Source organism: Pseudomonas gorinensis (assembly GCF_042015035.1).
Classification (GTDB): Bacteria; Pseudomonadota; Gammaproteobacteria; order Pseudomonadales; family Pseudomonadaceae; genus Aquipseudomonas; species Aquipseudomonas gorinensis.
In genome coordinates, this window is sequence record NZ_CP167125.1 from 1,432,852 (window position 1) to 1,490,522 (window position 57,671).

Annotated in this window: 49 protein-coding genes and 1 other RNA gene (2 of these 50 only partly in view); 24 read left to right on the forward strand and 26 right to left on the reverse strand. The window is 61.9% G+C overall.

What is annotated here, in order from left to right:
* The 18 genes from rsmI to lpxC all read left to right on the forward strand — a co-directional run.
* Window positions 1-538, forward strand: the 3' portion of a protein-coding gene (rsmI, locus tag AB7933_RS06500) for a 16S rRNA (cytidine(1402)-2'-O)-methyltransferase (protein WP_024073512.1). Its footprint begins 368 nt before the window's first position; only the last 538 of its 906 coding nucleotides appear in the window; its start codon lies off the left edge, out of view; it ends in the stop codon at window positions 536-538.
* 96 nt (window positions 539-634) lie between these two features.
* Window positions 635-988, forward strand: an RNA gene (gene rnpB / locus AB7933_RS06505) — RNase P RNA component class A.
* A 354-nt stretch (window positions 989-1,342) separates the two neighbouring features.
* Entirely contained in the window at window positions 1,343-1,798 is a 456-nt protein-coding gene (gene mraZ, locus AB7933_RS06510) for a division/cell wall cluster transcriptional repressor MraZ (protein ID WP_003171868.1), read from the forward strand.
* Window positions 1,795-2,742, forward strand: a complete 948-nt coding sequence (gene rsmH, locus AB7933_RS06515; RefSeq protein WP_010213048.1) for a 16S rRNA (cytosine(1402)-N(4))-methyltransferase RsmH — start codon at window positions 1,795-1,797, stop codon at window positions 2,740-2,742. Before mraZ ends, rsmH begins: the two co-directional genes overlap by 4 nt.
* Window positions 2,739-3,032: a cell division protein FtsL gene (ftsL, locus tag AB7933_RS06520; protein WP_003171871.1), complete on the forward strand. Its 294-nt coding sequence runs from the start codon at window positions 2,739-2,741 to the stop codon at window positions 3,030-3,032. Before rsmH ends, ftsL begins: the two co-directional genes overlap by 4 nt.
* Complete coding sequence (locus AB7933_RS06525) at window positions 3,032-4,774, forward strand: peptidoglycan D,D-transpeptidase FtsI family protein (RefSeq protein WP_168232483.1); 1,743 nt, start codon at window positions 3,032-3,034, stop codon at window positions 4,772-4,774. The genes ftsL and AB7933_RS06525 overlap by 1 nt, the downstream gene beginning before the upstream one ends.
* A complete protein-coding gene (locus tag AB7933_RS06530; protein ID WP_024073514.1) occupies window positions 4,774-6,237 on the forward strand; it encodes a UDP-N-acetylmuramoyl-L-alanyl-D-glutamate--2,6-diaminopimelate ligase in 1,464 nt (487 codons plus the stop codon). The genes AB7933_RS06525 and AB7933_RS06530 overlap by 1 nt, the downstream gene beginning before the upstream one ends.
* Complete coding sequence (locus AB7933_RS06535; RefSeq protein ID WP_024073515.1) at window positions 6,230-7,600, forward strand: UDP-N-acetylmuramoyl-tripeptide--D-alanyl-D-alanine ligase; 1,371 nt, start codon at window positions 6,230-6,232, stop codon at window positions 7,598-7,600. The genes AB7933_RS06530 and AB7933_RS06535 overlap by 8 nt, the downstream gene beginning before the upstream one ends.
* Window positions 7,600-8,682 carry a phospho-N-acetylmuramoyl-pentapeptide-transferase gene (gene mraY / locus AB7933_RS06540; protein ID WP_003171875.1) on the forward strand — a complete coding sequence of 361 codons (1,083 nt, stop codon included), beginning with the start codon at window positions 7,600-7,602 and terminating at the stop codon, window positions 8,680-8,682. The genes AB7933_RS06535 and mraY overlap by 1 nt, the downstream gene beginning before the upstream one ends.
* Window positions 8,683-8,688: 6 nt before the next feature.
* On the forward strand, window positions 8,689-10,035 hold the full coding sequence (gene murD, locus AB7933_RS06545) for a UDP-N-acetylmuramoyl-L-alanine--D-glutamate ligase (RefSeq protein WP_024073516.1): 1,347 nt from the start codon (window positions 8,689-8,691) through the stop codon (window positions 10,033-10,035).
* A complete protein-coding gene (gene ftsW / locus AB7933_RS06550) occupies window positions 10,032-11,255 on the forward strand; it encodes a putative lipid II flippase FtsW (protein WP_375156317.1) in 1,224 nt (407 codons plus the stop codon). The genes murD and ftsW overlap by 4 nt, the downstream gene beginning before the upstream one ends.
* On the forward strand, window positions 11,245-12,315 hold the full coding sequence (gene murG, locus AB7933_RS06555) for an undecaprenyldiphospho-muramoylpentapeptide beta-N-acetylglucosaminyltransferase (protein ID WP_024073518.1): 1,071 nt from the start codon (window positions 11,245-11,247) through the stop codon (window positions 12,313-12,315). Before ftsW ends, murG begins: the two co-directional genes overlap by 11 nt.
* Entirely contained in the window at window positions 12,308-13,753 is a 1,446-nt protein-coding gene (gene murC / locus AB7933_RS06560; protein ID WP_024073519.1) for a UDP-N-acetylmuramate--L-alanine ligase, read from the forward strand. The genes murG and murC overlap by 8 nt, the downstream gene beginning before the upstream one ends.
* Window positions 13,750-14,706 (forward strand): D-alanine--D-alanine ligase, encoded by a 957-nt coding sequence (locus tag AB7933_RS06565; RefSeq protein WP_024073520.1) that lies wholly within the window; start codon window positions 13,750-13,752, stop codon window positions 14,704-14,706. The genes murC and AB7933_RS06565 overlap by 4 nt, the downstream gene beginning before the upstream one ends.
* 3 nt (window positions 14,707-14,709) lie before the next feature.
* Window positions 14,710-15,576 (forward strand): cell division protein FtsQ/DivIB, encoded by an 867-nt coding sequence (locus AB7933_RS06570; protein ID WP_024073521.1) that lies wholly within the window; start codon window positions 14,710-14,712, stop codon window positions 15,574-15,576.
* Window positions 15,577-15,591: 15 nt separating this feature from the next.
* On the forward strand, window positions 15,592-16,854 hold the full coding sequence (gene ftsA, locus AB7933_RS06575) for a cell division protein FtsA (RefSeq protein ID WP_024073522.1): 1,263 nt from the start codon (window positions 15,592-15,594) through the stop codon (window positions 16,852-16,854).
* A gap of 75 nt (window positions 16,855-16,929) precedes the next feature.
* Window positions 16,930-18,126 carry a cell division protein FtsZ gene (ftsZ, locus tag AB7933_RS06580; RefSeq protein WP_024073523.1) on the forward strand — a complete coding sequence of 399 codons (1,197 nt, stop codon included), beginning with the start codon at window positions 16,930-16,932 and terminating at the stop codon, window positions 18,124-18,126.
* Between the two features lie 112 nt (window positions 18,127-18,238).
* Complete coding sequence (gene lpxC, locus AB7933_RS06585; protein WP_003171886.1) at window positions 18,239-19,150, forward strand: UDP-3-O-acyl-N-acetylglucosamine deacetylase; 912 nt, start codon at window positions 18,239-18,241, stop codon at window positions 19,148-19,150.
* A 183-nt stretch (window positions 19,151-19,333) separates the two neighbouring features.
* On the opposite strand, the gene AB7933_RS06590 is transcribed toward lpxC, so the two are convergent.
* The 6 genes from AB7933_RS06590 to AB7933_RS06615 form a co-directional block, all read right to left on the reverse strand.
* Entirely contained in the window at window positions 19,334-20,824 is a 1,491-nt protein-coding gene (locus AB7933_RS06590; protein ID WP_024073524.1) for a GGDEF domain-containing protein, read from the reverse strand.
* An 85-nt stretch (window positions 20,825-20,909) separates the two neighbouring features.
* Window positions 20,910-22,232 (reverse strand): OprD family porin, encoded by a 1,323-nt coding sequence (locus AB7933_RS06595; RefSeq protein WP_024073525.1) that lies wholly within the window; start codon window positions 22,230-22,232, stop codon window positions 20,910-20,912.
* A gap of 585 nt (window positions 22,233-22,817) precedes the next feature.
* Window positions 22,818-24,182, reverse strand: a complete 1,365-nt coding sequence (locus AB7933_RS06600; protein ID WP_024073526.1) for a heavy metal sensor histidine kinase — start codon at window positions 24,180-24,182, stop codon at window positions 22,818-22,820.
* Window positions 24,172-24,849, reverse strand: a complete 678-nt coding sequence (locus AB7933_RS06605; protein ID WP_024073527.1) for a heavy metal response regulator transcription factor — start codon at window positions 24,847-24,849, stop codon at window positions 24,172-24,174. Before AB7933_RS06605 ends, AB7933_RS06600 begins: the two co-directional genes overlap by 11 nt.
* A 31-nt stretch (window positions 24,850-24,880) precedes the next feature.
* Window positions 24,881-27,976, reverse strand: a complete 3,096-nt coding sequence (locus tag AB7933_RS06610; RefSeq protein WP_024073528.1) for a multidrug efflux RND transporter permease subunit — start codon at window positions 27,974-27,976, stop codon at window positions 24,881-24,883.
* Window positions 27,973-29,139, reverse strand: coding sequence for an efflux RND transporter periplasmic adaptor subunit (locus AB7933_RS06615; RefSeq protein ID WP_041160846.1), 1,167 nt, complete (start codon window positions 29,137-29,139; stop codon window positions 27,973-27,975). The genes AB7933_RS06610 and AB7933_RS06615 overlap by 4 nt, the downstream gene beginning before the upstream one ends.
* Window positions 29,140-29,353: 214 nt before the next feature.
* Here AB7933_RS06615 and AB7933_RS06620 point away from each other — a divergent pair, with 214 nt between their 5' ends.
* Entirely contained in the window at window positions 29,354-29,587 is a 234-nt protein-coding gene (locus AB7933_RS06620) for a hypothetical protein (protein WP_024073530.1), read from the forward strand.
* A gap of 177 nt (window positions 29,588-29,764) precedes the next feature.
* Window positions 29,765-30,550 (forward strand): transporter substrate-binding domain-containing protein, encoded by a 786-nt coding sequence (locus tag AB7933_RS06625; RefSeq protein ID WP_219730539.1) that lies wholly within the window; start codon window positions 29,765-29,767, stop codon window positions 30,548-30,550.
* A 65-nt stretch (window positions 30,551-30,615) separates the two neighbouring features.
* On the opposite strand, the gene AB7933_RS06630 is transcribed toward AB7933_RS06625, so the two are convergent.
* From AB7933_RS06630 to AB7933_RS06650, 5 genes are all read right to left on the reverse strand, one after another.
* Window positions 30,616-31,359, reverse strand: coding sequence for a YkgJ family cysteine cluster protein (locus AB7933_RS06630; protein ID WP_024073532.1), 744 nt, complete (start codon window positions 31,357-31,359; stop codon window positions 30,616-30,618).
* A gap of 108 nt (window positions 31,360-31,467) precedes the next feature.
* Window positions 31,468-31,950 (reverse strand): GNAT family N-acetyltransferase, encoded by a 483-nt coding sequence (locus AB7933_RS06635; RefSeq protein ID WP_024073533.1) that lies wholly within the window; start codon window positions 31,948-31,950, stop codon window positions 31,468-31,470.
* 3 nt (window positions 31,951-31,953) lie between these two features.
* Window positions 31,954-32,856 carry a chemotaxis protein CheV gene (locus AB7933_RS06640; RefSeq protein WP_024073534.1) on the reverse strand — a complete coding sequence of 301 codons (903 nt, stop codon included), beginning with the start codon at window positions 32,854-32,856 and terminating at the stop codon, window positions 31,954-31,956.
* A gap of 298 nt (window positions 32,857-33,154) precedes the next feature.
* The gene (locus tag AB7933_RS06645) at window positions 33,155-34,129 is read right to left on the reverse strand and encodes a 2-hydroxyacid dehydrogenase (protein WP_024073535.1); all 975 of its coding nucleotides are present in this window, start codon (window positions 34,127-34,129) and stop codon (window positions 33,155-33,157) included.
* A gap of 371 nt (window positions 34,130-34,500) precedes the next feature.
* A complete protein-coding gene (locus AB7933_RS06650; protein ID WP_024073536.1) occupies window positions 34,501-35,469 on the reverse strand; it encodes a LysR family transcriptional regulator in 969 nt (322 codons plus the stop codon).
* Window positions 35,470-35,652: 183 nt separating this feature from the next.
* Between AB7933_RS06650 and AB7933_RS06655 the strand changes: the two genes are divergently transcribed.
* From AB7933_RS06655 to AB7933_RS06670, 4 genes are read left to right on the forward strand one after another with little or no spacing between them, the layout of a single operon-like run.
* Complete coding sequence (locus AB7933_RS06655; protein ID WP_024073537.1) at window positions 35,653-37,188, forward strand: efflux transporter outer membrane subunit; 1,536 nt, start codon at window positions 35,653-35,655, stop codon at window positions 37,186-37,188.
* 10 nt (window positions 37,189-37,198) lie between these two features.
* Complete coding sequence (locus tag AB7933_RS06660) at window positions 37,199-39,376, forward strand: FUSC family protein (RefSeq protein ID WP_024073538.1); 2,178 nt, start codon at window positions 37,199-37,201, stop codon at window positions 39,374-39,376.
* The gene (locus AB7933_RS06665; RefSeq protein WP_010565658.1) at window positions 39,366-39,566 is read left to right on the forward strand and encodes a DUF1656 domain-containing protein; all 201 of its coding nucleotides are present in this window, start codon (window positions 39,366-39,368) and stop codon (window positions 39,564-39,566) included. Before AB7933_RS06660 ends, AB7933_RS06665 begins: the two co-directional genes overlap by 11 nt.
* A 10-nt stretch (window positions 39,567-39,576) precedes the next feature.
* The gene (locus AB7933_RS06670; protein WP_024073539.1) at window positions 39,577-40,437 is read left to right on the forward strand and encodes an HlyD family secretion protein; all 861 of its coding nucleotides are present in this window, start codon (window positions 39,577-39,579) and stop codon (window positions 40,435-40,437) included.
* 34 nt (window positions 40,438-40,471) lie between these two features.
* On the opposite strand, the gene AB7933_RS06675 is transcribed toward AB7933_RS06670, so the two are convergent.
* From AB7933_RS06675 to AB7933_RS06745, 15 genes are all read right to left on the reverse strand, one after another.
* The gene (locus AB7933_RS06675; RefSeq protein WP_024073540.1) at window positions 40,472-41,374 is read right to left on the reverse strand and encodes an HlyD family secretion protein; all 903 of its coding nucleotides are present in this window, start codon (window positions 41,372-41,374) and stop codon (window positions 40,472-40,474) included.
* On the reverse strand, window positions 41,371-42,123 hold the full coding sequence (locus AB7933_RS06680) for an ABC transporter ATP-binding protein (protein ID WP_024073541.1): 753 nt from the start codon (window positions 42,121-42,123) through the stop codon (window positions 41,371-41,373). Before AB7933_RS06680 ends, AB7933_RS06675 begins: the two co-directional genes overlap by 4 nt.
* A gap of 7 nt (window positions 42,124-42,130) precedes the next feature.
* Entirely contained in the window at window positions 42,131-43,261 is a 1,131-nt protein-coding gene (locus AB7933_RS06685) for an ABC transporter permease (protein ID WP_024073542.1), read from the reverse strand.
* Entirely contained in the window at window positions 43,261-44,607 is a 1,347-nt protein-coding gene (locus AB7933_RS06690) for an efflux transporter outer membrane subunit (protein WP_236646001.1), read from the reverse strand. Before AB7933_RS06690 ends, AB7933_RS06685 begins: the two co-directional genes overlap by 1 nt.
* 308 nt (window positions 44,608-44,915) lie before the next feature.
* Window positions 44,916-45,317, reverse strand: coding sequence for a hypothetical protein (locus AB7933_RS06695; protein ID WP_024073544.1), 402 nt, complete (start codon window positions 45,315-45,317; stop codon window positions 44,916-44,918).
* Window positions 45,318-46,130 (reverse strand): SDR family oxidoreductase, encoded by an 813-nt coding sequence (locus tag AB7933_RS06700; RefSeq protein WP_024073545.1) that lies wholly within the window; start codon window positions 46,128-46,130, stop codon window positions 45,318-45,320. It lies immediately after the preceding gene.
* Between the two features lie 14 nt (window positions 46,131-46,144).
* On the reverse strand, window positions 46,145-46,609 hold the full coding sequence (locus tag AB7933_RS06705; RefSeq protein WP_024073546.1) for a hypothetical protein: 465 nt from the start codon (window positions 46,607-46,609) through the stop codon (window positions 46,145-46,147).
* 263 nt (window positions 46,610-46,872) lie between these two features.
* Window positions 46,873-48,324 carry a mannose-1-phosphate guanylyltransferase/mannose-6-phosphate isomerase gene (locus AB7933_RS06710; RefSeq protein ID WP_024073547.1) on the reverse strand — a complete coding sequence of 484 codons (1,452 nt, stop codon included), beginning with the start codon at window positions 48,322-48,324 and terminating at the stop codon, window positions 46,873-46,875.
* A gap of 220 nt (window positions 48,325-48,544) precedes the next feature.
* On the reverse strand, window positions 48,545-49,201 hold the full coding sequence (locus AB7933_RS06715; RefSeq protein ID WP_024073549.1) for an alginate O-acetyltransferase AlgF: 657 nt from the start codon (window positions 49,199-49,201) through the stop codon (window positions 48,545-48,547).
* A gap of 16 nt (window positions 49,202-49,217) precedes the next feature.
* Window positions 49,218-50,402, reverse strand: a complete 1,185-nt coding sequence (locus AB7933_RS06720) for an alginate O-acetyltransferase (protein WP_024073550.1) — start codon at window positions 50,400-50,402, stop codon at window positions 49,218-49,220.
* 11 nt (window positions 50,403-50,413) lie between these two features.
* A complete protein-coding gene (locus tag AB7933_RS06725) occupies window positions 50,414-51,946 on the reverse strand; it encodes an MBOAT family O-acyltransferase (RefSeq protein ID WP_024073551.1) in 1,533 nt (510 codons plus the stop codon).
* Between the two features lie 214 nt (window positions 51,947-52,160).
* Window positions 52,161-53,270, reverse strand: a complete 1,110-nt coding sequence (locus AB7933_RS06730) for a mannuronate-specific alginate lyase (RefSeq protein ID WP_093235455.1) — start codon at window positions 53,268-53,270, stop codon at window positions 52,161-52,163.
* An 8-nt stretch (window positions 53,271-53,278) separates the two neighbouring features.
* A complete protein-coding gene (locus AB7933_RS06735) occupies window positions 53,279-54,727 on the reverse strand; it encodes an alginate O-acetyltransferase (protein WP_041161102.1) in 1,449 nt (482 codons plus the stop codon).
* Window positions 54,728-54,738: 11 nt separating this feature from the next.
* Window positions 54,739-56,328 (reverse strand): mannuronan 5-epimerase AlgG, encoded by a 1,590-nt coding sequence (gene algG, locus AB7933_RS06740; protein WP_024073554.1) that lies wholly within the window; start codon window positions 56,326-56,328, stop codon window positions 54,739-54,741.
* On the reverse strand, window positions 56,328-57,671 hold the 3' portion of the coding sequence (locus tag AB7933_RS06745) for an alginate export family protein (RefSeq protein ID WP_024073555.1). It continues 144 nt past the right edge of the window; only the last 1,344 of its 1,488 coding nucleotides appear in the window; the start codon falls outside the window, past its right edge; its stop codon occupies window positions 56,328-56,330. The genes algG and AB7933_RS06745 overlap by 1 nt, the downstream gene beginning before the upstream one ends.

Below are 57,671 nucleotides of genomic sequence, written 5' to 3' on the forward strand. Positions count from 1 at the left end.
GGGTATCAATGTAGTGCCTGTTCCGGGCGCATGCGCGCTGATTGCCGCTTTATCGGCAGCTGGATTGCCCTCCGATCGTTTTATTTTCGAGGGCTTCCTGCCGGCCAAGGCGGTCGGGCGTCGTGCTCGGCTCCAAGCGTTAAAGGAAGAGCCGCGTACATTGATCTTCTATGAGGCTCCCCACCGTATTCTGGAATGTCTGCAGGATATGGAGCTGGTGTTCGGTGGTGAACGCCTTGCACTGTTGGCGCGGGAGATTACCAAGACCTTCGAGACCCTCAAGGGCCTGCCGCTGGAAGCGTTGCGCGCGTTTGTCGAGGGTGACAGCAATCAGCAACGAGGCGAATGCGTGGTGCTGGTGGCGGGCTGGAGTGCGCCAGAGTCCGAAGACGCGGTGGGCAGCGAAGCCATGCGCATCCTTGATCTGTTACTCAAGGAAATGCCCCTTAAGCGCGCGGCAGCCCTGGCGGCGGAAATTACCGGGGTGCGCAAGAATGTGTTGTATCAAGTTGCGCTGGATAAACAGAAAACCGAATAGTTCCGGGGGTAAGCCGGTATTTCGTCTGAAGGTGATGGCACTGCTATGCTTTTAGTACTTGTCCTAAGTCCCTCGTGCCGTTAACCTGCGCGGCGGAGAGTCGATTGGACAGTCGCTGCCTTCTATGAAAATTAGGAGGGGGAGGAAAGTCCGGGCTCCATAGGGCGAAGTGCCAGGTAATGCCTGGGAGGCGTGAGCCTACGGAAAGTGCCACAGAAAATAACCGCCTAAGCACTTCGGTGCCGGTAAGGGTGAAAAGGTGCGGTAAGAGCGCACCGCACGACTGGCAACAGTTCGTGGCTAGGTAAACCCCACTTGGAGCAAGACCAAATAGGGTCCCAAGGCGTGGCCCGCGCTGGGACCGGGTAGGTTGCTAAAGATGTCCAGTGATGGCCATCGTAGACGAATGACTGTTCAAGACAGAACCCGGCTTATAGATCGACTCTCCACCTTTTTCCTTCTGTCCGAATCTCGGGCAGAAAACCGGTAGTAACGCAAGAATCCCTCCCTGCTGAATCATTGGCAGATGCATCTTCGTAATACCAAAAAAATCTTACTCTTAATAAATTACATTAACTATGAGCCATAGCTCTTTGAGCTATTTGTGCTTGTTGGGCCCAAAACATCGCCGAACTCTGGTTTCTCCTCCCTTTACGCTCCTAAATCTCCGTTCTGTAAGGCTTTTCCTTGAATCCGCGCCTTGACGGTGTGGTGGCCGCATTCCTATAGTGTGCGCAAGTGGCGGAAAGTGGCACAAAGTGGGTTTTTTGAACGTAAAACGCTAAAATTTGGAGAAACGCATCTGTGTTTCGCGGAGCTAACGCTATCAGTCTCGATGCAAAAGGCCGTCTCGCCATGCCGAGCCGGTATCGTGACGAGCTCATTTCGCGAAGTTCCGGGCAGTTGATTATCACCATCGATGCCGTTGACCCTTGTTTGTGTGTTTACCCGCTCGATGAGTGGGAGTTGATTGAAACCAAGTTGCGCGCTTTGCCTTCATTGCGTGAAGAGAACCGCCGCCTGCAGCGTTTGCTGATTGGTAATGCCGTCGACCTCGAGCTCGATGGCAGCGGTCGTTTCCTGGTGCCTCCGCGTCTGCGCGAGTACGCCAAGCTGGATAAGCGCGCAATGCTGGTGGGCCAACTGAACAAGTTCCAATTGTGGGACGAAGATGCCTGGGACGCTGTTTCTGCAGCGGACCTGGCTGCTATTCAACAACCGGGCGCCATGCCTGATGAACTGCGTGATTTGATCCTGTGACTATTGATAGCGGCTTTAACCACATCACCGTACTGCTTGACGAAGCCGTTGAGGCTCTCGCCGTACGCGCGGATGGCTGCTATTTGGATGGCACCTTCGGCAGAGGCGGGCACAGCCGGTTGATACTCAGCCAGCTCGGGCCCGACGGCAAGCTCCTCGGATTCGATAAAGACCCCCAAGCGATTGCCACCGGGCAAGCGCTAGCGGCCGAAGACGGCCGCTTTGTCGTTGTGCAGCGCAGCTTTGCCGAGCTGGGCGCGGAAGTTGCCGAGCGCGGCATGGCGGGCAAGGTGGCCGGGGTTTTGCTCGACCTGGGCGTGTCTTCGCCGCAGCTCGATGATCCGGAGCGCGGCTTCAGCTTCATGAACGACGGCCCGCTCGACATGCGCATGGACCCGACCCGTGGTGTCAGTGCTGCCCAGTTCATCGCCACCGCGCCAGTGGAAGAAATCGCCCGCGTGTTCAAGGAATACGGTGAAGAGCGCTTCGCCGGGCGCATGGCCCGTGCCGTGGTCGAGCGTCGGGAAATCCAGCCGTTCGAGCGCACCGCCGACCTGGCCGAAGTGCTGAAAGTCGCCAATCCTGCCTGGGAAAAGGGCAAGAACCCGGCTACCCGCGCATTCCAGGGCCTGCGTATTCACGTCAACAACGAATTGGGCGATCTGGAAGCCGGCCTCGAAGCCGCACTGGAAGCCTTGGAAGTGGGTGGTCGCCTGGTGGTGATCAGCTTCCACTCCCTGGAAGACCGTATCGTCAAACTGTTCATGCGCCGCCTGGTCAAGGGCGAGTCCGACAACCTGCCGCGCAACCTGCCGGTGCGTTTCGAAGCCTTCGTGCCAAAAATCAAAATCCATGGCAAAGCGCAGTTCGCTTCCGAAGCCGAACTCAAGGCCAACCCACGTTCCCGTAGCGCTGTCATGCGTGTCGCGGAGAAGTTGCGGTGAGCAAGCTTTTCGCCAAGCCCCTTCCGGGCGGCAGCTTTTTTATGCTGCTGCTGTTTATCGGCGTGCTGGTGTCCGCGATTGCGGTGTCCTACAGCGCCCACTGGAATCGTCAACTGCTCAACACCCTGTACGGGGAATTGAGTGTGCGTGATAAAGCCCAGGCGGAGTGGGGCCGGCTGATTCTGGAGCAGAGCACCTGGACGGCCCACAGCCGTATTGAAGTGCTGGCGACCGAGCAACTGAAAATGCACATCCCGGGCGCGGCCGAAGTTCGCATGGTGGCGCCATGATGAAGCTCGAAGGTGCACTTTACCCGTGGCGCTTCCGTCTGGTGCTGGGCTTGTTGGCCCTGATGGTCGGCGCGATCGCCTGGCGCATCATCGACCTGCAAGTGGTTGACCGCGACTTCCTGATTGGCCAGGGCGATGCCCGCAGCCTGCGGCATATTCCGATTCCTGCGCACCGTGGCCTGATCACTGACCGTAACGGCGAACCACTGGCTGTCAGTACCCCGGTGACTACCCTGTGGGCCAACGCCAAGGAACTGCAGGTGGCCAAGGACAAATGGCCGCAACTCGCCGCCGCCCTGGGCCAGGACCCGAAGGCCTTGGCCGAGCGCCTGGAAGCCCAGGCCAATAAAGAGTTCATCTACCTGGTGCGCGGCCTGACCCCCGAGCAGGGCCAGCAGGTGCTCGACCTTAAAGTCCCCGGTGTCTACGGCATCGAGGAATTCCGTCGTTTCTATCCGGCCGGTGAAACCACCGCCCATATGGTGGGTTTTACCGACATTGATGACCATGGCCGCGAAGGTGTGGAGCTGGCCTACGATGAATGGCTGGCCGGGGTCCCCGGCAAACGACAGGTCATCAAGGATCGGCGCGGCAGACTGATCAAGGATGTCCAGGTCACCAAAAACGCCAAGGCCGGTAAGCCCTTGGCGTTGTCGATTGACCTGCGCCTGCAATACCTGGCCAACCGCGAGCTGCGCAACGCGATCATCGAGAACGGCGCCAAGGCCGGCAGCCTGGTGATCATGGACGTGAAGACCGGCGAGATCCTCGCCATGGTCAACCAGCCGACCTACAACCCGAACAACCGTCGCAACCTGCAACCGGCGATGATGCGCAATCGTGCAATGATCGACGTGTTCGAGCCAGGTTCGACCATGAAAGCCATCTCCATGAGTGCTGCCCTGGAAACCGGCCGCTGGAAGCCCAGCGACAAGGTCGAGGTGTATCCAGGCACCCTGCAGTTGGGCAAATACACCATTCGTGACGTGTCCCGTACCGAAGGGCCGGTGCTGGATTTGACAGGTATCCTGATCAACTCCAGTAACGTGGGCATGAGTAAGGTGGCCTTCGATATTGGTGGCGAAACCATCTACCACCTGGCGCAAAAAATCGGCCTGGGCCAACCCACCGGCCTCGACTTCCCGGGTGAGCGCGTCGGCAACCTGCCGAACTATCGCGACTGGAAAAAAGCCGAGACGGCCACGCTTTCCTACGGCTACGGCCTGTCCGTCACCGCCATCCAACTGGCCCACGCCTTCTCGGTGCTGGCCAACAATGGCCGCATGGTGCCGCTGAGCCTGATCCACGTTGACGAAGCGCCGAAAGCCACCCAGGTGATCCCGGAAAACGTCGCCAAGACCATGCAAGGCATGCTGCAACAAGTGATCGAAGCGCCGCGCGGTGTATTCCGCGCCCAGGTGCCGGCGTATCACGTGGCAGGCAAGTCCGGTACGGCACGTAAGACGTCGGTGGGTACCAAGGGTTACGCCGAGAACTCCTACCGCTCGCTGTTCGCCGGCTTCGGCCCGATGAGCGACCCGCGCTACGCCATCGTGGTTGTGATCGATGAACCAAGCAAAGCCGGTTACTTCGGTGGCCTGGTATCGGCGCCGGTGTTCAGCAAAGTGATGTCGGGCACCCTGCGCCTGATGAACATCACGCCGGATAACCTGCCGCCGACCCAACAAGCGAACGCCGGACCACCGGCCGCTGCTGCCAAAGCCAATGGAGGGCGCGGCTGATGTCCTTGAGCCTGAACAAGATTTTTGCCCACGCCGGTCGCGATCTGCTGATTCGCGAGTTGAGCCTGGACAGCCGCAACGTACGCGCCGGGGACCTGTTCCTGGCGGTGCCGGGTGGCAAGTACGATGGCCGTGCGCATATCGCCGATGCCTTGCAACGCGGTGCGGCGGCCGTGGCCTATGAAGTGGAAGGCGCGACCGTGCTGCCGATCACCGACGTGCCGTTGATTCCGGTCAAGGGCCTGGCCGCGCAGCTGTCGGACATCGCCGGGCGTTTCTATGGTGACCCGAGCCGCCACTTGAACCTGATTGGCGTGACCGGTACCAACGGCAAGACCAGCGTGACCCAATTGGTCGCCCAGGCCCTCGACCTGTTGGGCCAGCATTGCGGCATCGTCGGCACCCTCGGCACGGGCTTCTATGGCGCGCTGCAAAGCGGCCTGCACACCACGCCAAACCCGATTGCCGTGCAAGCGACGCTGGCTGACCTGAAAAAGGCCGGAGCCAAGGCGGTCGCCATGGAAGTCTCGTCCCACGGCCTGCATCAGGGGCGTGTGACGGCCCTGGCCTTTGATGTGGCAGTGATGACCAACCTGTCCCGCGATCACCTGGACTACCACGGCACCATGGAGGCCTACGCCGCCGAGAAGGCCAGGCTGTTTGCCTGGAATGACCTCAAGTGCCGGGTGGTCAACCTGGACGATGCCTTTGGCCGCCGACTGGCTGCCGAGGACCACGAAGCTCGCCTGATCAGCTACAGCCTGGAAGACGCCAGCGCGTATCTGTATTGCCGCGAAGCCCAGTTCAATGACGAAGGCGTGCGTGCCACGCTGGTGACGCCACAAGGCGAACACCATTTGCGCAGCACCTTGCTCGGGCGCTTCAACCTGAGCAATCTCCTCGCCGCTGTCGGCGCATTGCTTGGCCTGGATTACGCCCTGGATGAAATCCTGCGCGTGCTGCCGAAGCTGGAAGGCCCCGCTGGGCGCATGCAGCGTCTGGGTGGGGGCACTCAGCCGCTGGTGGTGGTCGATTACGCTCACACCCCGGATGCGCTGGAAAAGGTCCTGCTGGCCCTGCGCCCCCACGCCAAGGGCAAGTTGCTCTGCCTGTTTGGCTGTGGCGGTGACCGTGACCGTGGCAAACGCCCGTTGATGGCTGAAATCGTCGAGCGTCTGGCCGATGGTGTGCTCGTCACCGACGACAATCCGCGCAGTGAAGACCCGAGCCAGATTTTCGCTGACATCCGCGCAGGCTTCCAGGACGTGTCCAAGGTTGCCTTCGTCGCCGGTCGTGGCGCGGCCATTGCCCAATTGATCGCCAGCGCCAGCGCTGACGACGTGGTGGTCCTGGCCGGTAAAGGCCACGAGGATTACCAGGAAATCAACGGCCAACGCCATGCCTTCTCCGATCTGGTCGAGGCTGATCACGCCTTGACTGCCTGGGAGGTCGCCCATGCTTAAAACCATGAAGTTCAGCGAACTGACCCAGCCCCTGTCGGGCCGTGTGCTGTCCGGTGATTGCAGTTTCAACGGTGTCAGCATCGACAGCCGCGCAATCAAGCCGGGCCAATTGTTCGTCGCCCTGGCCGGGCCGCGTTTCGACGGTCACGACTACCTGAATGAAGTCGCCGCCAAAGGCGCCGTCGGTGCTTTGGTGCAGCGCGAAGTGGCGGATTCGACCTTGCCGCAATTGCTGGTGGCCGATACACGCCTGGCCCTGGGCCAGCTCGGGGCGCTGAACCGTGCTGCCTTCGATAAACCCGTGGCCGCCATCACCGGTTCCAGCGGCAAGACCACGGTCAAGGAGCTGCTCGCCGGTGTCCTGCGTACGCGCGGGCCGGTGCTCGCTACACGTGGCAACCTGAACAATGATTTCGGCGCACCGTTGACCCTGCTCGAACTGGCCCCGGAACACACGGCGGCGGTGATCGAACTGGGCGCTTCGCGCATCGGCGAAATCGCCTACACCGTGGCGCTGACCAAACCCCACGTCGCGATCATCAACAACGCCGGAACTGCCCATGTGGGCGAGTTCGGCGGCCCGGAGAAAATCGTCGAGGCCAAGGGGGAAATCCTCGAAGGCCTGGATGCCTCGGGCACCGCTGTATTGAATCTGGACGACAAGGCCTTCGAGACCTGGCGTGTACGTGCCGCCGGTCGCAAGGTCCTGACGTTTGCCGTGCTGAACGCCACGGCCGATTTCCATGCATCCGACATCACCGTCGATGCCCGTGGCTGCCCGTCCTTTACCTTGCACACTCCGCAAGGGCGTGAGCATGTGCAGTTGAATCTGCTGGGCAACCACAACGTCGCCAACGCCTTGGCTGCCGCCGCTGCCGCTTACGCCCTGGGCGTTTCGCTGTTCGGTATCGCCACCGGCCTGGGCGCGGTACAGCCGGTCAAGGGCCGCACGGTGGCGCAACTGGCGACCAACGGCATGCGCGTGATCGATGACACCTATAACGCCAACCAGTCCTCGGTCTGCGCCGCCATTGACCTGCTCAAGGGCTTCGACGGGCGCAAGGTGCTGGTGCTGGGCGACATCGCCGAACTGGGCGATTGGGCCGAACAGTCCCATCGCGAAGTCGGTGTCTACGCCAGCGATAAAGTCGACGCCCTCTACGCCGTTGGCCCGCACATGGCTCACGCCGTCGCGGCCTTCGGCCCTGGCGCGCGGCATTTCGCGACCCAGGCCGAGTTGATCCAGGCGCTGGGCGTGGCTGAACACGACAAACACACAACCATTTTGATCAAGGGATCGCGCAGCGCGGTGATGGAAAACGTCGTCGCGGCCTTGTGTGGCTCAAGTACGGAGAAACATTAATGCTGCTGCTGCTGGCTGAGTATCTGCAACAGTTCCACAAAGGCTTTGCGGTCTTTCAGTACCTGACCCTGCGCGGGATCCTGGGTGTGCTGACTGCGCTGTCTTTGTCGCTGTTCCTGGGGCCGTGGATGATCCGCACCCTGCAGAACCTGCAAATTGGTCAATCGGTTCGTAATGACGGCCCGCAGTCGCACCTGTCCAAATCTGGCACCCCGACCATGGGCGGTGCATTGATCCTGTCGTCCATCGGCATCAGCACCTTGCTCTGGGCTGACCTGCACAACCGCTACGTGTGGGTGGTGTTGCTGGTGACCCTGTTGTTCGGCGCTATCGGCTGGGTCGATGACTACCGCAAAGTCATCGAGAAAAACTCCAAAGGGCTGCCAAGCCGCTGGAAGTATTTCTGGCAGTCGGTGTTCGGCCTTGCCGCTGCGATCTTCCTCTACACCACCGCGCCAAGCGCCGTGGAAACCACCTTGATCATCCCGATGCTCAAGGACGCCAGCATTCCACTGGGCATTGGCTTTGTCGTACTGACGTACTTCGTCATCGTCGGCTCCAGCAACGCGGTGAACCTGACCGACGGCCTCGATGGCCTGGCGATCATGCCGACGGTGATGGTCGGCGGTGCGCTCGGCATCTTCTGCTACCTGTCGGGTAACGTGAAATTCGCCGAATACCTGCTGATCCCCTATGTGCCGGGTGCCGGTGAACTGATTGTGTTCTGCGGCGCATTGATTGGTGCGGGCCTGGGCTTCCTGTGGTTCAACACCTATCCCGCACAAGTCTTCATGGGTGACGTCGGCGCACTGGCGCTGGGCGCGGCCCTGGGCACCATCGCGGTGATCGTTCGCCAGGAAATCGTGCTGTTCATCATGGGCGGTGTGTTCGTGATGGAAACCCTGTCGGTGGTCATCCAGGTGGCCTCCTTCAAATTGACCGGACGCCGCGTGTTCCGCATGGCGCCGATTCACCACCACTTTGAACTCAAGGGCTGGCCTGAGCCGCGCGTGATTGTCCGTTTCTGGATCATCACCGTGATTCTGGTCCTGGTCGGCCTTGCCACCCTGAAACTGAGGTAGAAACGAGTGTCCCTGATCGCTTCAGACCACTTCCGCATCGTTGTCGGCCTCGGCAAGAGCGGCATGTCCCTGGTTCGCTTCCTGGCGAACCGGGGCAAGCCGTTTGCCGTGGCCGATACGCGGGAAAATCCACCGGAGCTGGTCACGCTGCGCCGTGACTACCCGCACGTGGAAGTGCGTTGTGGCGAGTTGGATGTGGAGTTTCTGTGCCGTGCCGATGAGCTCTACGTGAGCCCCGGCCTGGCCTTGGCGACACCGGCCCTGCAAGCTGCAGCCGCGCGTGGCGTGAAGCTGTCCGGTGACATCGACCTGTTCGCGCGTCACGCCAAGGCGCCGATCGTGGCCATCAGCGGCTCCAACGCGAAAAGCACCGTGACCACCCTGGTCGGCGAAATGGCGGCTGCGGCCGGCAAGCGCGTGGCGGTGGGCGGCAACCTCGGGACACCGGCGCTGGACCTGCTCAGCGACGACGTCGAGCTGTACGTCATGGAACTTTCGAGCTTCCAGCTGGAGACCACCCACGACCTGGGCGCCGAAGTCGCCACCGTATTGAATGTCAGCGAAGACCACATGGACCGCTACAGCGGCCTGCCGGCCTATCACCTGGCCAAGCACCGGATTTTCCGCGGTGCCAGGCAAGTGGTGGTCAACCGCCAGGATGCCCTGAGCCGTCCGCTGATGGGCGAGGGCTTGCCGTGCTGGACCTTCGGCCTGGGCAAACCCGACTTCAAGGCCTTTGGCATCCGCGAAGAGAACGGCGAGAAATACCTGGCCTTCGAATTCCAGAACCTGATGCCCGTGCGCGAACTGAAAATCCGTGGTGCGCATAACCAGTCCAATGCCCTCGCGGCCTTGGCGCTCGGGCATGCCGTTGGCCTGCCGTTTGACGCCATGCTGTCGAGCCTGCGTTCCTTTGCCGGCCTTGAGCATCGCTGCCAATGGGTGCGTGACCTCGATGGCGTCAGCTATTACAACGATTCCAAGGCCACCAACGTCGGCGCTGCACTGGCCGCCATCGAAGGCCTGGGGGCCGATATCAAGGGCAAGCTGGTGCTGATTGCCGGTGGTGACGGCAAGGGCGCCGACTTCAAGGACCTTAAAGGTCCGGTGGCCGCCCATTGCCGTGCCGTGGTGCTGATGGGCCGCGACGCCGACCTGATCGCCGCCGCTCTGGGGGACGCCGTGCCGCAAGTGCGCGCCACCTCCCTGGACGACGCTATCGCCCAGTGCAAGGCCTTGGCCCAGCCGGGCGATGCGGTGTTGCTGTCGCCGGCCTGTGCGAGTCTCGACATGTTCAAGAACTACGAAGAGCGCGGCCAGTTGTTCGCTCGCGCCGTGGAGGCCTTGGCATGAATATCAACTTGCGCAACATCATCAAGCCGTACCCTTCGCCGATTATTACCGGGCGCGGTATCGACCTGGATTTCCCGATGCTCGCCGGTTGCCTGGCGCTGCTCGGACTGGGCCTGGTGATGATCACCTCGGCGTCTTCCGAAGTGGCCGCCGTGCAGTCGGGCAACACCCTGTACATGATGATCCGTCACCTGGTGTACCTGGTGATCGGCCTCGGGGCGTGCATCGTCACCATGATGATCCCCATCGCCACCTGGCAGCGCCTGGGTTGGCTGATGCTGATCGGTGCCTTCGGCTTGCTGGTCATGGTGATCCTGCCCGGCATTGGCCGTGAGGTGAACGGTTCGATGCGCTGGATCGGCTTCGGTGCATTCAACGTGCAGCCGTCCGAGATCGCCAAGATGTTCGTGGTGATCTACCTCGCCGGTTACCTGGTGCGTCGCCAGAAAGAAGTGCGCGAAAGCTGGATGGGCTTCTTCAAGCCATTCATCGTGCTGCTGCCCATGGCCGGCCTGTTGCTGATGGAACCTGACTTCGGTGCCACCGTCGTGATGATGGGGGCCGCGGCGGCCATGCTGTTCCTCGGCGGCGTGGGCCTGTTCCGCTTCACCTTGATGGTGGTGCTGGCGGTCGCTGCGGTGACCGTGCTGGTACAAGCGCAACCTTACCGGATGGCGCGCCTGATCACCTTCACCGACCCATGGTCCGACCAGTTCGGTTCCGGCTACCAGTTGACCCAGGCGCTGATCGCCTTCGGGCGCGGCGAGTGGCTGGGCGTGGGCCTGGGCAACAGCGTGCAGAAGCAGTTCTACCTGCCGGAAGCGCACACCGACTTCGTGTTCTCGGTGCTTGCCGAAGAGCTTGGCGTGGTCGGTTCGCTGTGTACCGTCGCGCTGTTCGTGTTCGTGTGTGTGCGCGGCATGTACATCGGCCTGTGGGCCGAGAAGGCCAAACAGTATTTTGCCGCTTATGTGGCATATGGCTTGTCGTTCCTGTGGATCGGCCAGTTCCTGATCAATATCGGTGTGAACGTCGGCCTGCTGCCGACCAAGGGCCTGACCTTGCCGTTCCTCAGTTATGGCGGCAGTTCGTTGGTGATTTGCTGCGCCTGCCTGGGGTTATTGCTGCGCATCGAGTGGGAGAGTCGAACCCACCTGGGCAGCGAAGAGATGGAGTTCAGCGAAAGCGACTTCGCCGAGGAGCCGACCCATGGGCGCTAACGTGCTGATCATGGCAGGCGGCACCGGGGGCCACGTGTTCCCGGCCCTGGCTTGTGCCCGCGAATTCCAGAACCGTGGCTACACCGTGCACTGGCTGGGGACGCCGCGTGGCATTGAAAACGAACTGGTGCCGAATGCCGGGCTGCCGCTGCACCTGATCAACGTCAGCGGCCTGCGAGGCAAGGGCAAGTTGTCTTTGCTCAAGGCGCCGTTCGTGTTGCTCAAGGCGGTGTGGCAGGCGCGCAAGGTCATTCGTGAATTGAAGCCGGTGTGTGTGCTTGGCTTTGGCGGCTATGTGACAGGCCCTGGCGGTGTTGCCGCGAAGCTCGCGGGAGTGCCGGTGATCGTGCATGAGCAGAACGCGGTGGCCGGCACGGCCAACCGTTTGCTCGTGCCTTTGGCGGCGCGGGTGTGTGAAGCGTTCCCCAACACCTTCAGTGCCTCGGACAAACGTCGCACCACCGGTAACCCGGTGCGCACCGAGCTGTTCATGGCCATCGCCCGTGAAGCATTGGCCGGGCGCAAGGCGCACCTGCTGGTCCTGGGCGGAAGCCTGGGTGCCGAGCCGCTGAACAAATTGCTGCCGGAAGCGGTGGCGCAATTGCCTGTGCAATTGCGCCCGGAAATCTTCCACCAGGCGGGCAAGCATCACGATGAAGTGACCGCCGCGCGTTATCGCGAGGCAGGTGTGGAGGCCAATGTGCAGCCCTTCATCAAGGACATGGCCCATGCCTATGGCTGGGCCGACCTGGTGGTCTGTCGCGCTGGTGCGCTGACCGTCAGTGAACTGGCCGCTGCCGGGCTGCCGTCGTTACTGGTGCCTTTGCCCCATGCGATCGACGATCACCAGACCCGCAACGCCGAATATTTGGCCGGGGAGGGCGCTGCCTTCCTGCTGCCGCAAAGAACGACTGGCGCCGCCGATTTGGCCGCACGCCTGACCGAGGTTTTGATGCAACCGGAACGACTCAACAGCATGGCGAGCACCGCAAGCCGCCTGGCCAAGCCTGACGCAACCCGCACCGTGGTCGATATCTGCCTGGAGGTGGCCCATGGTTGAGAATCAGAAAGCCATGCCGCAACCAGAGATGCGCCGCATCCGCCGCATCCACTTCGTCGGTATCGGCGGCGTGGGCATGTGCGGTATTGCCGAGGTGTTGCTGAACCTCGGCTACCAGGTGTCGGGCTCCGACTTGAAAGAGTCGCCGGTCACCGATCGCCTGAAGTCCTTTGGCGCACAGATTTTTATCGGCCACCGCGCCGAGAACGCCACCGAGGCTGACGTGCTGGTAGTGTCCAGCGCTGTGAACACGTCCAACCCGGAAGTGGCCACCGCCCTTGAGCGCCGCATTCCCGTGGTGCCACGCGCCGAGATGCTGGCCGAGCTGATGCGCTATCGCCACGGCATCGCCGTTGCCGGCACCCACGGCAAGACCACCACCACCAGCCTCATTGCCTCGGTGTTCGCGGCCGGTGGCCTGGACCCGACCTTCGTCATCGGTGGCCGCCTGAATGCAGCCGGCACCAATGCCCAGCTCGGCACCAGCCGCTACCTGATCGCCGAAGCCGACGAAAGCGATGCCAGCTTCCTGCACCTGCAACCGCTGGTGGCCGTGGTCACCAATATCGACGCCGACCACATGGCGACCTACGACGGTGACTTCAACAAGTTGAAGAAAACCTTCGTCGAGTTCCTGCACAACCTGCCGTTCTATGGGCTGGCGGTGGTGTGCCTGGATGATCCGGTGGTGCGTGAAATCCTGCCCCTGGTCAAGCGCCCGACCGTGACCTACGGCTTCAGCGAAGACGCCGACGTGCGCGCGATCAATGTGCGCCAGGAAGGCATGCAAACCTTCTTTACCGTGCTGCGTCCCGACCGCGAGCCACTGGACGTGTCGGTGAACATGCCGGGCAACCACAACGTGCTCAATTCCCTGGCGACCATCTGCATCGCTTCTGACGAGGGCGTCAGCGATGAGGCCATCGTCGAAGGCCTGTCGTGCTTTGCCGGCGTGGGCCGTCGCTTCCAGGTCTACGGCCAGTTGCCGGTGGAAGGTGGCGACGTGATGCTGGTGGACGACTACGGCCACCACCCGACCGAAGTCGCCGCCGTGATCAAGGCCGTGCGTGGTGGCTGGCCGGAGCGTCGCCTGGTGATGGTCTACCAGCCGCACCGCTACAGCCGTACCCGCGACCTGTACGACGATTTCGTCAATGTATTGGCCGATGCCAACGTGCTGCTCTTGATGGAAGTCTACCCAGCCGGTGAAGAGCCGATCCCGGGTGCCGACAGCCGCAAGCTGTGCAACAGCATCCGTCAGCGTGGCCAGTTGGACCCGATCTACATCGAGCGCGGCGTGGACCTGGCGCCGATCGTCAAGCCGTTGCTGCGTGCCGGCGATATCCTGCTGTGCCAGGGTGCCGGTGATATTGGCGGCCTTGCGCCGAAATTGCTCGCCAGCCCGCTGTTTGCAGCTGCGCAGGGGAAGTCGAAATGACCGTGAATTACGACGCCCTGTTCTCTACCATCGCGCCTGCCGACTTCGGCCGCGTGGCGGTATTGTTCGGCGGCAAGAGCGCCGAGCGCGAAGTGTCGCTCAAGTCCGGCAATGCCGTGCTTGAAGCCCTGCAAAGCGCCGGCGTGAATGCGTTCGGGATCGACGTGGGCGATGACTTCCTCGCCCGCCTGCAGGCCGAGAAGATCGACCGCGCCTTTATCATCCTGCACGGTCGTGGCGGTGAAGATGGCAGCATGCAGGGCCTGCTGGAGTGCGCAGGCATTCCTTACACCGGCAGCGGTATCCTGGCTTCCGCGCTGGCGATGGACAAGTTGCGCACCAAGCAGGTGTGGCACAGCCTGGGTATTCCAACCCCGCGCCACAGTGTCCTGTGCAGCGAAGACGATTGTATTTCCGCAGCCAAGGAACTGGGCCTGCCTTTGATCGTCAAACCAGCCCATGAAGGCTCCAGTATCGGCATGGCCAAAGTGAACTCGGCCGCCGAATTGATCGACGCATGGAAAGCGGCAAGTACCTACGATTCGCAAGTGTTGGTGGAACAGTGGATCCAGGGTCCCGAGTACACCATCGCCACCCTGCGTGGCCAGGTATTGCCGCCCATCGCATTGGGCACGCCCCACACCTTTTACGACTACGACGCCAAGTACCTGGCTTCCGATACCCAGTACCGGATCCCGTGCGGCCTTGACGCAACCAAAGAACAGGAATTGATGGACCTCACGGCGAAAGCCTGTGAGGCGCTGGGTATCGCCGGTTGGGCGCGGGCAGACGTGATGCAGGATGACCAAGGGAATTTCTGGTTCCTGGAAGTCAACACCGCACCGGGTATGACCGACCACAGCCTGGTCCCTATGGCCGCTCGCGCCGCCGGTCTGGATTTCCAGCAGTTGGTGCTGGCCATTCTCGCAGCAAGCATTGAGGCTCGAGGCTAAGACATGAAAGGCGCATCGCTTCGTCATCAGCCCCCCGCACCCGGCCGCAAGCCGGTGCCACGGGGTGCCAGTCGAATGGTGGCTAAAGAGCCGATGTCGGCGCGCCTGCCGAAAGCCAACTTTGGTTTTATCAAGGCGCTGTTCTGGCCGGTGCTGCTGGTGGTGCTGGGCTTCGGCACTTACGAAGGCGCACAGCGTCTATTGCCGTATGCCGACCGGCCGATCACCAAGATCAGCGTGCAGGGCGACTTGAGCTACATCAGCCAGCAAGCGGTGCAGCAGCGCATCGGGCCGTTCCTCGTCGCGAGCTTCTTCACCATCGACCTGGCCGGCATGCGCCGGGAGCTGGAACAGATGCCGTGGATCGCCCATGCCGAAGTCCGTCGCGTCTGGCCGGACCAGGTGACGATCCGCCTGGAAGAACAACTGCCCGTGGCCCGTTGGGGTGACGAAGCGCTGTTGAACAACCAGGGCCAGGCGTTCACGCCGCGTGAGCTGGCCAACTACGAACACCTGCCGCAGTTGTTCGGGCCGCAGCGGGCGCAACAGCAAGTGATGCAGCAGTACCAGGCCTTGAGCCAGATGCTGCGGCCACTGGGCTTCTCCATTGCACGCCTGGAACTGCGTGAGCGGGGCAGCTGGTTTTTGACGACCGGGGCAGGCAGTTCCGGCCCGGGCATCGAGTTGTTGCTGGGACGCGACCACCTGGTGGAAAAGATGCGCCGCTTCATCGCCATCTATGACAAGACCTTGAAAGAACAGATTACGAACATTGCGAGCGTCGACCTGCGTTACGCCAACGGCCTTGCCGTCGGCTGGCGTGAACCGGCTGCGCCCACGGCAGCGCAACCCGCTGTCGCGAAGAATTAAGAAGAGGCAGGACCCATGGCAAACGTGCAAAGCGGCAAAATGATCGTCGGTCTCGATATCGGCACCTCCAAGGTGGTGGCGCTGGTGGGCGAGGTCGGGGAAGACGGCACGATCGAAATCGTCGGTATTGGCACGCATCCGTCCCGGGGCCTGAAGAAGGGCGTGGTGGTGAACATCGAGTCCACCGTGCAATCGATCCAGCGCGCCATTGAAGAAGCGCAGCTGATGGCCGGTTGCCGGATTCACTCGGCGTTCGTCGGCGTGGCCGGCAACCATATCCGCAGCCTGAACTCCCACGGCATCGTGGCGATCCGCGACCGTGAAGTCAGCTCGGCTGACCTCGAGCGCGTGCTCGACGCCGCCCAGGCCGTGGCGATCCCGGCTGACCAGCGCGTGTTGCACACCCTGCCGCAGGACTACGTGATCGACAACCAGGAAGGCGTGCGCGAGCCCCTGGGCATGTCGGGCGTACGCCTGGAGGCCAAGGTCCACGTGGTGACCTGCGCCGTCAACGCCGCGCAGAACATTGAGAAGTGCGTGCGCCGCTGCGGCCTGGAAATCGACGACATCATCCTTGAGCAACTGGCTTCGGCCTACTCGGTACTGACCGACGACGAAAAAGAACTGGGCGTATGCCTGGTGGACATCGGCGGCGGCACCACCGACATCGCGATCTTCACCGAGGGTGCGATCCGTCACACCGCTGTGATCCCGATTGCTGGCGACCAGGTCACCAACGACATCGCCATGGCGCTGCGTACACCGACCCAGTACGCCGAAGAAATCAAGATTCGCTACGCCTGCGCCCTGGCCAAGCTGGCGGGTGCCGGTGAGACCATCAAGGTGCCAAGCGTGGGCGACCGTCCACCGCGCGAACTGTCGCGCCAGGCCTTGGCCGAAGTGGTCGAACCACGCTACGACGAGCTCTTCACCCTGATCCAGGCTGAACTGCGCCGCAGCGGCTACGAAGATTTGATCCCGGCCGGCATCGTGCTGACCGGTGGTACCTCGAAGATGGAAGGCGCGGTCGAACTGGCCGAGGAAATCTTCCATATGCCGGTGCGCCTGGGCGTGCCCCATGGCGTCAAGGGCTTGGGCGATGTTGTGCGCAACCCGATTTATTCCACCGGTGTGGGCTTGCTGTTGTACGGGCTGCAAAAGCAGACCGATGGCATTTCCCTGTCGGGCCCGAGCAACCGAGACAGCTACCGCAGCGACGACGAAGCCAAAGCGCCGTTGTTCGAGCGGTTGCAGGCTTGGATCAAAGGCAATTTCTAACGAATTACCGCAACACCGCAACACGGCAAAAAAGCAGTAGGCGAAAAAACTAGAGAAAACGAAAGGAGAGGGAACATGTTCGAACTCGTAGACAACATCCCCGCCAGCCCGGTCATCAAAGTGATCGGTGTCGGCGGTGGCGGCGGCAACGCTGTCAACCATATGGTCAAGAGCAACATTGAAGGCGTTGAATTCATCTGCGCCAACACTGATGCCCAGGCGCTGAAAAGCATCGGCGCGCGGACCATCCTGCAATTGGGCACAGCCGTGACCAAGGGCCTCGGCGCTGGCGCCAATCCGGAAGTCGGCCGTCAAGCCGCCCTGGAAGACCGCGAGCGTATTGCTGAAGTGCTGCAAGGCACCAACATGGTGTTCATCACCACTGGCATGGGCGGCGGTACCGGTACCGGTGCGGCGCCAATCATTGCCGAAGTGGCCAAGGAAATGGGGATCCTGACGGTTGCCGTCGTGACCCGTCCGTTCCCGTTCGAAGGCCGCAAGCGCATGCAGATCGCCGACGAAGGTATCCGTCTGCTGTCTGAAAGCGTTGACTCGTTGATCACCATCCCCAACGAGAAATTGCTGACCATCCTGGGCAAGGACGCGAGCCTGCTGTCCGCGTTTGCCAAGGCTGACGATGTACTGGCCGGTGCCGTTCGCGGTATTTCCGACATCATCAAGCGCCCGGGCATGATCAACGTCGACTTTGCCGACGTACGTACTGTCATGAGCGAAATGGGCATGGCGATGATGGGCACTGGCTGCGCCAGCGGTCCGAACCGTGCACGCGAAGCCACTGAAGCGGCCATCCGCAACCCGCTGCTGGAAGACGTGAACCTGCAAGGCGCACGCGGCATCCTGGTGAACATCACCGCCGGTCCTGACCTGTCCCTGGGTGAGTACTCCGACGTAGGTAGCATCATCGAAGCCTTCGCTTCCGAGCACGCAATGGTCAAGGTCGGTACCGTTATCGATCCGGACATGCGCGATGAACTGCACGTGACCGTGGTTGCAACTGGCCTGGGCGCGAAAATCGAGAAGCCTGTGAAGGTCATCGACAATACCGTTCATACCAGCCACGCCAGCCAGTCGGCTGCCGCTCCAGCGCCTTCGCGCCAGGAACTGCCGTCGGTGAACTACCGTGACCTGGATCGTCCGACCGTGATGCGCAACCAGGCTCAGGCCGGTGCTGCGGCGTCCCGTAGCCCGAATCCGCAAGATGACCTGGACTACCTGGACATCCCGGCTTTCCTGCGTCGTCAGGCCGATTAATGGAATGTATCAGGGCTATGAAGGTGATTGGTGTTCAGCAAAGGTCTGGTCTGCTATTATCGCCAGCCTTTGTTGATACCAGTTCGCAATTTGCGCTGAAGCGGTCCAAGCCATGATTAAACAACGCACCCTGAAGAATATTATTCGTGCCACAGGTGTAGGTCTGCACTCCGGGGAGAAGGTATACCTGACCCTCAAGCCTGCACCTGTCGACACCGGCATCGTGTTTGTGCGTGCCGACCTGGACCCTGTGGTGCAGATTCCTGCTCGCGCGGAAAATGTTGGCGAAACCACGATGTCGACCACGTTGGTCAACGGTGACGTCAAAGTGGACACGGTGGAGCACTTGCTCTCGGCCATGGCCGGTTTGGGCATCGATAACGCCTACGTCGAGCTCTCCGCGTCCGAAGTCCCGATCATGGATGGCAGCGCTGGACCCTTCGTATTCTTGATTCAATCTGCCGGCCTGGAAGAACAGGACGCAGCCAAGAAGTTCATACGCATTCTGCGGGAAGTGACAGTAGAAGACGGCGACAAGCGCGCCACCTTCGTCCCGTTCGAAGGCTTTAAAGTGAGCTTTGAGATCGATTTCGACCACCCGGTATTCCGTGACCGCACCCAAAGTGCAAGCGTGGATTTTTCCAGCACTTCGTTCGTAAAAGAAGTCAGCCGCGCCCGTACCTTTGGTTTCATGAGTGACATCGAGTACCTGCGCAAGCACAACCTCGCACTCGGCGGCAGCGTTGAAAACGCCATTGTGGTCGACGCGGATGGTGTACTGAACGAAGACGGCCTTCGCTATGAAGACGAATTCGTGAAGCACAAGATCCTCGATGCAATCGGTGACCTCTACCTGCTGGGCAATAGCCTGATAGGCGAGTTCAAAGGCTTCAAGTCGGGCCACGCCCTTAACAACCAGCTGCTGCGCAAGTTGATTGAGCAGACAGACGCTTGGGAAGTCGTGACCTTCGAAGATGCCAGCACCGCACCGATCTCTTACATGCGTCCCGTTGCGGCGGTGTAAGTAACAACTCTCTTTCTTTAGTTTTGAAAGGCTGCCTTCGGGTGGCCTTTTTTTATGTCGGTTGCAACAGCGCCGCCCCCTGTAGGAGCGAGCTTGCTCGCGAAAAACCTGAGTGCGCCGCAATAAACCTGGTGCCCGCGTTATCGTTGACGTTCTTCGCGAGCAAGCTCGCTCCTACAGGGGCTAGGTTGCGGCATCGACAATGCAGTTTCGGCCACTGTGCTTGGCTTCATACAGCGCCTGGTCCGCACTCAGCATCAACGCCTCCAATGACATGCGGCTGCGTTTGTCCCAGGTGCTCATGCCGATGCTGACGGTAATCGGCCGTTCATCTTCCGCCACCCGTGGCAAGTGCTCGACGCTGCTGCGGATATGCTCGGCGATCAGCCAGGCGCCCTTGGCGTCGGTGTCGGGCAGCACCACCGCGAATTCCTCCCCGCCATAGCGCGCCGCCAGGTCAGCCGGTCGGCGGATATTGTTGCCGATCACCTGGGCCACGGTGCGCAACGCTTCGTCGCCGCCACTGTGGCCATGGCGGTCGTTGAACGCCTTGAAGTGGTCCACGTCGATCATCAGCAGTGTCAGCGGTTCTGTGGAGCGTTGGGCGCGATCCCATTCCAGACGCAGGCGCTCGTCAAGGACGCGGCGGTTGGGCAGGCCCGTCAGGGCATCGGTGGCTGCTTGTTCTGACAGCACTCTCTCCGCACGATAGCGCCGGCGCAGTTCCCGGCGCAGCATCCAGGTGAGCCACAACAGGCCGATACACAGGATGCCCGTGGCGCCGCTGGTGAGCAGCGCGACACGTTTCCAGGGGGCGAATACGTCTTCACTGGGGAGCGCCACCACCACGATCAGCGGCAGTTCGCCGACATTGGTGAACGTGAACAGGCGCTCCTTGCCGCTGATGGCGGAGATGGCCTGGAAGCTGCCGCTTCCATCGCGCAGCATGCGTTTGAAGTTCGGTCGCTCGCTCAGGTCTTTGTCGATCATGTCGCGTTCAAGCAAAGGTTGCTGGGCCAGCAGGATGCCTTTGTTGTTCAGCAGGTTGACGCTGCTGCCGTTGCCGATCGTCAGGGTGCTGAACAACTGGTCGAAATACGCCAGGCGCATGGTGGCGACCGCGACGCCGGCGAACTCACCATTGGGCCCCGACACGCGCCGGCTGAATGCGATGCGCCAGACCTGGTCGCAGTCGCAATGGATCTTGAACGGTCGGCTGATAAACAAGCCCGCCTGGGCGTCCTTGGCATGCACCTGGAAATAATCACGATTGGCAAAATTGCGCGGAGTGGGCTGCAGGGTCGAGGAGTCGGCGATCACCGCTCCGGTGGCATCCAACAACAGCACCTCACCCTTGAAAGGTGCCGCCATGGACAAGTCAAACTGCACCAGGTGGCGGATATTCGCGGCAACCTGTGACAGGTCCTCACGTTGCGTGGCGGTAATCAGTCCCTTGAGGGCCAGGTCGTATAACTCGACGTTTCGCAGCACATCGGCATTGATCAGTTGGGCAATGTTGGTGGTTGAACGCTTGGCCGCCTGCAAGGTGCTGGCGTGTTCGCGGATCAACAGTGCGGCGACGATGATCACAATCAGGACGACGGTGAGGCCGCTGCCCAGCATCAGCAATAGTTCGGGGTGTGCAGGTGAGGTGCGAGTAGGGCGTGGGCTCATCGGGCAGACTTCAGCGGTGACGATGCTGGCAGTTTAGTTCTACCCGATGAAAATTAAATACTTGGTTAAAAAGAAACTGTGCGCGTCAAAACATGTTGATCGGATAGTCGACGATCACCCGGTACTCATCCACATCCCGATCCACCGCCGAGTAACCCTGGCCGCCACGGTTGGTCGCCCATTGCAGGCGCACCGCCAGGTCCTTGGCCTTGCCGCCTTGCACCACATACTTCAGGTCGACATCCCGTTCCCAGTGCCTGGCGTCTTTGCCGTCTGCGCTGTACCAGGCGCTGTAGCCACGACTTTGCGGGTCGACCTTGGTCAGGTCGGTCTTGCCGCTGATGTAGGACACCGCCGAGGTCAAGCCCGGCATGCCGAGGCCGACGAAGTCATAGGCGTACTTGAGCTTCCACGAGCGTTCGTTGGGGCCGTTGAAGTCCGAGTACTGCTGGGAGTTGTCCAGGTACACGCTGTCGCCCTGGGTGATGTAGTCGAACGGCGTGTTGCCGTTGACCCGCTGGTAGGCGGCGGTGACGCTGTGGTTGCCCACGCCCACGGTGAAATGCAGGCTGTAGGTGTTGTTGTCGATGGCACCGAGCAGCGACTGGCCGGTGTCCTGGGTGTGGTAATAGTGCAGACCCGGGTTGAGGCTGACCTGCTCGTTCAGCGCGTAGGTGTAGTCCAGGTCGTAGTAGTACTGGTGCCACACGTCCTTGAGTTCAGAGGCGTAGAGATTGCTGGTCAGACCCGGGATGGCGCTGAACGACACACCGGCCCAATCCAGGTGCTGGTTGTCGGCATGGTCCGGCAGTGCGCCGTAGCTGGTGCCGATGCGCTGATGGCCGCTCTGGTTGTAGAGCTTGGTGAAACTGGCCTGGCCGCCTTCGAGCATCCAGCCGTCGAAGCTGTGGTTGACCAGGCTCACGCCACGGAAGGTCTGCGGCAGCATGCGGGTCATGCCGCCGGCAATCACCGGGTTGTTGAGGAACAGGTCGCCCGCTTTCACCTCGGTGTCGAACGCCCGTATCTTCAAGGTACCGCCCGCCGTGGAGAACGAGCCGGGTGCCTTGCCGTTGCCGCTGCCATACGGAAGGATGCTGGAACCGTCGGTGCCGCCACCCCCGTCGAGCTTGAGGCCGAGCATGGCGTGGGCGTCCAGGCCGAAACCAACGGTGCCCTGGGTGTAGCCGGATTCGAAGGTGCCGAGAAAGCCCTGGCCCCACTCCTTGCTGTCATCGGTATGAAGATCGCGACGGTCGCGGTTCATGTAGTAGTTGCGGGTGTTGATATTGAGGTGGGCGCCTTCGACAAAACCGTCGGCGGGAGGCGCGTCTGCTGCATGGGCAAGAGGGACGATCGTTGCGGTAATCGCGAGAAATAACGGGGTGAACGTCAGCGAGTTCTTCACCGGTGGAGCTCCTTGGGTCAATCGGAAACGGCCAATGTCGTGGGGGTGTGCCTGGCCTTTTTTTACGGCAAAAAAAAGCCGCTGAAGTCAGCGGCTTTAAGACAGATTCCCAGTGTAGAGCCCTGGAAATATGTCGAGGGAAATTCGGGTAAGCGGGTCAGCTGTCTTTGCCGTCGCGCTCATCGATGCGTCAAATTAACGCAGGCGAGCGGTACGATACAGAGTGTAACAAGATAATGACTGTTGCCGAAATCGCAACAGTAGTGAGGGCCAAGCCCTAATACTTGTCAGTTAAAAGATAGAACGAGCAAACAGTCACCTTGTGGCGAACGGGCTTGTTGTGGCGAGCGGGCTTGCCCCGCGTTGGGCTGCGAAGCAGCCCCAAAACCAGGCACTGCGGTGTGTCAGTTAAAAACACATCGCCTGTAATGGGGCTGCTAAGCAGCCCAACGCGGGGCAAGCCCGCTCGCCACAGTCACAGTCACAGTTACAGTTACAGTTACAGTCACAGTTACAGTGTTCCTCCTTGACTGACTGGCATTAGGGCAAGCCCCCTCCCACATGTGACCGAGGTGTTTTCAAGATTTAGATTGGCAGGGTGATGCCAAAGGTATTGCCACCGGGCTCGTTGCGTACGAACACGTCGCCGCCATGCATCAGCGCAATCGCCTTGACGATGGCCAGGCCCAAACCGTGATTCGCCCCGCTGTTGCTGCGCGACGCGTCCACCCGATAGAAGCGTTCGAACAGCCGTGGCAGGTGTTCGCTGGCAATCACTTCGCCGGGGTTGGTCACGCCGATCGTCACCTGATGTTCCAGCACTTCGATGTTCACGTCGATCACCTGCCCAGGCGCGGTGTGCTGCACTGCATTGCTCAGCAGGTTGATCAGCGCTCGGCGCAGGTGGGCTTTTTCGATCTGCACCTGGGCGTCGCCGTGGACCTGCACCTGGACCTGAGCGTCTTCGAGGATGAAGTCCAGGTAGTCGAGGGTGGTGGCAACCTCGTCGGCCAATGAGCTTTCAATCAGCTTGGTGGCCTTGCTGCCCTGGTCGGCGCTGGCGAGGAACAGCATGTCGTTGATGATCGAACGCAGGCGTTCCAATTCTTCGAGGTTGGATTGCAGTACCTCGAAATAATGTTCGGCCGAACGTCCGCGTGTCAGGGCAACCTGGGTCTGGCCGATCAGGTTGGTCAACGGCGAACGCAGCTCGTGGGCGACGTCGGCGTTGAACGACTCCAGGCGTGAGTAAGCCTGCTCTACGCGGTCGAGGGTGGCGTTGAACGAGTTGACGAACTGACTCAGTTCCGGCGGCAGCGGCGACAGTTGCAGGCGCCCGGAGAGCTTCGGCGGTGCCAGCTTCTGTGCTTCATCCGAGAGTTTGCTCAGCGGCTTGAGGCCAATGCGCGACACCCAGAACCCCAGCAGCGACGCCAGTACCACGCCGACCAGTGCCAGGCTCACCAACGCCACCAGCAGATGGTGCTGGGTGGCACGGAAGTTATCGGTGTCGATGGCGATCATGAAACGCAGCGGCGGGCGTTGGTCCTTGGCCGGGAACTGGCTCACCAGTACCTTGAACGGGTATTCGCGCCCCGGCAGGCGCAGATCGCGCTTACCCGTCGGGCCTTCGGCGAAGGCGCGGATCAGCGCATCGGGGTTGCCATACTCGTAGTTCGGATCGCTGCTGACGACCCAAAAACGGATACGTTTGTCTTCCTCACCCAATAATTTGAGCTTGGCTTGAATCTTCGCCCAATGGTCCGGTGTACCGAAGCGGTTCACAGAGGATTCCAACACGCTGTAGCGCGCGTCCAGCTCCGCCCCGGGTAGCAGGCCCAGGCTGCGGTCCACCTGCTGATACAGCGCGCCGCCGATCAACAGGAAGATCAGCGCCGCCACGAGGGTGAACAGGCTGCTCAGACGCAGGGCAATGGAGTTAGCCGACACTGCGATTCTCCAGCACATAGCCCATGCCGCGAATGGTGTGCAGCAGCTTGTGTTCGAACGGCCCGTCGAGTTTGGCGCGCAGGCGCTTGATCGCCACTTCCACCACGTTGGCGTCGCTGTCGAAATTGATGTCCCAGACCATTTCTGCAATCGATGTCTTGGAGAGGATCTCGCCCTGGCGCCGCGCTAACACACTGAGCAGCGAGAACTCCTTGGCGGTCAGGTCCAGGCGCACGCCGTTGCGGCTGGCCTTGCGGCTGATCAGGTCGATCCACAGGTCGGCGACCGTCACTTGCACCGGCTCGTGGCCGCCGCTGCGGCGGGTCAGGGCTTGCAGGCGCGCCACCAGTTCGAGGAATGAAAACGGTTTGCCGAGGTAATCGTCGGCACCTTCGCGTAGCCCGCGGATACGGTCTTCCACGCGTTCACGGGCGGTCAGCATGATCACCGGTGTCTGCTTGCGCGCGCGCAACGCCCGCAACACGCCAAAGCCGTCGAGGCCAGGCAGCATCACGTCGAGCACGATCACCGCGTAATCGTTTTCCAGCGCCAGGTGCAAACCCTCGACGCCTTCGCGGGCCACGTCGACGGTGTAGCCTTGCTCCGTCAGGCCGCGGTGCAGGTAGTCGGCGGTTTTTTCTTCATCTTCAACAATCAATACGCGCATGAGCCTTTTGCTCCAGGGCGGTGCCTTGGCCTCAGTGTGTGGTCGCCAGCTCGGCAGCTGGTTTGGGCCGGTGGAAAAACTTTTCGAGGTACAAGTATATGACCGGTGTGGTGAACAACGTCAGCGCCTGGCTCACCAGCAACCCGCCGACCACCGCGATGCCCAGCGGCTGGCGCATTTCCGCGCCAGGGCCGGCACCGAGCATCAACGGCACGGCGCCGAGCAGGGCGGCGAGGGTGGTCATGATGATGGGCCGGAACCGTGTGACGCAGGCTTCATAGATCGCCTCCTCCGGCGATAGCCCGCGTACGCGCTGGGCTTCCAGGGCGAAGTCGATCATCAGGATGCCGTTCTTCTTCACGATCCCGATCAGCAGTACCAGGCCGATCAGGGCCATGATCGAAAAGTCCTGGCCCATCAGCGACAGCATGATCAGTGCGCCCAACCCCGCCGACGGCAAGGTCGAGATAATCGTCAGCGGATGCACGAAGCTCTCGTACAGCACGCCGAGAATGATGTAGACCGCCACCAGTGCCGCCAGGATCAGCCACGGTTGGCTGGCCAGCGAACTCTGGAACGCCTGGGCCGCGCCCTGGAAGTTACCAATGATGGTGGCCGGCATGCCGATTTCATTCTTGGCCTGGTTGAGCATGATCACCGCATCCCCCAGCGCCACGCCGGGGGCGAGGTTGAACGACAGGTTGGCGGCCGGGAACATGCCGTCGTGGCTGATGGACAAGGGCCCTACGGTCGGCGGGTCGACCTTGGCCACTGCCGCCAACGGCACCATCTCATTGGTCAGCGGCGAGCGCAGGTAGAAGTAGTTCAGGCTTTCGGCCTTGCCGCGTTGCTGGGTGTCCAACTCCAGCACCACCTGGTACTGGTTGATCTCGGTCTGGAACTCTTTGATCTGACGTTGGCCGAAGGCGTCGTACAGCGCCTGGTCGACATCGGTGGCGGTCAGTCCGAACCGTGCGGTGGCCTGACGGTCGATGCTGATGTGGGTAATGCTGCCACCCAGTTGCAGGTCGTTGGACAGGTCGCGAAACGCCGGGTTGGCGCGCAGTTTTTCGGTGAGGCGTTGGGTCCAGGTATTCAGCGTCGGGCCGTCGTTGCTCTTGAGCACGTACTGGTATTGGGCGCGGCTCGGGCCGGAACTGAGGTTGATGTCCTGGCCGGCGCGCAGGTACAGCACGATGCCGGGCACCTTGGCCAGTTTCGGGCGGATGCGGTCGATGAACTGGCTGGCGGACACATCGCGATCACCGCGGTCTTTCAAGGCGATCCAGAACCGCCCGTTGGCAATGGTCTGGTTGCTGCCGGTCACCCCCACCGAGTGGGAAAACGCCTCGACCGCCGGGTCGTCCTTGACGATCTCGGCCAGGGCCTTGTGCTTGGCGACCATGTCCGGGTACGACACGTCGGCTGCCGCTTCGCTGGTGCCGAGCACGAAGCCTGTGTCTTGCACCGGAAAGAAACCCTTGGGAATAAACACATAGCCGACCACGGCCAGGGCCAGGGTCACCACGAAAATGACGCCCATCGTGCGTTGATGGGCCAGGGCGCGGCGCAGGGTGCGTGCATAGCCGGCCAGCAGGCGTTCACTGAAGCTGGGTTTGTCGTGGGCAGGATGGGTTGGGGCGCGCATGAACAGCGCCGCCAGGGTAGGCGCCAGCGTCAACGAGACCACCACCGAAATCAGGATGGTCGAGGTCGCCGTCAGCGCGAACTCCTTGAACAACCGTCCGACCACGCCGCCCATGAACAGCAGCGGGATAAACGCCGCCACCAGCGAGAAGCTGATGGACACCACGGTAAAGCCAATCTCGCCGGCGCCCTTGATCGCTGCTTCGCGCTTGTCCAGCCCGGCTTCGAGGTGGCGGTGAATGTTTTCCACCACCACGATGGCATCGTCCACCACAAAGCCCACGGCGATCACGATCGCCACCAGGGTCAGGTTGTTCAGGCTGAAGCCCATCAGGTACATCAGCGCAAAACTGGCGATCAGTGACACGCCGAGCACGCTGGACACAATCATTGTGGCGGACAACTGGCGCAGGAACAGCGCCATCACCGCCACCACCAGCAAGATGGCGATCAGCAGGGTGACTTCCACCTCATGCAAGGACGCACGGATGGTCTTGGTGCGGTCGCTCAATACACTGACCTGCACGGATGCCGGCAACATGGCTTGCAGGCGCGGCAGTTCCGATTGGATGCGGTCGACGGTCTCGACGATATTCGCGCCAGGCTGGCGCGAGATCACCAGGTTGACCCCCGGCGTGTCACCGGACCAGGCCTGCACGTAGGCGTTTTCCGAACCGTTGATGACTTTGGCGATATCGCGCAGTTGTACCGGCGCGCCGTCCTTGTAGGACACGATCAGTTGGGCGTAGTCCTCGGGATGGAACAACTGGTCGTTGGCCGACAGGGTCGACACGCTGTTTTTCCCGTAGATCGCGCCTTTGGCCAGGTTCAGGCTCGATTGCTGGATGGCCACGCGGATGTCGGCCAGGGTCAGGCCAATCGCGGCCAGTTTATCCGGTGAGGCCTGCACGCGAATTGCCGGACGTTGTTGGCCGGTGATGTTGATCTGGCCGACGCCGTCGATCTGGCTGATCTGGCGCGCCAGCAGGGTTTCCACGTAGTCGCTCAGCTCGGTGCTGGGCATGCTGTCGGAGCTGACGCTGAGGATCAGCACCGGGCTGTCGGCCGGGTTGACCTTTTTCCAGGTCGGCAGGCTCGGCATATCGCTGGGCAGTTTGCCGGACGCGGTATTGATCGCCGCCTGCACTTCCTGGGCGGCGGTGTCGATGCTCTTGTTGAGGGTGAATTGCAGGGTCAGGAGGCTGGAGCCCAGGGCACTGCTGGAGGTCATCTGGGTCATGCCGGGGATGGCGCTGAATTGCACCTCCAAGGGCGTGGCCACGGACGAGGCCATGGTGTCCGGGCTGGCGCCGGGCAGTTGCGCGGTGACTTGGATCGTCGGAAATTCCGCTTCCGGCAACGGCGCGATGGCCAGGCGCGGGAAGGCAATGATCCCAAGCAGCACCAGGGCAAACGTCAGCAGCAGGGTGGCGACGGGGTGGTCGACGCACCAGGCCGAAGGTGAACGGCTGCCGTTCATGGCTGCACCTTGGCGTCGACGGTCTGGATCGTTTGTGGCGGGTCTTTGAGCACCTCCACCTGGGCGCCGGCCTTGAGGCGCGACTGGCCATCACTGACCAGCACATCACCGGCCTGCACGCCCGTGATGAGGTTGACGTCGCTGTTCTGGTAGGTCACTTGCACCGGCACGATCTCGACCTTGTCGCCGTTGACCCGGTACACGAAGTGGGAGTCCAGGCCGCGTTGCACCACGGTGGGCGGCACCACCAGCGCGTTCTTGTCGAGGGCGGTCTGGATCTTGATGGTCACCAGTTGCCCGGGCCACAAGCGTTGCGAGGGGTTGTTGAACTCGGCCTTGGCCCGCAGGGTGCCGGTGGTGGAGCTGATCTGGTTGTCGATCAGGCTCAAGTGGCCTTCGCCGAGCAGGTCGCCGGTCTGGCCGTCGGTGTCGGCGCCCAGGTAGGCGTCGACGCTGGCCTGGGTCGGCGCGGCGATCAGGCCTTGCAGGGTGGGCAGCATCTGTTGCGGCAGGGAAAACTCGACGGCGATCGGGTCGATCTGAGTGACCGAGAACAAGCCCTGGGCATCGCTTGTGCGCAGGAAGTTACCTTCATCTACCGTGCGGATACCCACGCGACCGCTGACTGGCGAGCGGATCTGGGTGTAGGAAAGCTGAACTTTCGCCGCGTCAATTGCAGCCTGGTTTCCCTGCGCGGTGGCCTTGAGCTGGTTGACCAGGGCTTGTTGCTGGTCGTAGGTCTGCTTGGACACGCCGTCGTCGATGCTCAGTTCCTTGTAGCGCTTGAGGTTGATCAGCGCCACTTGCAGTTGCGCCTGGTTTTCCCCCAACTGCGCCTTGGCCTGGTCGAGGCTGGCACGGATCGAGCGGTCATCAATGGTGGCGAGCAGATCACCGGCCTTCACCGGTTGGCCTTCCTTGACCAGTAATTGGGTGAGGATGCCGTCGACCTGGGGACGGATCACCACACTGTGCAATGACAATACCGTGCCGATCCCACTGACAAAGCGCGGGACGTCCTGTTGCACCACCTTCACCACCCGCACCGGGATCGCCGTCGGCGCAGCCAGCCTGGTCTTGGCCGGCCGGCCCAGGGCCCAGGCGACAATGGCCAGCACCACCAGGACACCGACGATCAGGGCAGTTTTACGTTGAATTTGCATGGAGTGGCGCGCCAGGGCAAAGAGTGGGAAGAGTGTAGGGGCTTTATAGCGCGCCAACCCGGTCAGCAAGGTGACTGCTAACTGACAGCGCTGTCAGTAAACTCCGACCATTCGTACAGGTGGTGGTTAAAGATCCGAAGGGCGCAGGTATACTGCGCGCCAGTGTGGCCCGCAAGTCGGCCCCGCATCATTTTTTGCACGCTCCGGAGCTTCCATGAATTCCCCGACACAACCCCCTGTTGAAGCGACCGACATCGTCGATCCGGCCAGCGCCGAAAGCGTTGAGAAGACCGAGATCCCGGCGTTCAAGTTTCCGTTCAAGCCGGGTGAACTGGCCGGGGCGAAAAATGCGGCCCAGCCTTGGTACAAGAACGGCGCCAAGAACGGCCACACCAAGTCGCCGGGCATGGCGCCACCGGGGACGCGTCGTTCAATGGGTAAACGCTGAGACTAACAAGTCGCACGCTGTGTCGACTATTGCCTACAGCGCGTGCTGATATTTCTGCTTGTAGGTCCGCGTCTATTTCTTGAAAGCTTGCACGACATTTGCTCCACCCCGGTCGGCTTTTACCGGGGGGCGGGGCGTGGTGAGGCTGGTTTTCCGGAAAAGGACGTCCCCGTGACCCTGAGACACCGCTGTGTGGCGCATACCTTATGGCTGTTGAGTGTGGTGTTCTGCACGGCAGCGGCGGGTGACCCACCCCGTCATGAAATTCGCTTCGCCGTCGCCGCACAATTTCCCCCGTTCCAAAGCCGCAATCAGCAAGGCCAACTGGTCGGGCTGAATATCGAACTGGGCAACGCTTTATGCCTGCAACTGAATGTGCGCTGTACCTGGGTCGACCAGGTGCTTGTGGAGAACTTTCCGGCCCTGGATGCCCACCAATTCGATGCGATCATGGGCATAGCCCAGACGTCGAAGCGGCGGCAATGGGCGAACTTCACCGAAGACCTCTATCCGTTCACCACACGCCTGGTGGCCCGAAAATCATCGGGCCTGCTGCCCAGCGTGCGGTCCTTGAAAGGCAAGTGTGTCGGCGTATTGGTGGGGAGCAACCGCGAAGCCTTTGCCCTGGCGCAGTGGGCGCCGAAAGGCGTTATCGTCAAGGGCTTCTGGCGCAATGATGAGCTGGTACGCAGCCTGGTGGCAGGCGATATCGATGCCACGCTGCAAGGCACCGTGGAAATTCGCGAAGCCTTGCTCGACAGCGCCGAGGGCCAGGATTTCGATTTCCTCGGGCCCGCGGTTTCCGGGGAATTGCTGGGCAGCGGTGTGGCGATCGCCGTGCGCAAGCCTGACACCGCGTTGCGCAATGAGCTGAACGGCGCGTTGGAGCAACTGATGCACAACGGCGAATACCAGCGGATCATCCAGCCTTACCGCCTGGACGCCCCATTCCCCTCGCCGTGATGGCTAATAATTGCGCGGAACATGCGCTGGGAATGTCGCCCGCTATCGTGAGCGGGCCTGAAAGGCTAAGCCGCTCGCAACGGGATGAACGCATAATTGGCCGGCACCTCGGTGGCAATCTGCGCCCCGGCGTCGAGCAGCTGTTCGGCGATGTCCATCCCCGACACATGAAACACCCACTCATTGGCCACGCTCGGCTGTTCCGCCGCCCGCTCGATCGCCTGGGCAAACGCGCCCATGTCCGGCAGGTATGCGGTAAACCCATCGCCCTTGAGCGCCGTGGTCCGAATACCCAGCAAGGCGCACACCGCCTCCTTGGTCTGCACATCGTCACGGTCGGCCTGGCGCGAGCGGCGGATCAGTTCCGCCAGTTCCAGGTCCATCAACTCACCGCCGACGATCAGCGCCGGGCCCTGTTCCCAGGATTCCGGCGGGCAATCCTTGGCAGCCGGGTTCAGCGGGATATGCGGGTTGATCTCCATCGGGTAGATGCGGCACACCAGTGGCCGGCGCTCATAGATGCGACACAGGTTGTCTTCGTCAAGATTCCGGCAGCGTCCAGCGTTGTAGGCGGCAAATGTGATGGCCACGAACGCTTCGGTATTGCCGCTGGGCACCACCACTGATCGGCGTTCTGCGTGTTCACGTTGTGGCTGGGGCAGGCCCAGGCCATTGCCGAGAAAACCCTCCACCAGAACGATGACATTACCGCCGTCAGCCGCCCACTGTCGGGCTTCTTCGAGGGTCAGGGGGACGTGGTGGTCGGTGCAGCATTTGCCGCAACCGACACAGGAAAAATGAGTGTTCATGGCGGAACTGTCACCAGGCAAGGTCAGAAGGCACGCTCGAACGGCGACGGGTTATGACCTCTTTCCACCATTCAATGACTCTGGAAGCAAGTTATGCGCCAGCCTCTGTCAGTCCTCGACGACCACATCCCGCAGTACGAAGACCATGCCCGTACTTTCATACAGCTTGCGCGCGCGCAGGTTGCTTTCCAGTACCTTGAGATCCACATAGGGTTCACCGCGCTGCTTGAACACTTGGAAGGCATGCAGCAACAGGGCCCGGCCCAGCCCTTGGCCCTGGGCGCAAGGGTGAACTGAAAGGTTCTTGATGAAGGCGCTGGTCCAGCATTGGGCCACGCCGAGAACGCCTTCGCCGTTACTGGCGACCAGGCAGAGCGTGGGGTCGAATTCGGCATCGGTAATGAATTGGTGCCGCCAGGTTTCCAGCTGGGCGACGCGGCCACCGCCCTGGGCCTGGGTCATGCGCAATACCGCATGAATGGCCGGGGCCAGGTCGTCGCGATAATGATCCAACACCGTCCCGGCCGGCCATTGCGGCGCGGGCAGGCTGCCGGTGAGGTCGCGGCGTAGCAGCTGGAAATACTCGGCCACCGCCTACAGGCCTTTTTCGGCCACGGCCTTGGCGGCGACGACCAGGCACTTGGTCAGTTCCGGCGAGGAGAATTTGGTCAGCACTGCGTTGGCTCCGGCCAGGCGGGCTTTTTCGCTGTTCATTGCACTGTCCAGGGAGGTGTGCAACAGCACATAGAGGTCCTGGAAGTCCGGGGTTTCGCGCAAGGTACGGGTGAGGGCGTAGCCGTCCATCTCGGACATCTCGATGTCCGAGACCACCACATTGATCTGTTCGACCGTGCCTTGCAGCTCCAGCAACACGTCGATGGCTTCCTTGGCACTGCGTGCGGTATGGCAGGTCAGGCCGAGGTTGCGCAGGGTGTGCACCGATTGTTGCAATGCCACTTGGCTGTCATCGACCACCAGAATCCGCGCGTTGCCGAGCACTTCGGCCTCTTCCATGGTCAAGTCGGTCGGTGCCACTTCAATCGGCGCCGGCGCGATGGCGTGGATGACTTTTTCGATGTCCAGCACCTGCACCAGCCCGCCTTCCACCTGCGTGACCCCGGTGATAAACGAGCGGTTGCCGCCCGAACCGTAGGGTGGCGGGCGGATATCGGTGGTCAGGCAATGCACGATCTTGCTTACCGCCTGCACATGCAGGCCCTGTTTGGAACGGCTGACGTCTGTGACGATCAGGCAACCACCGTCCGGGTCGGCCAGGGGCATTTCCCCCAGGGCACGGCTCAGGTCGATCACCGACAGCGAGGCCCCGCGCAAGGTGGCGATACCCTTCACATGGGGGTGGGACTCCGGCAGCTTGGTCAGCGGCGGGCAGGGGATGATTTCACTGACTTTCAGCAGGTTGATAGCCATCAGCTTGCCGCTACGCAAGGTAAAGAGCAGAAGCGAGAGTGAGTCTGCGCGGGCTTTAGTGGTGGACATAAAAACCTTCTGTGAATCAAGGATGACGAACTTCTATTGAGGGTTATCGACTTGGGCGGGCCAGGCTTTAACCGGATTTTGTGCTGGGGTGAATCCATGTGGGCGGATCAACCCTAAAGTCAGTCAAGCGTACATTGCTTTCTGTAGGAGCGAGCTTGCTCGCGAAAAACCTCAACGATAACGCGTGCTTCCTGAATGAACGCGGCGCCTGTGAGTTTTTCGCGAGCAAGCTCGCTCCTACAAAAAAAGCCTTAACTGACTGGCGTTAGGTAAGCCCCCCGCCCACATCGGATTCCTGTCAGCCTTTCCAGACGTGTGGGTTAACCAGGTCCTGCGGGCGTTGGCCCAGCAGGGCGGCGCGCAGGTTGTCCAGCGCGCGGTTGGCCATGGCTTCGCGGGTTTCGTCGGTGGCCGAGCCGATATGCGGCAGGGTCACCGCGTTGCTCAGTTGAAACAGCGGCGATTCGCTCAGCGGTTCTTTCTCGTACACATCCAGGCCGGCGCCGCGAATGGTGTGGTTTTGCAGGGCCTGGATCAGTGCCGGTTCATCCACCACCGGGCCACGGGAAATGTTGATCAGGATGGCGCTGGATTTCATCAGCCCCAGTTCGCGGGTGCTGATCAGGTGACGGGTCTTGTCGCTCAACGGCACGACCAGGCAGACGAAATCCGCCTCGGCCAGCAATTGGTCCAGGCTGCGAAACTGTGCGCCCAGTTCCTGTTCCAACGCGGTCTTGCGGCTGTTGCCGCTGTACAGGATCGGCATGTTGAACCCCAGGCGCCCGCGACGGGCCACGGCCGCGCCGATATTGCCCATGCCGACGATGCCGAGGGTCTTGCCATGCACATCGCAGCCAAACAGCGGTGCGCCAACACTGGCTTTCCACTGGCCGGCCTTGGTCCACGCATCCAGTTCGGCCACGCGGCGCGCGCTGCTCATCAACAGGGCGAAGGCCAGGTCGGCGGTGCTTTCGGTAAGTACGTCAGGGGTGTTGGTGAGCATGATCCCGCGCTCGTTGAAGTACGGCACGTCATAGTTGTCGTAGCCCACCGACACGCTGGAGACCACTTCCAGCCTGCTCGCCCCTTCGAGCTGTTCGCGGCCCAGCTTGCGGCCTACGCCGATCAGGCCATGGGCATGGGGCAGGGCTTCGTTGAACTGTGCATTGATGTCACCCAGCTTGGGGTTGGGCGCGATCACCTCGAAATCCTGTTGCAGGCGTTCGATCATGGGCGGGGTGATACGGCTGAAGGCGAGGACAGTCTTTTTCATTGCAGGCGGGCTCATCGACTACGGAAGAATGCCAAGCACGCTAACATTCCTGGTTACGATTGTCAGGACATGCACCACTGTAGGAGATCCCGCTGAATCTCCGACTCAGCGCTGCCGCACAGCAACGCCTGTGGCGAGCGGGCTGTTGTGGCAAGCCCTAATGCCGTTCAGTTAAGGCTTTTTTGTAGGAGCGAGCTTGCTCGCGAAGAACTCACAGGCGCCGCGTTGATTCAGGAAACACGCGTGATCGTTGACGTTTTTCGCGAGCAAGCTCGCTCCTACAGAAGGCGATGTACGCTTAACTGAACGGCATTATGGCAAACCCGCTCGCCACAACAGCCCGCTCACTACACAAGTGGGGTCGTTTAATATCAGTTCGCCATCCGCACGCTGCCCAGGCTGCCGCTCACCTCATACGCCACCAGTTCCGCCTGGTGCGCCGCCAGAATCTCCGGCAGCGAGCCGCGCAGGTATTCCACCCACGTCTTGATCTTCGCATCCAGGTACTGGCGCGACGGGTAGATGGCGTACAGGTTCAATTCCTGGGACCGGTAGTTGGGCATGACCCGCACCAGCGTGCCGTTGCGCAAGCCTTCGATGGCGGCGTACACCGGCAGCAGGCCGACGCCCATGCCGCTGGTGATCGCGGTTTTCATCGCGTCGGCCGAGTTCACCAGGAACGGCGAGGTGTTGATCGCTACGCTTTCCTGGCCTTCGGGGCCGTTGAAGGTCCATTTGTCCAGTTGGATCACCGGGCTGACCAGGCGCAGGCACGCGTGGTTGAGCAAGTCATGGGGGCGTTGCGCGCAGCCCTTGGCCTTGACGTAATCCGGCGAGGCACAGGCGATGCTGTAGGTAATGCCCAGGCGCTGGGACACGAAACCCGAATCCGGCAGCTCGCTGGCCAGCACGATGGACACGTCGTAGCCCTCGTCGAGCAGGTCTGGCACGCGGTTGGCCAGGGTCAGGTCGAAGGTCACGTCGGGATGAGTCCGGCGGTAGCGCGCAATCGCATCGATGACGAAATGCTGGCCGATACCGGTCATGGTATGCACTTTCAACTGCCCGGCCGGGCGTGCATGGGCGTCACTGGCCTCGGCCTCGGCCTCCTCGACATAGGCCAGGATCTGTTCGCAGCGCAGCAAATAACGTTTGCCGGCTTCTGTCAGTGCGATGCGTCGGGTGGTGCGGTTGAGCAAGCGGGTTTGCAGATGGGCCTCCAGGTTGGAGACTGCGCGCGAGACGTTGGCAGTGGTGGTGTCCAGTTGGGCGGCGGCGGCGGTGAAGCTGCCGGCTTCGGCCACGCAACTGAAAGCGCGCATGTTTTGCAAAGTGTCCATGGAGTGTTCTCAGGGGAGATAACAAATTGTGACAGAAAGTTACGCCGTCCAGTGATCCCTACCAACGGATTATCGCCTGAACGGTAACAAAGATTCACAGGAATACCAGCTTATCGCCATTCCCCTGGCCGCCTAGAATTGCGCCACCTTCCCCGCAACACCCACCTCAGGAATTCGTTCGCCGTGCCGCGTCGCATCAGCAGAGAGCTGAAGACTCTCATTTACAGGGAGCTGAAGGCTCTCAGTGTTTGCGCCTTATCGTTAGCAATCAGCGGCTGCATCGGAACCGGAGGAATCGCCCCCCAAGGCCAGGCCCTCGACGCCAATCAATTGGCCACCGACGAGGCGATCCAGAGCGCCGCGCGCGACGCCCACTGGCCCACCGCCCAATGGTGGCAAGCCTACGGCGACCCGCAATTGAACCGCTGGGTCGACCTCGCTACGCGCGACAGCCCAAGCATGGCCATCGCCGCTGCTCGGGTGCGCGAAGCGCGGGCCATGGCCGGGATTGCCGAGTCGGCCGAGTCGTTGCAGATCAACAGTGACACCACCCTCAAACGCCACAACTGGCCGAACGATCAGTTCTACGGCCCGGGTGCATTGAGCGGTTCCAACACCTGGGACAACAATACGTCCCTGGGCTTCAGCTACGCACTCGACCTGTGGGGCCGCGAAAGCAACGCCACCGAACGTGCCGTCGACCTGGCGCACATGAGCGCGGCCGAAGCCCGCCAGGCTCAGCTGGAATTGCAGAACAACGTGGTACGCGCCTATATCCAGCTGTCGTTGCACTACGCCAACCGCGATATCGTCGCGGCGACGTTGGCCCAGCAACAGCAGATTCTCGACCTGGCCAATAAGCGCCTGAACGCGGGGATCGGCACCCATTTCGATGTCAGCCAGGCCGAAACCCCGCTGCCGGAAACCCACCGTCAATTGGATGCGCTGGACGAAGAAATCGCCCTGAGCCGTAACCAGTTGGCCGCGTTGGCGGGCAAGGGGCCCGGGGAGGGCGCGCAGTTGCAACGCCCCACGTTGTCCCTTGCGGCACCCCTGAAGTTGCCATCGAGCCTGCCGGTGCAACTGCTTGGCCAGCGTCCCGACGTGGTCGCCAGCCGTTGGCAGGTCGCGGCGCAAGCCCGTGGCATCGATGTGGCGCATGCCGGTTTCTATCCCAATGTCGACCTGGTCGGCAGCCTCGGCTACATGGCCACCGGCGGTGGCCTGCTGGGCTTTCTCGCCGGCAAGAAATTCAATTACAACGTCGGCCCGGCGATCACCTTGCCCATTTTCGATGGCGGCCGCCTGCGGGCAGAGTTGGGCGAGGCCAGCGCCGGCTATGACATTGCCGTGGCGCGCTACAACCAGACCCTGGTCAATGCGCTCAAGGGCATCAGCGACCAGTTGATCCGCCGCGAATCCATGGACAAGCAGGCGGGTTTTGCCGCGCAGTCGGTGGCCTCGGCGCAGAAAACCTACGACATCGCGATGATCGCCTACCAGCGTGGCCTTACCGACTACCTCAATGTGCTGAACGCCCAGACCCTGTTGTTCCGCCAGCAGCAAGTCGAGCAGCAAGTGCAGGCGGCCCGCTTGAGCGCGCATGCCGAACTGGTGACCGCCCTGGGCGGCGGCGTCAGAGCCGGCGACGACGTTCCGCAGGACACCAGGACCCTCCCGAGCAAAACCCCTGCGGCGCTTGCCGTGTTTGATCACTGAGTAGGCGTTCATGACTCCCTTGCCTGCACCGCTGCGCTGGTTGCACTCCCTTGAGTGGCGCCGTGGCTTTTTCGACTGGGCACGCAGTGATGGCGTGACTTGGGTGTACATCTTCAAGGTACTGATCGCTGCCTTCCTCACGCTGTGGCTGGCCATGCGTCTGGAACTGCCGCAACCGCGCACCGCGATGATCACCGTGTTTATCGTGATGCAACCGCAGAGCGGGCAGGTGTTCGCCAAGAGCTTCTATCGTTTCCTCGGCACCCTCGCGGGGTCGGCGGTGATGGTGTTGTTGATTGCGTTGTTTGCGCAGAACACCGAGTTGTTCCTGGGGGCGCTGGCGATCTGGGTCGGCATTTGCACCGCTGGCGCGACACGCAATCGCAACTTTCGCGCCTACGGGTTTGTCCTCGCGGGCTATACAGCGGCGATGGTCGGCTTGCCGGCCCTGGCCCATCCCGATGGCGCCTTTATGGCGGCGGTATGGCGGGTGTTGGAAATCTCCTTGGGGATTCTCTGTTCCACGCTGGTCAGCGCCGCGATCCTGCCGCAGACCTCCAGCGCCGCGATGCGCAATGCGTTGTACCAACGCTTCGGCGTGTTCGCGCTGTTCGTCACCGATGGCCTGCGCGGGCGCAGCCAGCGTGAAGGGTTCGAGGCCGCCAATGTGCGCTTTATCGCCGAAGCCGTGGGCCTGGAAGGGTTGCGCAGCCTCACCGTATTCGAAGACCCGCACATGCGTCGACGCAACGGCCGGCTCAGTCGTCTCAACAGCGAGTTCATGAGCATCACCACGCGCTTCAATGCCTTGCACCAGTTGCTCGAACGCCTGCGCGCCGACGCTGCCGATCACGTTGTCGCGGCGATCAAGCCGGGGTTGCAGGACCTTGCCGAAGTGCTCGACGGTTTCTCCGGGCGTGCCCTGACCAGCCCCGATGCCGCGCGCCTGGTCAACCAACTGAGCGCCTACAAGGACGGCCTGCCCGCCAAGGTGCGCAGCCTGCGCGCGATCTTCCAGGAGGGGCACCCGAGCGAGGCCGAGCAGCTGGATTTCCACACCGCCTACGAGCTGCTCTACCGCTTTGTCGACGACCTGCACAACTACGCGCAGACCCACGCCTCCCTGGCCGACCACAGCCATGCCCGCGAGCAGTGGGACGAAACCTTCAGCCCGAAAACCAACTGGCTGGCCTGCGCCGCCTCGGGCATTCGCGCATCGTTCATCCTGATCGTGCTCGGCAGTTACTGGGTTGCCACCGCCTGGCCCAGCGGCGCCACCATGACCATGATCGCCGCCGCCACCGTCGGCCTGTCCGCCGCCACGCCCAACCCCAAGCGCATGGCGTTCCAGATGGCCTGCGGCACGTTCATCGGCGCGCTGGTCGGCTTTGTCGAAATGTTCTTCGTGTTCCCCTGGATCGATGGCTTCCCGTTGCTGTGCGTGATGCTCGCGCCGGTGATCATCCTCGGCGCCTTCCTCGCTTCACGTCCGCAATACGCCGGGGTGGGCGTGGGCCTGCTGATCTTTTTCAGCACCGGTTCGGTGCCGGATAACCTCACGGTCTACAACCCCTACAGCTTTATCAATGACTACATCGCCATGATCCTCGGCATGCTGGTGTGCGCGGCGGCGGGGGCGATCATCCTGCCGCCCAACAGCCGCTGGCTGTGGCGCCGCCTGGAGCAGGACCTGCGCGAGCAAGTGGTGTATGCGATCAGCGGCAAGCTCAAGGGCCTGGCGTCGAGTTTCGAAAGCCGTACCCGCGACCTGCTTCACCAGGCCTACGGCCTCGCCGTCGGCCAGCCGCAGGTGCAGCGCGATTTGCTGCGCTGGATGTTCGTGGTGCTGGAAGTCGGCCACGCGATCATCGAGTTGCGCAAGGAACAGGCGATCCTGCCGGTGCACCCGGCCTATGCCGAATCCCAGCCGTGGCGCCAGGCGATCCGGGTAATGGGGCGCTCGCTGGTGCGACTGTTCCTGCAACCCAGCGCGAGCAACCTGGAGCGCGGGCTGATTGCCGTCGACCACGCGATCAGCCGTGTACAGGCCACCGACGAACCCTTCGCCCCGCACTTCGACACATCCGCCCTGCGCCGGGTGAAGAGCTACCTGCACTTTATCCGCACCTCGTTGCTGGACCCGCAATCGCCGTTGGCGGCCCTCAAAGGATCCCCGCATGCCTCGTGAAATCGCCTTCCACGGCGTCTATATGCCGACCATGACCCTGATGTTCTTGATCGCGGCGGGCCTGGCCTGGGCGCTTGATCGCTTCCTGGCCGGGTTCGACCTGTACCGTTTTTTCTGGCACCCGGCGTTGCTGCGCCTGAGCCTGTTCGTTTGCCTGTTCGGCGCCCTAGCGCTGACCGTCTACCGTTGAGAATGCCCCGATGAAAAAGTTTTTCAGCCTGCTTGCGACCTTGCTGGTACTGGCTTTGGCAATCTGGATTGGCCGCACGCTGTGGGTGCATTACATGGAGACACCCTGGACCCGCGACGGCCGTGTGCGCGCCGACATCATCAACGTCGCGGCCGACGTCACCGGCGAAGTGGTCGACGTGCCGGTGCGCGACAACCAGTTGGTGAAAAAGGGCGACCTGCTGATGCAGATCGACCCCGAGCACTACCGCATCGCCGTCAAGCAAGCGCAGTCCCTGGTGGCGTCCCGCAAAGCCACCTGGGAAATGCGCAAGGTCAACGCTCACCGCCGTGCCGACCTTGACGCCCTGGTGATCTCCAAGGAAAACCGCGACGACGCCAGCAACATCGCCGACTCGGCCCTGGCCGACTACCAGCATGCGCTGGCGCAACTGGAAGCCGCCGAACTGAACTTGAAGCGCACGCAAGTGGTGGCGGCCGTCGACGGTTACGTCACCAACCTCAATGTGCATCGCGGCGACTACGCGCGCATCGGTGAAGCGAAGATGGCCGTGGTCGATATGAATTCGTTCTGGGTCTACGGCTTCTTCGAAGAAACCAAGCTGCCCCACGTGAAAGTCGGTGACAAAGCCGATATGCAACTGATGAGCGGCGAGACGTTGAAGGGGCACGTAGAAAGCATCTCGCGCGGCATCTACGACCGCGACAACCCGGAGAGTCGCGAGTTGATCGCCGATGTGAACCCGACCTTCAACTGGGTGCGCCTGGCCCAGCGCGTGCCGGTGCGGATTCATATCGATGAAGTGCCCGAAGGCGTGTTGTTGGCGGCGGGGATCACCTGCACGGTGATTGTCGACCCTCTCCAGCACTGAACATCTGCCGGGGTTGCCGGGTCGTGACCATGACCTACGGCCCAAACCTTACCAGCATGCGTTGTCCCACCCGCAGCGACTGCGGCGCCGGTTGATCGAACGCCAATATGCATTCAACCGTACGTGTATTGGCCCTGACCAAGGCGTCGTCTTCCAGGGTGCTGTTGCCCAGTACCGCGCTGATCCGCACCACATGGGCAGACAGCACAACGGAGCCTGCGGCGCTGTCATCGGTGACTTCGGCCTTCATCCCGGGGAGCACCACGCCGGTGAAGGACTCATTGAGCTCGGCCCTGACGATACGCGCCTGGTTCGGCAACAACACGAAGGCCGGCCCGGACTGTGCGGAGACCGCGGCGCCGGGTTGAATCAGGCGACGAACCACTTCGGCGTCGACCGGCGCACGCAGACTGTGTTTCGCCAGTTCGTAGCGTGCCGCAGTCAGCTTGTTCGCCGCGACTTCAGCGTCTGTCTGGGTCTTTTCAATCTCGTCGCGCAAGCGCTCGGCGGCCTCGTGGGCCTCATCGGCACTCTGGCTGTCGCCGGCGCCTGCCTTGGCGGCGGCGGTCAGGCGGCTGGCCTGCTGCTCGGCAAACTTAAGCTGCCTTGCCAACTGTTTGGCTTGAGTCTGCACCTGTCGTTGCTCGGTCAGCGCGGCGCTGACCGCCAGCTGTGCCAGTTCGCTGTCCAACGTGGCGAGCAATTGGCCTTTCTTGACCTGCTCGCCCTCCGCCACCTTGATCTCGGCGACCACGCCGTCGCGGCTCACGCCGAGCTTGAGCAAACCGCCTTCCACATCGATACGGCCGCGAGCGACGGCCAGGTAGGCGGGGGCCGATGACGTCGGCTGAGGGGGCGCATCTTCACGGGAGCAGGCGCTCAGCAATACAAGTGCGGTATTCAGAAGCAGCCAAGAGCGAAGCGAACGCGCGTTCATACAGAATGTTCCTGGGTACCGACCGTAGCGGCCGGTGGGAAGGGAAGGGATTGATCGTTCAAAATGCGGCCGTCCTCGATGGTCAACACGCGGTCGGAGTTACTGATCAGGCGCGGATCGTGGCTGACGCACAGCACCGTGGTCCCGCGTGTGCGAGCGATGCGGTGCAAAATATCGATCACGATTTGACCGTTGGCCGCATCGAGGGCGCTGGTCGGTTCGTCGGCGAACAACAACTCGGGGGCCTTCGCCACGGCGCGTGCAATGGCTACGCGCTGCTTTTCGCCGCCGGACAATTCGGCCGGGCGCAGTTTCATGCGCGGGCCCAGCCCGACATCCTCCAGCGCCTCGATGGCGCGTGCTCGGACTTCCGTGCTCGGCAGCCCCAGGTAGCTCAAGGGCAGTTCGACCTGTTGCTGCGCAGTCAAGGCTGGAAACAGGTTGAACCCCTGGAATATGAAGCCGGTGTGCCGCAGGCGAAAATACTCCAGGGCCCGCGTGTCGAGGCTTGAAAGGTCGTGCCCCAGGGCCGATGCGCTGCCACGGTCGGGCTGCTGCAAGCCGCTGAGAATCGCCAGTAGCGTGCTTTTGCCACAACCGGACGGACCTGAGATCAGGGTCAGCTCGCCGGGTCGTATCGCCAAGCTAATGTCATGCATCACTGGGGTTACGACCCGCCCCGAGGTGAATGATTTACTGATATTGCTGGCTTGCAGGGTGAAGGGTGGGGCGGATGTCAGGAGGCTCATGGCAGTGCTATCTCAGAAGGCTGGCCGGGTCGGCATGGCGTAAGGTGCGGATGGCCGCCAGGCCCGACACAAGTGCCAGGAGCATGCTCAGGAACAGGCAGGCTACGGCCGCGACGGGCGAGAGCTGCACCGGCACGTTGTAGTGCGCCGCCAGGGCGAAGAACAGGCCGGCGAGCACCGAACTGCCCAGCAGCCCCAGTGCCCCGACCCAGAAAGCCTGCTCCATGACCACTTTGCGCAGGGCGTTCACGCCGACGCCAAGGGCGTTCAAGGTGGCGTACTCGCGGATGGAACCCACGACGGCGGCGACCAGCGTCTGGCTGGTGATGACCGCGCCCACCAGGAACACAATCGCGGCCAGAAACAGCACGCCGGCCCCGGCACCGGTGTCGAACATCCAATACATCTGCGAGCGTTGGGCGAACTGTTTTGCGGTCCATACCGCGTAGTTGCCGAACGCGCGGCCGTCGCTCAGGCGCGCGGCAACAGCGCCTGCCTGAGCCGGATCGCGCACTTTGGCCACCAGGTAGGTAATGCGGTCCGCTGCCGTGGTGGTGTCGAGCTGTCGGGCAGTGGCCAGCGACGCCAGCACGTTGACCCCGCCCAGCGCGCGCAGGCCGCTGGTGACGCCCACCACGCGCACACGTTGCCCGTTGATGGTCGCGGCGTCCCCCAGGTTCACGCCGAGGGTGCTCAGGTCGGCGCGGTCAACGATCACCGCGCCGGGCTCGGCCAGGCGGGCGCGCAGTGCCGTCGGCAGGGCGCGCGCAAACATCAGGCCGTCTGGCCCGGCGTCGATGCCGCTGACAAACACCGACACGCCACCGGTATCTCGCGCACCGCGCCAATCGGCGTCGACCCAGCGAAACGACTCGACGCGCAGTACGTCGGCGTCCATGCGCAGGCGCATTTCCACGCCCGCATCGATCGGTCTCCCGAGGTTGACGCTTTGCGTGCCGGGGTAACCGACCCAGAGGTCAGCCGTAGAGCCGGTGATATAGACGCTGGCACTGCCGAAAATACCCAGCACCAGCGCGGCCTGGAGCAACTGCAGCAACCCCGCGAAGCCCACGGCAATCATCGCGGGCAGGAAGCGCCGCCATTCGTGGACCAGTGTCAGACGGGCAAGCGCCACCATCAGTCAGCATCCTTCAAGGTCGGGTTCGGTAACGGCGCGCCGCCCAGGGCTTTATAAAGCGCGATGTAGGCGATGTCCCGTTCGGTGCTTGCGCTGTCGGCCTGTTGCATGGTTTGGAGCGCCTGCACGTTGGCGGTCGTCAGCTCCAGTGGGCTCATGAGCCCCAGGCGTGCCCGGTGTTGCAAGGCCTCCAGGTGGGTCTGTGTCGCCCTCTGGGCCTGGCGCGAGGCGTGCTCGCGCAGGCGCGTTTGTTCGAGGTCACTCAGGGCGATTTCGGCTTCGGCGACGCCTTGCAACACCGCCTGGCGATAAGCCAGAACCGCGGCCTGCAACAGGTGGCCTTTGGCGCGCGCGGTGGCGACACGTTGGCCCCAGTCGAACAACGGGATACTGATCCCCGGCCCTGCGGAGAAAATGCTGTTGCCGTTGGGCGTGTGCTTGCGGTTGCTGGCAATGTTCAGCGACCACTGCAATGAGGCGCCCAGGCTGAGGTGCGGGTAGATATCGGCACGGCTCATCCCCAACTCCCCGGCGGCCACGAGCACCTCGGCCTCGGCGTTGGTAATTTCCGGGCGTGTGCGCAGCAGGTCCGCCGGCACGCTGTTGAGTTGCCATTGGCCGAGTGCGGGCTGTGGTCCGGGCTTCAGCCAGCGAGGGTCGGGCCCGGGGCGACCGGCCAACAGCGCCAACTGCTGCACATGGCGTTGGATCTGTTGTTGTGGCGCGCTCAGTTGCCTCTCGGCCCGCGCCAGTTCAGCCTCGGCGTCCGCCACGTCAGCGTGCGGCGCCAGGCCAAGCTGCTCGCGCACACGCAGCAGCGCCAGTTTTTCCTGCTGCGCGTCACGAATGGCCGTCAGCGCGCGTTCGGCTTGTTGCGCCGAACGCAGCTCAACCCACTGCCGGGTGACCTCGGCGACCAGCGACACCTGGACGCTGCGCAAGTCGGCGGCCACCAGCGCCTGGTTACCCTCAGCGATGCGATCCGCGCTCTGCCTGGCCCCGAACAGTGGCAGTTCCCACTGCGCATCGAAGCCGATCAAGAAGTACGAACTGCTGGTGTCCGGGCTTATCGCGTCGTGGGTCTTGACCCCGAGCGAGGGCAGATAGGGGGCTTGCGCATGTTGGCTCAACACACGCGCAGCCCGCAGGCGCTCGACTGCGGCGGCGACGTCGAGGTTGTTTTGCAGTGCCTGATCCACCAGGGTATCGAGTTCAGGATCATTGAATGCCTGCCACCACCGATTGAGGTCGGGCCTGGCCGGCGCCAGAGGGGACGGTGCGTTGCGCCATGCCTCGGGCGCGGGCGGTTTCAACGCGGGCAGAGGCGCGACCGAACAGCCTGTCACCGCAGTTAACCCCAGTGACAGTGTGAGCAGCGTCCGACAGGCGCGCGATGTGTTTGAAGGCTTGATAGGGGTCACCCAAGAGGTACCGGAACGGCTGTGCTGAATCGATGCGGACAGCGATCAACGACAAGCAGGCATGAGGTCTGAGCGCGTTGCGTCAGAAGTCAGCGCGTGACTCTATCGAGAGTGTCCGTTCAGTTCTGTAGCGAAATTGTATTGACACCCATGAGGGGGGCTCAGGGCGATGGGCTGCGCGCGCAAGCGTGGGGGGAGCTTGCGCGCGTATTGGCGGGGTGTTGCCTGTGGGTTCAGGCCTGGCAGTACGTCTCGTGCAAATGACGCCACAACAGCGCGCCGCTGGCCTGTTTCTCGAATACCACCGTGGCCCGGCGATCGGTCTGGGTGCCGCTGTCGTCGATCTGATGTTCGCGGTAACTGACGACGGCGCCGCGTGCATGCCGGTCAATGCCGATCAGTTCGCTCAAGGTTATCTTCAACCCTGGCCGCTGCCCGCCCAGGCGGGTGAACAGGTACTTGACCCCTGCCGCGTTCATGCGTGTGCCGGTGGAGGGCGCAATCATGCTGAACTCCGGCGAGAAGCGCGCGAGCAGCCTCTGCAGGGTGTCTTCAGGTGCCACGCCGGCAAACCACTGTTCGATCTCGACGTGGGTCTGGATCACTTCCTCGAAAAAGTCGCTGTAGTCGATCATTTACAAACTCCTATTCAAACCAAAGCGTTTTTTCAACACGGTTTCCAATAATCCTTTGGGCAACAACGCTGCCATCAACGGCAACGCCCGACTGCCATTGCCCGCGCGCAACAGGCGCGGCGGCTGTGGTTGTTGCACGGCCTTGAGCACATCCGCTGCAAACACGCTGGCCGGGGTGGGCTTGTCCTGGGAGGCCTGGCTGCGTGCCCGGATACCCTCGCGCAACGGCCACCACGGCGATTGTTCGTTGATCAACAGCTCAGCCTGGGCCCCGGCGTTTTTTGCAAAGCTTGTATTAATGGCGCCGGGCTGCACTTCCATCACGCGGATGCCAAACGGCGCCAGTTCCATGCGCAATGCATCGCTCAGCGCATGCACCGCCGCCTTGGAGGCGCAGTAGGCGCCAGCGAACGGCGTGACCAATACGCCGGAAACGCTGCCGATATTCACCACCAGGCCTTTGCTGCGGCGCAGGGCCGGGAACAGCGCCTGGGTCACGCCGACGAGGGCAAATACATTGGTCTCGAACTGGCGCTGCATCGCCTCGGTACCGCCGTCGAGCAGCGGGCCCATGGCGCCGTAGCCGGCGTTGTTGACCAGCACATCCAGCTCGCCCAGTTGTTCGGCCAGGCGCTGCAATGCGGCGCTGTCGTTGACGTCGAGTTCGACGGCATTGAAACCCGCGGCGGCGAGGGCGGTGACGTCTTCCGGGCGGCGGGCGCTGGCCCACACGTTGAAGCCGGCGGATTTGAAGGCATCGGCCAGGGCGCGGCCAATACCGCTGGAGCAACCGGTGATCAGTACGTTGGGCATGGATCAGTCCTTTGTCAGTCCGAGAAACTGCCTTGCAGGTGCTCGGCGCGAAATTCCAGGGTTTGCGGGCGATAGCCGGGGCGCAGGGGCGGGGTGGGCAGGCAGTCGTCCCAGGTGGCGCCGGCCTGCAACTCGCCGGGGCCACGATAGCGGGGGGCCGCGTAGACGTTATCGGCCAGGTTGACCGTGTCACCCGGCGCATAGGCGGCGACGCGCCAGCGCAGTTCGGTCAGCGGTACGTCGTTGCCGTTGTTCAGGGTCAGTTTCAGTGGGCGGTCGGCGGGGCATTCCTGCGGCGCGTAGCTGATGCGCAACTCGAGGCGCGCCAGTTGCGAGGCTTCGCGGTTGTCCAGCCAGACCACCCAGACCGCGACAAGGCCCAGGCCGGCAGCGGCGGCAAGCGATACCGGCAGCGCCTTGGCCGGGTAGCGCAGCAGGAGGATCAACCAGGTGATGATCAGGAGAACGCCGAAGAACATGGAGACCACCTCGAATAGGGAACGAGCATCCTAACTTAAGCGTAGGTGGGATTGGCTACCTTGAGTGCTGTGGTGGCCGGGTGGGCCTCATCGGGGGCAAGCCCCCTCCCACACTTGAATGTATTCACAGATCAAAGGTGGGAGGGGGCTTGCCCCCGATGAGGCCCTCACAGCCAGCACAAATCCCAAACAAAAAGCCCCCACCCAACCCACTGCGGATAGGGGACGCAATGGGTTGGGCGAGGGCTTCTTGTACGACTGTTTTACTGCGCGATAGTTTTCACCGACACGCCACGTTCAACCGGCGTCGAGCGACCGTAGATATCTTCAAACCGCTCGATATCGTCTTCGCCCAGATAGCTGCCCGATTGCACTTCGATGATCTCCAGCGGGATCTTGCCCGGGTTGCGCAAGCGGTGCACCGAGGCGATCGGGATGTAGGTGGATTGGTTCTCGGTGAGCAGGAACACGTTCTCGTCACAGGTCACTTCGGCCGTGCCGCTGACCACGATCCAGTGTTCGGCGCGGTGGTGGTGCATCTGCAGCGACAGGCATGCGCCCGGCTTGACCGAGATGTGCTTGACCTGGAAGCGCCCGCCCATGTCCACCGAGTCGTAGGAGCCCCACGGACGGTAGACTTCGCAGTGGTTCTGGGTTTCGCTGCGGCCCTGTTCGTTGAGGGTCGCGACCATCTGCTTGACGCCCTGGACCTTGTCCTTGTGGGCAATCATCATCGCGTCCTTGGTTTCCACCACCACGATGTTGTCCAGGCCGATCACCGATACCAGCTTGCCGTTGCCATGGATCATGCAGTTCTTGCTGTCCTGGATCACGACGTCGCCCTTGGTGACGTTGCCGTTGATGTCTTTATCGTTGACCGCCCACAGCGAGGCCCAGCAACCCACGTCGCTCCAGCCGGCACTCAGCGGTACCACGCAGGCGCGTTGGGTTTTTTCCATCACGGCGTAGTCGATGGAGTTGTCCGGGCAGCAGGCGAAGGTGGCTTCGTCGAAGGTCACGGTATCGGCGGTCTGCTCGCTGCGTTCCAGGGTCAGCACGCAGGTGTCGTAGATGTCCGGATCGTGTTTTTTCAGCTCTTCGAGGAAACGGCTGGCGCGGAACAGGAACATGCCGCTGTTCCAGAAGTAACCGCCGCTTTTGACGAACTCGATGGCGCGTTTTTCATCGGGTTTTTCCACGAACTGTTGCACGCGGCTCACGCCTTCGGGCAGCAGCGAATCGTTGGTGGACTTGATGTAGCCATAGCCGGTTTCCGGGCGGGTCGCCGGCACGCCGAACAGCACCATCTCGCCTCGCTCGGCAGCCACGGTGGCCAGGGCCAGGGCGCGTTGCAGGGCTTTCTGGTCGTCGATCACGTGGTCGGCGGGCAGGACCAGCATCAATTCGTCGCGGCCTTCGTTGACCAGCATCATCGCGGTCAGGGCCACGGCCGGCGCGGTGTTGCGGCCGAAGGGTTCCATCAGGATGCGCTGGCTTTCCAGCTTGCGCGCGCTCAGTTGCTCGTTGACGATGAAACGGTGGTCTTTGTTGCAGACCACGATCGGCGCGTCCATGCCTTCGAATACCAGGCGTTCCAGGGTTTGTTGGAACAGCGTGTGCTCGCCGGTCAGAGCCAGGAATTGTTTCGGGAACTGTTTACGGGAAAGCGGCCAAAGACGTGAGCCGCTACCACCGGAAAGGATTACTGGGATCATGTGTTTCTCCTTGAATCAATTTGGGTCAGAGCTACGAAGGTTTGTCGTTTCACTCTTGTTTTTGTCTCGGTCCGAACTGACGCCTCTGTCCTCTGTAGGAGCGAGCTTGCTCGCGAAGAACTCCCAGACACCGCGTACATCCAGAATTTCCGCGTCATCATTGGCGATTTTCGCGAGCAAGCTCGCTCCTACAGTGGGGGGGCGTCAGTCCGAGAAATAGTTAGCGGGTCGACACGGGGCGTTTCACCCACACTGGCGACAGGCTGCTGCCGGAGCCGGTGACGTACAGCACCGCGGCCTCACCGCGCTCCAACGCAACCGGCTTCACATCGCCGACTTTCTTGTCACCGTCATACAACGCCAGGCTCACCTTCACCGGGTTGATTTCACGCTCGCCACGGCCCTTGGCGGCCACGGACTTGACCACTTCGGTCTTGCCGTCAGCGGTTTTCAGGGTCAGGGCCTTGTCGCTGAGGTTCTGTACGCGCACCAGGGATTTCTGCTTGTTCTTGAACGGCGGTTCTTCGATCAGCTGAGGCTGGCCGCTGCTGTTGTTGACCAGGGTGTAGTAGTGATCGGCGGCGAGCTTGACCGGTACGGTCTGGCTGCCGACCTTGGCGCTGTAGTCGCCGCCGGGCATGAAGCTGAAGTCGCTGCTGGCCAGTGGGGCCACTTCGTTGAGGTTGGTGCTGCCAACTGTCGCGCTGACTTCCTGGTTGGAGGCGTTATAGACGCGCACGAAGCTGGAGCCTTTCGGTGCGACAGGGCCGTACAGGGCGGCGTCACCACCGGCGAAGGCAGACATCGATACAACGCTCATGCCGGCAACCAGTGCCAGGGTCTTGGCGAGACGACGCGGAGTAGTAGTGAAAGTCATGTGAGTTACCTCTCTTTCAGTTTTGCGCCCGGTCGGGCGTCTCGGATTTTTGGTGTTTAACTGGGGTGTTCAGTGCCATGTTTTGTTGGCGCGAACCGGCTTGTTTAAGTTGCGCAACCCACGATGGGTCGGCATCACCGATTTCGTTGTTCACGGGCAGATAACGTTCAGGAAACTCCCAGATCAGCACTTGTGGCGGGCTGTTCTTGAAGTCGTCACTTTTCAGGTAGCTGAGCATCGGCAGGATCGGGCCGTGGCCGTCTTCGGCGTAGCTGACCACGTCGCTGCCCAGGGCTTGCTTGAGCGCACCGACGAAGTTCCAGTTGGGGTTGGCGCTGTAGCTGGTGCCCACCAGTGCTACCGGGGTTTCGCTGTCGGTGAACAGTGCGTCGTCGCCCTTGGTTTCGGCCAGGTGCGTCACGCGTTTTTCCAACGGCTCCTTCGGTGGCATCAGGTTTTCGAACAGTGGGTCCAGGGGCAGGAACAGACGCAGGTCGCCTTTATGCGGTTCGGTCTTTTCGGCTTCGGTGACAAAGCGCTGCGGTTCGCCGTTCAGTGGGGTTTTGTCGGCAATGGTTTTAGCCAACTGCTTGGCGGCGATTTCGGCGCCGTCCGGGGTCCAGTGGGTGTCGGTACGCAGGAACACTTGCTTGCCGCCCAGCTTGGCCTGTTGCAGCGGGCCCAGCAGGTCTGGGGCGATGATGTGGTCGGCGGCGACACGGGCGTGGAAGTCCTGGTACAGGTTGGCGTGGATACTCGCCGGTTTCACTTCGCCCAGGTGTTCCGGGTACAGGCGTACCTTGGCCGGAATGATCGCCATCACCAGCTCAATGCCTTGGGCCTTGAGTTTCTGGCGCACGCCTTCGACCAGGGCGTAGTTGCCTTCCAGGTTCTGGTCTTCGTTGACGGCGGGGTTGAACTCCTCGTCGCTGTACAGCCAGTGATCGCGACCCAGCACCACGCCAGGGCGGCCTTCATTGAACAGCTTGTAGTCCAGCGCGGCCCAGAGGTTGGTGCCGATGCGCTTGATCGGGAACTGGTCGTCGTAGTGCGTCTCGACGGCCTTGGTCCAGCGACCGTTGAGCACGGTCGCATCAGCGTTGGTGCTGAAGCCGAAGAAACTGCGCATCGACCAGGCGCCCAGGGCCAGCAGCACCAGCAGGAACAGTGCGATATAGAGGACGCGGAATGAACGGGTCATGGTCGGCTCCCTCAGAATTGGAAGTAAAGGAACGGCGAGAAGCTCTGCGCCGATAGTTTCAGGATCGATGCCACGAACAGCAGCAGCACCGCGGCGCGCATGGCGTAGCGTGGCCAGTCAGCGGTCCAGTAGGCCGGTTGCACAGCGGCGTCTTTACCCACGGTGAAACCAGGCTGGTGGATGCTGCCCGGGTCATCGCCAGGCACGGCCTTGATCAGGCTTGGGTCTGCCGGCTTGGTTTTTTCGGCGGGGCGGTTGGTGTAGAAGTCGCGCAAGCCGAAGAACGCCAGGGTTGCGTACGCCACCACCAGGGTTGCCACTTGCAGGCCCGTGAGGTTGGCGCGGTTGAGTTCCGAGAGCGACCACTCGCCAAAGCTGAACATCGCGCCGTACATACGGCCGGCCACATGCAGGTTTTCGGAGCGGAAGATGACCCAGCCCATCACCACCAGCAGGAAGGTGAAGGCCCAACGGACAACATTGAAACTGCGTGGTGCGGTGTTGAGGCCGATGGCTTTCTCAATCGCCAGCCACATGCCGTGCCAGGCACCCCACACGATGTAGGTGATGTTCGCACCGTGCCACAGGCCACCGAGCAGCATGGTCAGGAACAGGTTGCGGTAAGTGGTCAGCGTGCCTTTGCGGTTGCCGCCCAGGGTGATGTACAGGTAGTCACGCAGCCAGGTCGACAGGCTGATGTGCCAGCGCCGCCAGAACTCGGTGATCGACTGGCTGATGTACGGCTGCTTGAAGTTTTCCATGAAGCGGAAACCCATCATCAAGCCCAGGCCGATGGCCATGTCGCTGTAGCCGGAGAAGTCGAAGTACAGCTGCGCGGTATAGGCCAGCGCGCCAAGCCAGGCGTCGCCGGTGGTGGGGTTTTGCAGGGCAAAGCAATGGTCCGCCACCACCGCCAGGGTGTCGGCGATAAACACCTTCTTGATGAAACCCTGCATGAACCGCGTGCAGCCCTCGGAGAACTTGTCGAGGGTATGGGTGCGGTTATTGAACTGGTCGGCCAGGTCGCGGAAACGCAACACCGGGCCGGCGATCAGGTGCGGGAAGATCGCCACGAACGCCGCAAAGTCGATGAGGTTGCGCGTCGCCGGGGTATCGCCACGGTACACGTCGATGATGTAGCTGATGGACTCGAAGATGTAGAACGAGATCCCGATCGGCAGCAGCACGTGGGTGAGGATGAACGGCTCGAGACCCACCGACTTCATCATCACGTTGATGCTGTCGACACCGAAGTTGGCGTACTTGAAGTAGCCGAGGATGCACAGGTCGACGGCCACGCCAAGCAGCAGCCAACGTTGGGCCGGCTTGGTACGCACGCCGGCTGCACCAACCTTGAGGCCGATCCAGTAGTTCCACAGCGTGACGGCCGCGAACAGCGCCAGGAAGTCCACTCGCCACCAGGCGTAGAACACGTAGCTGGCAATCAGCAGCAGCAGATTGCGATAGCGTTGCCCGCTCAAGTAGTACAAGCCGAGAAAGATCGGCAAGAACAGAAACAGGAACACATTGGACGAGAAAACCATCCCGATCTCTCCATGTTTAACCAACAGTCAAGGGCCAGAGCCCCCCCAAACCCCCCACGATGTCGGGGGAGGTTGTATTGCAATCTCACTGTCGAAACCGGCGTCAAATGTGGGAGGGGGCTTGCCCCCGATGGTGGTGAGTCAGTCACCGGATGCATCAACTGATACACCGCTATCGGGGGCAAGCCCCCTCCCACATTTTTACCGAGTTCACTCAGGAACCTTTGTTGCCTTTCTCATGTGTCGGGTCGTAGACCTTGGTCAGGTCGCCGCCGAGGCGGAAGGTCTTGAACGGTTGCATCCCGTGCTTGCGTTCGAGTACATCCGGCGCGCAGGTGTAGAGGGTGCAGAAGGGTTCGAGCCAGGCGAATTTCATGTCTTCCTTGAGATCCTTCATGTCCTGTTCCTTGCCGTTCTTCTGTTCGAAGATCTCTGGATCCTTGACCCCGGCCAGCACCTTGTCGCCCAGGCGCTTGAGCGCGCCGTTGTTTTCCTGGCGCAGGTCAACCCCGTTGACCAGGGCAAAACTGGCGATCATCGACAGCGGCGGCAGCGCGTAGTTGTGGTACGACAGGGCGCGTTGCTGACGCTTCAACTCGTTGGGCAAAAAGCCCTGGTCATCGACCTGGTTGACGCCGACCTTGTATTCCTTCACGGCCCAATCAAACAGGTCGCGACGGTTGGTGGCGATGGAGGTTGCCATCACCGACCAGGCGGCCCAGTAGGAGTGGTTGTTGGTTTTTTCCAGCGGCAGGTTGTCCCAGTCGCTGACCACCTGGTCCGCCAGCTTGTTGAACCAGGCTTCGATCAGTTGCGATTCCTGCTGGTGGTTGGCCAGCGGATGCGAGTCGGAGAACTTCAGGCGGACATAGGCCGAGGCCATGCTGCCCAGTGCCCATTTGCGCATGGACTTGCCGGTGTGGTTGAAGTCCTTGGACATCAACGCGTCAGCCTTGGCCCAGCTGGTCAACCAGTTGAGCGTGCATTCCAACTGCTCCGGACGACCGTCGCGCATGAACTGCATCACGCGCTTGCTGGTGTCTTTTTCCAGCTTGGTGATGTCGGCGGTGCTGTCGCGAAAGGCTTTTTCCGACTGCACATTCAGCGTGGAGCGGGCCTTGTCGGAGCCTTCGTACTTGCTGCGAAATTGCAGCGGGCCGGTGTACGGCGTGGGCATGGCATCGCAGTCATTCTTGAAATCGCCGGTCTTGAACGCTTCAATCGGTGCGAAGTAGCCCTGGGGTGGACGCAGTGGCGCGGCGGCGCTGGCCGCGCCGGCGAAGATCGCCAGGCCCAGTAACGATGGAATCAGTAACTTCTGCATAGGTAACCTCATTGCCCGAGTGAGGCAGTCTTCTGACCGCCGCTTGGGAATACGTTGCGTGTGCAAATTTTCGCTTCGACCTTCTGCGCGGCAGCGCCCGCTTCGGGGCCCTGCACTTCCACGGCCAGCAAGTTCTGCGAGGCCCAGTCTTCATCGGTGCGCAGTTCAAAGGCGAAACGCCCGTCTGTATCGGATGTTTCGGGTTTCTCGATCTTGATGTCCTCGTGGCGCCCGTTCATGTACCAGAGGGTGGCTTGCAAGGTTTTCACCGAGGGATCGGCGAAGCGGATATCGACCTGATGGTTGGCATTGCGCAGGTCTTTGTTCGAACTGTTAACCAGCAATTCGTTCTTGCCGGGTTTCAAGGTGGTGCTGGCGCTCATCTGCGCGGTCTTGCCTTCACAGCCGTTGTCCAGCAGCGCCATCATCTGGCGGTAGATGGTTTCCTGGTCGAGGCGATACAGCGGCGAGAATTCCCAGATCAAGATTTTCGGTGGGGTTTTCTGGAATTCATCGCTGCCCAGGTACTGGATCATCGAACCTTCCAAACCACCGCCGGGGAAGGCGACGTTGAGGATGTCGGCACCGATTTCCTCTTCGAGGAAGCCGGCGAAGTTGTAGTTCTTGCCGCTGTGGCTGGTGCCGACCAGGGTGATCTGCGGGTTGCCCGAATCGCTGAACAGGTCGCCGTCGCCCGCTTCGCCCTTGGGCTCGGTGGTGAACTGGTCCATGTACTGGATCGCGTAGCTGGTGCCGCACAGTTGCCCGGCCATGTTGTGCAGGGTACCGGTCTTGCCCATGCGTCCGGAGCGCTTGGTCTCGAACTCACGCTTGGGAATATCGGCGAACTCCGGCATCGCGCGCACTTTGGCACCGACGATTTTCGCGGTGCGCTGGGCGCCATAGGGGGTCCAGTGCTGGTCGCCACGGAAGTAGAAATCGTGGGCCGGCAATTCGTCCGGCAGTTGCTCGTTGGTCAACGGCGACAAGTCCGGCACCACGTAGCCCATCTTGGCGAAGCGGCCGAGCATGGTCTTGTAGTTGCTCAGGGCCTTGTCGAAATCGAACGAGGCTTTTTCTGCCGGGTTGAGCTTGTTGCGGTTCACCAGGCCACGGGTCGGCTGGTAGACCACCACCAGTTCCACGCCTTTGGCCTTGAACGCATCGTGCAGTTGTTGCATGCGTTTGTAGCCGGCGGGGCTGGTGTCGAATTCGGTGCGCAGGTCTTCCTGGGTACGGAACAGCCAGTCGCCCTGGGCTTGTACCAGGGTGGTGAAGTTCTGCTGGTAGCGCGTGGTGTAGTTCTTCGCGTCATGGGCGGCCGGGCACAGGCTGCAGCACGGTTCGGCGGTAAAGGTCGGCGCCTTGATTTCATCGGCGCGTACGCCCTGGCTGGCCGCGAGCAGGCCGAGGGTCAGACCCGAGAGGCTCAGCAGTTTGATCATGTGTGGGTGCATAAGGGTCATCCTCAGTCCTGCATTTCGGTCTGGCGTTCGACAGGGTCGATCAGCACGGCTTTCTGCTGGCGCACCAGCAGGTCGAGAATTTCTTCCTGACGATCGCCCAGCACGCCGGAGAAGCTGATGCCGCTGGATTTGGTCGGCGCCAGCATCGACACGCGATACAGCTCGATACTCAACGGCGAGTCGATCGACAGCGGTCCGCTGCCGTTACCGGCCAGCTCACCGCCGACCACGATCAGCGAGACCTTGGCATCGAACGGGTCGAGGGCGATGTCGCGGTCGGTGTCGGTCAAATCCTTGATGTGGCCGTACACGCCGGTCAGGCCGTTGGCCATCGAGGTGTTTTCGTACAGCTTGATGTTCACGCTGTTACGGACCCGGATGCCGTGACGACGGTTGCTGATCACCTTGTTGCCCCACAGCAGGTTGTCGCCGCTCTCATAGAGGGTGATGCCGTCGGTGTGGTTGCGGTAGATCTCGTTGTCGGCGATCAGGTTGTTCACGCTGTTACGGTCGATCACCAGCCCCGACAGCTTGTTGTCGTAGCTGCGGTTATTGAAGATGAAGCTGTCGTTCACTTCCCGGGAAATGATGATGCCGTGCTTCTTCTTGGTGCCGTAGACGGTGTTGTCCGCGATGATCAGGCCGTGGGAACGGTCATGGGGGTCAATGCCGTAGACGATGTTGTCTTTATAGGTGTTGCCTTTGAGCACAAAGCCCGTGGTCTCGTAGCAGTAGAAGCCGTACCACATGTCCGAGAACTCGGAGTCGATGATCCAGCCGGTCGGCTCAGGACGCTTGAGTACCTTGGCCATGTTCGGCGTGTATTGGGAAATACTCACCCCGTACGACTTACTGTTGGCGTAGCCGAAGCTGGCCATCTTGGTGTTGGAGATGTAGGTCTCGGTGCCGCCCCAGGACAGCAGGAACGGGCGGAACGCCTTGGGCGACGTGAACAGCGCCGGGCCATTGGCTTTTTCGCTCCAGCCGGTGACCTTGGTATCGCGCACAAACAGTTGGCCGTCGTTGATCAGGAACGAGCCGGCTTCCTGGGACAGGCGCAGTTCCTGGGTCTTCTTGTCGATTTCCAGGATGCCCTTGCGCCCGACCACGATCGGCAGCTTGGCCAGGAACACGCCCGGCGAGGTTTCGCTCAGGTACTGCTTGGGCACTTTACCCAGCAGGTCCTTGAGGTTCATGTAGCCGTCGTCGACAAAAATGGCCTGGGGAATGCCGTGCTGGCGCACCACCCATTCGGCCATCTTGTTGTCGCCGCCGATGAAGTCCTTCAGGGCGTCTTCCTGCATCATGCGGCGGATGCTGATCTTGCCCGGCTTGGTTCTGACGATTTTCTTTTCCATCGCCGCGGCGGTGTAGCCCGACAGGTCCGGCAGGGCAGGCTTGGCCATTTCCAGCGGCGCGGTCGGCGGGCTGGAGATGGTGTAGGTCTTGGCCTGTTGTAGTTCTTTGGCGATGGTCGGCGCCTTGACCGGCTGCGCGGTATCGGCGAACGCTGTGGCACTGGCCATCAGCATCGCGGTCACCAGCAGGCATCTGCCTGTGAAGGGGTGAGCAATCATTGCGCGGGCTCCCATCAGAACTTCCAAATCACGTCGACAAAGGCGCGATGCATGTACGAGTCGACTTGGCTGCCATAGGCGTCGCCCGGTTTGAACACACCTGCACGCAAGCGCACCAGGGCCGACGGTTCGTCGATCGAATGGCTGAGCCCAGCCGGCAGCAGGCCGGTCTTGAAGTATTTGGTGACCACCAGGTCCATCTCCTGGCCCAGGTCTTTCTTGCCGTCTTCCAGGGGCAGGGACGTGCTGGACAGGATCGCGCCGGTCACGTCATCGGTGTTGTTCTGCACGGCGTCGATGCCGTTGCTGCCGACCGGCTTGTTGCCGTCGACGCGCCAGAACTTGTGGTACACCAGGCTGGCGTCATAGTCCTCGCGCAGCTGCCAGGAACCGAACAGGCTCATGGACTGCATGTTGTTCATTTCGCCGCGGAATGCTTCGCCGAAACGGTGGACGCGGGACTGGGTACCGGTCCAGTTCGAACGGTTGCTTTGCAGGCCGTTCTGCTCGTATTCGGCACTGGCACGCGAATAGGCGGCGCCCACTTGCCACTGCGGGTCAAGGCGCAGGCGCACACCCAGGTCGGTGGCCCAGCCATTCAGGTCATCGCTGCGCTTGGCGTTGGTCGGGCGGGTGCCGTCGGCGTTCAAGGCATTGACCGTGTCGCGGTTGCCCTGCATGCCGGTGACGCTGGCCCAGTAGTTGACGGTGTTGGTGTTACGCCAGTTGTAGGCGTCGCTGTTGGCTTCGATGCCAAGCCAGGTCAGGTCGCCGTTTTCGCGCTTGTCCAACGAGTCGGTGGGCACGCCCGGCTCGGGATAGTCGAGCTTGCCGTCGTCATGGGTATGGTGACCGCGCAGGCCGATCCACTGCCCCGGCGTCCACTGGTAGGACGCGTCGGCGTAGAAGTGCTGGCGGTCCTTGTCCTCGGGCGACAGTTCCTTGAGGTCGGTGCGGTATTCGCTGAAGCGTTCGGCTGCGCCGACATTGGCCTTGAGCAAGGTGGTGTCGAAGGTCCAGTTCAGCGCTTCGATATTGGTGTCGCGCCATTGGCCGTCGTCATTGTGCAGGCGTTGGCGACCGAGCTTGAGGATCTCGCCAGGGTAGGGCGTGAAGCCGCTGTAGCCGACCCAGAACTCGCGCATGGCCAAGTAGTTTTTCTTGGTCTTGCGGTCGTCGTTGGTGGTTTGCTGGTTTTCGTCATCCGCCGACTGTTGCAGGGTGTCGGTCTCGATAATGTCGCTCGAAGCAACCGCCTGGCCCATGGCATAGGCGCTCCAGTTGCCGCTTTCGCCGTAGATCCACGGGCGCAGGTCGAGGCCGATGCCGTTGACGTCGCCGCCTTTCTGGGTGCCCAG

Coding starts and splice junctions, on each gene's coding strand:
- AB7933_RS06525 (WP_168232483.1), top strand. CDS start 3,032: ATGAAGCTCGAAGGTGCACTTTACCCGTGGCGCTTCCGTCTGGTGCTG.
- AB7933_RS06530 (WP_024073514.1), top strand. CDS start 4,774: ATGTCCTTGAGCCTGAACAAGATTTTTGCCCACGCCGGTCGCGATCTG.
- AB7933_RS06535 (WP_024073515.1), top strand. CDS start 6,230: ATGCTTAAAACCATGAAGTTCAGCGAACTGACCCAGCCCCTGTCGGGC.
- mraY (WP_003171875.1), top strand. CDS start 7,600: ATGCTGCTGCTGCTGGCTGAGTATCTGCAACAGTTCCACAAAGGCTTT.
- ftsW (WP_375156317.1), top strand. CDS start 10,032: ATGAATATCAACTTGCGCAACATCATCAAGCCGTACCCTTCGCCGATT.
- murG (WP_024073518.1), top strand. CDS start 11,245: ATGGGCGCTAACGTGCTGATCATGGCAGGCGGCACCGGGGGCCACGTG.
- murC (WP_024073519.1), top strand. CDS start 12,308: ATGGTTGAGAATCAGAAAGCCATGCCGCAACCAGAGATGCGCCGCATC.
- AB7933_RS06565 (WP_024073520.1), top strand. CDS start 13,750: ATGACCGTGAATTACGACGCCCTGTTCTCTACCATCGCGCCTGCCGAC.
- AB7933_RS06570 (WP_024073521.1), top strand. CDS start 14,710: ATGAAAGGCGCATCGCTTCGTCATCAGCCCCCCGCACCCGGCCGCAAG.
- ftsA (WP_024073522.1), top strand. CDS start 15,592: ATGGCAAACGTGCAAAGCGGCAAAATGATCGTCGGTCTCGATATCGGC.
- ftsZ (WP_024073523.1), top strand. CDS start 16,930: ATGTTCGAACTCGTAGACAACATCCCCGCCAGCCCGGTCATCAAAGTG.
- lpxC (WP_003171886.1), top strand. CDS start 18,239: ATGATTAAACAACGCACCCTGAAGAATATTATTCGTGCCACAGGTGTA.
- AB7933_RS06590 (WP_024073524.1), bottom strand. CDS start 20,824: ATGAGCCCACGCCCTACTCGCACCTCACCTGCACACCCCGAACTATTG.
- AB7933_RS06605 (WP_024073527.1), bottom strand. CDS start 24,849: ATGCGCGTATTGATTGTTGAAGATGAAGAAAAAACCGCCGACTACCTG.
- AB7933_RS06610 (WP_024073528.1), bottom strand. CDS start 27,976: ATGAACGGCAGCCGTTCACCTTCGGCCTGGTGCGTCGACCACCCCGTC.
- AB7933_RS06615 (WP_041160846.1), bottom strand. CDS start 29,139: ATGCAAATTCAACGTAAAACTGCCCTGATCGTCGGTGTCCTGGTGGTG.
- AB7933_RS06620 (WP_024073530.1), top strand. CDS start 29,354: ATGAATTCCCCGACACAACCCCCTGTTGAAGCGACCGACATCGTCGAT.
- AB7933_RS06630 (WP_024073532.1), bottom strand. CDS start 31,359: ATGAACACTCATTTTTCCTGTGTCGGTTGCGGCAAATGCTGCACCGAC.
- AB7933_RS06640 (WP_024073534.1), bottom strand. CDS start 32,856: ATGTCCACCACTAAAGCCCGCGCAGACTCACTCTCGCTTCTGCTCTTT.
- AB7933_RS06645 (WP_024073535.1), bottom strand. CDS start 34,129: ATGAAAAAGACTGTCCTCGCCTTCAGCCGTATCACCCCGCCCATGATC.
- AB7933_RS06650 (WP_024073536.1), bottom strand. CDS start 35,469: ATGGACACTTTGCAAAACATGCGCGCTTTCAGTTGCGTGGCCGAAGCC.
- AB7933_RS06660 (WP_024073538.1), top strand. CDS start 37,199: ATGACTCCCTTGCCTGCACCGCTGCGCTGGTTGCACTCCCTTGAGTGG.
- AB7933_RS06665 (WP_010565658.1), top strand. CDS start 39,366: ATGCCTCGTGAAATCGCCTTCCACGGCGTCTATATGCCGACCATGACC.
- AB7933_RS06670 (WP_024073539.1), top strand. CDS start 39,577: ATGAAAAAGTTTTTCAGCCTGCTTGCGACCTTGCTGGTACTGGCTTTG.
- AB7933_RS06675 (WP_024073540.1), bottom strand. CDS start 41,374: ATGAACGCGCGTTCGCTTCGCTCTTGGCTGCTTCTGAATACCGCACTT.
- AB7933_RS06680 (WP_024073541.1), bottom strand. CDS start 42,123: ATGAGCCTCCTGACATCCGCCCCACCCTTCACCCTGCAAGCCAGCAAT.
- AB7933_RS06685 (WP_024073542.1), bottom strand. CDS start 43,261: ATGGTGGCGCTTGCCCGTCTGACACTGGTCCACGAATGGCGGCGCTTC.
- AB7933_RS06695 (WP_024073544.1), bottom strand. CDS start 45,317: ATGATCGACTACAGCGACTTTTTCGAGGAAGTGATCCAGACCCACGTC.
- AB7933_RS06700 (WP_024073545.1), bottom strand. CDS start 46,130: ATGCCCAACGTACTGATCACCGGTTGCTCCAGCGGTATTGGCCGCGCC.
- AB7933_RS06705 (WP_024073546.1), bottom strand. CDS start 46,609: ATGTTCTTCGGCGTTCTCCTGATCATCACCTGGTTGATCCTCCTGCTG.
- AB7933_RS06710 (WP_024073547.1), bottom strand. CDS start 48,324: ATGATCCCAGTAATCCTTTCCGGTGGTAGCGGCTCACGTCTTTGGCCG.
- AB7933_RS06715 (WP_024073549.1), bottom strand. CDS start 49,201: ATGACTTTCACTACTACTCCGCGTCGTCTCGCCAAGACCCTGGCACTG.
- AB7933_RS06720 (WP_024073550.1), bottom strand. CDS start 50,402: ATGACCCGTTCATTCCGCGTCCTCTATATCGCACTGTTCCTGCTGGTG.
- AB7933_RS06725 (WP_024073551.1), bottom strand. CDS start 51,946: ATGGTTTTCTCGTCCAATGTGTTCCTGTTTCTGTTCTTGCCGATCTTT.
- AB7933_RS06730 (WP_093235455.1), bottom strand. CDS start 53,270: ATGCAGAAGTTACTGATTCCATCGTTACTGGGCCTGGCGATCTTCGCC.
- AB7933_RS06735 (WP_041161102.1), bottom strand. CDS start 54,727: ATGCACCCACACATGATCAAACTGCTGAGCCTCTCGGGTCTGACCCTC.
- algG (WP_024073554.1), bottom strand. CDS start 56,328: ATGGGAGCCCGCGCAATGATTGCTCACCCCTTCACAGGCAGATGCCTG.